The sequence below is a fragment of the Streptomyces sp. NPDC015032 genome (genome assembly GCF_043080425.1).
In the GTDB taxonomy this organism is placed as follows: domain Bacteria; phylum Actinomycetota; class Actinomycetes; order Streptomycetales; family Streptomycetaceae; genus Streptomyces.
Genome location: NZ_JBIBVN010000007.1, coordinates 175460 through 233130, shown reverse-complemented (window position 1 = coordinate 233130; position 57671 = coordinate 175460). Strand labels below are relative to the sequence as shown.

Genomic DNA, 57671 nt, shown 5'->3' with positions numbered 1-57671 from the left:
GGCCTCGCAGTCGCACCTCCCCGCCTCCATAAGGTTCTTCACGGACCGCAAGGAGGCGATGAGGCGACTCCAGCGCGAGGCATCCCGGCGCGCCGACGGAAGGCCCCGCCTCGCCCTGGTGTACGGTCCGGACGGCATGGGGTCCAGCGCGCTCGCCGTGCACTACGGTTCCCGGCCGAACCGTCTCTTCCCGGACGGACAGATCTACGCGGACCTCGGCGGCGGGGGCGCCACGAGCGCGCGCGACGTCGGCACCGTCCTGCGCGTGCTGCTCCGTCAACTGGGCGTGCGGGACGAGGAGATGCCCACCGCGACCGACCGACTCGGTGAGTTCTTCCGACACTGCGTGTCGGACCGCAGACTTCTGGTCGTGCTCGATCACGCGCACTCGGCGGCCCAGGTCAGGCCCTTCCTCACGTCGGCACCCGGGGTCTTCACGATCGTGGTCGCCCGGACCCCGTTCCCCGGTCTCGACGCCGTACGGGTCCCCGTCGGTCCGCTCACCGACCGGGACGCCGTACGGCTGCTCACCGATATCACCGACAAGTCCACCGTCGCCGCGGCCCGCGCCACGCTGCCGTCGCTGCTCGCGCGCTGCGGCGGATCTCCGTACGCGCTCCGGGCAGCGGCGGACCGGCTCCTGGCCCCCACGCTTTTGCCGCACCGGACCGTGGCCGACGCCGATCCGGTCCAGGGAGCGGCAGAGGACAACTACCAGTTCCTCACCCCGGAAGCCGCCCGGATGTACCGGCTGATGGCGTTGCGCGGCTGGCCCGCCTTCGATGCCACGGCGGCCGGGCGGACCACCGGTCAGGACCCCGCTGCCGCAGCCGAACTCCTGGCGGACCTCGCCGACCGGATGCTCCTGGAACACAGCCGGGCCGGCGACGGGCGCTACCGCTACCGCCCCGGAGTCCGGGCACACGCCGAAGCGACAGCGATCCGCGAGGACGGCATCGCTGCCTGCTCCGCCGCTCTCGCCCGCACGCTTCTCGCCTATGCGGACCTGGCGGCAACGGCGGCCCACCAGGCACTCCCGGAGAGCTGGCGCGTCCCGCAGCCCACCGGCGACCGGAACGGGCAGAGATACGAGGACCGGGGTACCGCCCTGGACGCGCTGCTCGCGGAGTCGGGCAATCTGGTCGAGGCCGTTCGCTGCGCCGAGGAGTCCGGCGACCCGGACACCGCCGTGCGCCTGTGCCGTTCCCTGTGGCCGCTACAGCTCAAAGCGGGGCACCACGAGATGCTGCTGCCGGCGCTGCGCATCGGAGCACGTCTCGTCGACGGCCATCGTCCGGGAAGCCTCGACGCCGGAGCGCTCCATGCGCAACTTGCCCACACCTTCACCGAGTTGGGACGTTGGGAGGAAGCGGAGGCCGAGACGCTGGCAGCGGCGCGGGCCGAGCAGTCGGCCGGCCACAAGCGAGGCCACGCCTCGGCCGTGGAGTTCCTGGGCCTGCTGAGGCTGCGCCAGTGGCGGTACCAGGAGGCGTACGAGTGTTTCGAGGAAGCGGGTGACATCCTGGGCTCGCTGGGTGGACGCGATGAAGGAGTCGCTGACCTGCCGCGCGCCCAGGCCCTGTTGGAGCGCCACCGCGGACGGGCCCTGCGCGGGCTCGGGCGGAGCGAAGAGGCCCGGGACAGGCTGGGCACCGCACTGCGTCGCTTCCGGGCGAGCGGTGATACGTACAACACGGCCCGGACGCTCACCGATCTGGCCGAGACCTGGCTGGACGGAGGGGACACCGAAGCGGCCCTGCCCCTGATCGACGAGGCGATCACCACGCTCGACGGCCAGCGTGCGGAGTATCACCTCTCGCATCTGCGACGCCTGCGCGAACGCTGCGTCACCCCGTAAGGGCTGTCCCGCTTCTGGCGCCTCCCCTCATCCGGGAGGTGCCAGAGGCTCGACCCGCACACGGTGCAGCCGGGCACCGGTCCGCACCCAGAGCCCTTCCGCCACCACCTGTGCGAGCCGCCCGTCGACGGCGGCCGCGTCCTGGCTGCCCGTGGCCAGCCAGGCGTACAGGGCGGAGGCATACGTCGCGGGGTCCGCACCGGAGGCGTCTCCCGCATCGGCGGCGGGCGTCGCCACCACCCGCAGCGGCTCCTTGCCGCGGACCCGGACCACACACATGGACGAACCCGTCACATAGGCCGCGAGCGAGCAGCCTCGATGGCGGCGGAGTACCTCGGCCGTCCAGACCGACGGGGACCCGAACCGCGGATCATCGGGCGCCCCGTCCCGGAAGATGACATCGGCGAGATCCAGCTGGTCCACGTCACGGGTGTCCTCGTGCACGGCGACATGTGCTTCTGCGCCGTCATCCGGGGCCGCCCGCTGCGGCGTCCCGGCCCAGCGACCGACCGTGATCCTTCCCGGCCCGATCACCTGTGACACCACGAGCAGGGGGACGGTGACCGTTCCGGGCTCGAAATCGGGCAGCGCGAGCGGCTTCAGGGAGGCCGGCCGGCCGGGCTCCGGCGCACCCATCATCGAGTAGAAGAGTCTCCGCAACCGGACCGCGGATTCACCCGGGACGGAGGTGGTGAACTCGGCAGGTCCGGGCAACGGCCGGTGACAGCCGATGAGTTGCTCGATCTGCTCCGCCAGTGACGCTCCGGGATCGAGCCGCGGCGCCTCCCGCATGAACGCGGAGATCGGCGCGTCGGGATCGAGGGCGTCGAGCGGTGCGGCTCCCAGGAGCACGGGAGTGCCGAGGGCGGCGGCGTAGTAGGTGACGGAACCGTGGTCCCCGATCACGGCATCGGCGGCCAGCAGAGCCTGCCGCCAGCCCTTCAGCGGATCGATGAGTGCCAGTCCGGCGCGCCGCGCGCGATCGAGCCAGGCGCGAATCTGGCCGGGCCCGTGGCCGTGCCAGACGTTGGGGTGCAGTACGGCCGCGAACCGGTACTCGTCCACGGGAAACTCCGCGGCGACCCGATCCAGCAGCGCGGCGACGACATCACCCCCGTCCCGCCCCGCTTCGCCGTCACCGACGAGGGAGTTGGAGTTCCAGGTCGAGTTGAGCAGAACGAGCCGCTGCCCCGGCCGTACGTTCAACGCGCGGCGGAAGCGATCGCGACGGGGCCGGGCGGCGAGCATCCGGTCGAAGCAGGGATCCCCGGCGAGGACAGCGGTGGGCGCCGCTTCGGGGCAGGCGATGCGCAGCCGTTCGTACTGCTCGGGATGGGAGAGGACGAGTGCGTCCGCGAGGGGTGCGCCCCGTGACAGCAGCCACTCCGGCGCAAGCCCGAAAACGGGTGCGGGTGCCATCGCCGCCCCGCCCCCGCCCTGGTGTCCGGTGTCCGGTGTCCGGTGTCCGGTGTCCGGTGTCCGGTGTAGCCAGCCTCTTAGTGTATCCAACGCCATGTGAGAGGACGGCCAACTTCCCGGAAAAAGAGTCCAGTTGGCCACCGAAACTGGCGGAGATGGCCAGATCCACCTTTGTCTCGATCGCTTGCTCCCATGGCACGACCGGAACCCCGGTATCGGCAAGCAACTCCGCCGTACCGGCCGCGAACGCCGAGGAGCCCGTACAGGTCACCAGCAGCTGGACGCGCCAGTCGTCGTCGAACAGGGGCAGCACATCGAGCAGACGGGTCGCGGCGGTCACGTTGTGTACGACGACGAGGACGCGCAGGCACCTGCCCCGGGTCGCCCACCGCGCCGCATCGTCCCCCACCGGTACCCGGACCCACTCGGCCCGCCCATACGCCATCCGCACGCCCCTTCATCCGGTCCGGTCCGGCCACGATAGTCAACGGGCACGACCCGCGGCGACGACGGGGCGGGTCAGGGCGCCCCTCGGAGCCGGACAGCGGGGCGGCAAGGGCGGCGCCCGCAGCGGGCGCCCGCAGTGACCGCCGCGGGCCCCGGCCCGCCTCCTCCTGTTCGGCGGATCGCCACCCTGTCCACACCGCATGGCCCTTCCGCGGCCCGGTGAACTCTGGAACACTCCAGTCGCTTTCGCCCCGTGTCTCCTCACCCCACAGAGGTCCTCACCATGGCTGATATCGACCGACGCCGCTTCATGCAACTCGCCGGAGGCGCAGCCGCGTTCTCCATGCTGTCGAACAGCATTGCCCGCGCTGCCTCCCTCCCGGCCAAGGGCGCCACCGGCACCATCAAGGATGTCGAGCACATCGTCGTGCTGATGCAGGAGAACCGCTCGTTCGACCACTACTTCGGCACGCTCAAGGGCGTACGTGGCTTCGGCGACCCGCGACCGGTGACGCTGCCCAGCGGCAAACCGGTGTGGCACCAGTCGTCCGGCATCAAGGAAGTGCTGCCGTTCCGGCCCACGGCCGACAACCTCGGGCTCCAGTTCATGCAGGGCCTCAACCACGACTGGGCGGGCGGACACCGGGCGTTCAACAAGGGCGCGTACGACCAGTGGGTGCCCGCCAAGTCGGCGACGACGATGGCCTACCTCACCCGCGAGGACATACCGTTCCACTACGCCCTCGCCGACGCCTTCACCGTCTGCGACGCGTACCACTGCTCCTTCATCGGGTCCACGGACCCGAACCGCTACTACATGTGGACGGGATACACCGGGAACGACGGCGTCGGTGGCGGCCCCGTGCTCGGGAACGACGAGGCGGGGTACGGGTGGACCACGTACCCCGAACGCCTGGAGAAGGCCGGGGTGTCCTGGAAGATCTACCAGGACATCGGCGACGGGCTGGACGCCTCCGGGTCCTGGGGATGGATCAGCGACGCGTACCGGGGGAACTACGGTGACAACTCGCTGCTGTACTTCAACAACTACCGCAACGCCAAGCCCGGAGACCCGCTCTACGACAAGGCACGCACCGGCACTGACGCCAAGAACGGCGACGGGCTCTTCGACAGGCTCAGGGCCGACGTGAAGGCCAAAAAACTCCCGAAGATTTCCTGGATAGCCGCCCCGGAAGCCTTCAGCGAACATCCCAACTGGCCCGTGAACTACGGTGCCTGGTACATCTCGCAGGTGCTGGACGCGCTGACGTCCGACCCGGAGGTATGGGGACGGACCGCCCTGTTCGTCACGTACGACGAGAACGACGGCTTCTTCGACCACGTCGTGCCGCCGTACCCGCCGTCCGGTGCGGCCCAGGGGCTCTCCACCGTGGCGACCTCGGCCGACTACTTCGCGGGCAACCTGCTTTACGCCGCGGGCCCGTACGGTCTGGGGCAGCGTGTGCCGATGCTGGTCGTCTCGCCGTGGAGCACCGGAGGGTTCTCCTGTTCCGAGGTCTTCGACCACACCTCGATCATCCGGTTCATGGAGCGCCGCTTCGGCGTGCAGGAACCCAACATCTCGCCCTGGCGGCGTGCCGTCTGCGGTGACCTCACCTCGGCGTTCGACTTCCGCCGTGCGGACACCGCGCCCGTCGCGCTGCCTTCGACGGCCGGATACCTGCCGCCGGACCGCAACCGGCATCCCGACTACGTGCCCGTTCCGCCCGCCGTCGGCAGTGTGCCGAAGCAGGAACGGGGCTCCCGTCCCACCCGGCCGCTGCCGTACGCGCCGTTCGTCGACGGCGCCGCGAACCCGGCCACGGGCAAGTACAGCCTCACGTTCAGCGGCGGCGATGCGGCCGGGGCGCAGTTCCTGGTCACGTCCGCGAACCGCACCGACGGCCCCTGGACCTACACCGCCGAGGCCGGCAAGTCGCTCTCCGACACCTGGAACACGGCCTACTCGAGCGGTCTGACCAACCTCAGCGTGTACGGTCCCAATGGCTTCCTGCGCACGTTCAAGGGGGCCGGCAAAACGGCAGGGCCCGAGGTGACCGCCCGCCACAACGCGACCGACGGACGTCTCGATCTGACGATGACCCACGCCGGTTCCGGTGATGCCCATATGACGGTGAGCGAAGCGTACGGGGAATCCGTCCGGACATTCACGGTGCGCGCGGGTGCGACCGTGACCCACTCGGTGGACCTGCGGGGGAGCGGTCGCTGGTACGACATCTCCGTGGTCTGCGACACGGACACCACGTTCCTGCGGCGATTCGCCGGACACGTCGAGACGGGCGAGGCGGGGACGAGCGACCCGGCCCTGATCACCGGCTGAACCGCGGGCCGGGCGGCGGGCGGCGGGCAGGGTAACAGCGGTCCGGGCGGGACGGCGCCGCGCTTCGGGTCACGGCCGGGGCAGGACCGCCCGTACCGTGCGGCCCGTTCCGCCCTCAGCCCAGCGCGTCCGACAGGGCCCGGTCGGCCGCCGCGCGCGACTCCTGCCACAGGGTGGTGACCGGCACCCACACATGGATCCCCGCGGGCATGCCCACGGTGGCTGCCCGGAAGGTGACGCCCAGGTGGGAGGGGTCGGCCGCCACCGACAGACTGCCGACGACATGTCCTTCGGCGGTGGCCGGGTCCGCCGTGCGCAGGGCGGCGTACGCTCGCTCGCCGGGCGCGAGGACGTAGGGCCCGCTCCCGGTGGGCGGCACGGCCTCCGCGGAACCGTCCAGGCCCCGGAAAGTGACCGTCGGGATCCGGTCCACGGCACAGGCCGCGCCGCCCTGGTTGCTGATGCTGATACGGACGGCGTTCCGCTGCCCGCCGGGCGCTGCCCGCACATCGAGGGCCTTCTCCGGACAGACGCCGGGGCGGGGCACCACACGGGCGGCGGCCGTGCCGGTGGTGGCCGAGACAGCGGTGCCGGTCAGCGCCAGGGCGACGACGGAGAGGGCGGAGGGAACGGCGGAACGGAGACGCATGGTGTTTCTCCCGTCGGATCGACAGCCTTGCGGGTACGGCCGGAAGGCCCGGCGGCCGGGGAGGCCGGCACAGCCAGTGTGACCGGTGCGGTGTGATCTCCGCGACAGATTGGACCTATCGGTTCGGTGTATCCGGGTGCCGGCGCCGTGTCGCCCCGACGACCATGCGGCGAGGTGCAGTGCCGGACCCCGCGAGCCCGGCGTGATCCGAACGAGAGGCCCTACGCCCCTTGGCGCGCCCGGACGGTCGCCATCACCTCGCGGTCCGGTTGCAGCGTCAGCGCGGGTACGGGGCTGACGGTGCCCGGGTCCACGTCCAGGTCGAATCGGCGTGCCAGCACCGCCAGGATCAGCACCGCCTCGACCATCGCGAACCGGGTGCCCAGACAGACCCGGGGGCCGCCGCCGAACGGGAACCAGGCGTACTCCTCGATGGCGTCGCCCCGCTCCGGATCCCAGCGATCGGGGCGGAACTCCTCGGGCTCGGGGAACCACCGCTCGTCACGGTGCGTCGCCCACTGGCTGGTCCACACCCTGGTGCCCACCGGTATCGGGACTCCGCCGATCCGCGCCCCCTCCTTGGCGACGCCGGTGACCAGCCAGATCGTCGGGTAGAGACGCAGGGTCTCCTTGACCACCGACTGGGCGTACGTCAGCCGGGCGTAGTCCTCGAACTCCGGATCCCGGTCACCGAGTACCCGGTCCAGCTCCTCGGTCAGCGCGGCGCGTGCCCGCGGATTGCGGGACAGCAGGTACCAGGCCCACACCAGAGTGGAACTGGTCGTCTCGTGTCCGCCGATGTAGAGCGTGACCGTCTCGTCGCGTATCTCCTGGTCCGTGAGGTGCGCACCGGTCTCGTCGACCGCGGTCAGCAGGCGGCTCAGCAGGTCGGGGCGATCGTCCCCGCCGTCGCGGTGGCGGGCGACGACCCGGCTCACCTCGGCGTCGATGACCGCGGCGGCCTTCCTGATCCTGGCCCGGCCCGGTGTCGGGACCCGGTCCGGCAGCAGCGCGCCGATCCCGGCGAACTCCTTGCCGATCTCCAGGAGCGCCACATCCATCGCCCGGCCCATCGCATCGGCGTCGGCGGGGGTGTCGACGCCGAAGATCGTGCGCACCGCGATCTTCTGCGTCAGCCACGCCATCTCCCGCTTGATGTCGATGCGTTCGCCGTCGGACCAGGTGTCCGCCAGCTCCACCGCGGTGCCCGCCATGGTCGCCGCGTACGACCGCACCTGCTTGGGGCGTACGGAAGGCTGCACCAGCGACCGCTTCCGGCGCCAGTCCGCGCCCCGGGCGACCACCACGCCATTGCCCATCACCGTGCGGAACGCGATGCCGAGGGCCGGCTGGTCGAAGGTGCGTTCCGTCTCGGTGAGCAGTTCGCCTATGCACTTCGGATCGGACACGTACACGCACGAGTTGGGGCCGAATCGCCAGCCGACCATGTCCCCGTGTCCGCGCAGTCGCTCGAAGAAGGCGAGGGGGTTCTTGGCGAACTGTGGCAGATTCCCGAGGAACGGCAGTCCCTTCGGGCCGGGCACGATGGTGTGGCCTCGCGGCTCGGCATCGACGGCCCGGCCGGTCTCCGTGGACATGAAAGTCTCCGCTCCCTTGTGGTCCCTTGACTGCCGCACGGCGCGGAAGGCGTCATCTGCCGTGCGTGGTACGTGAGTTGTCGAGGGTAGCCCGGCCGGAGGCCGCGAGGGTGTGCGGGCGGCCGGGCGGTCGCGAAGGGGCGTCCGCCACCGCCGGGCGGGCTCGGTCGCCGAGCCCGCCCGGCGGTGCGGTCCGGTGATGCATTCCCGGACGTTTTCCGGCCCTGCGGTGCGGCAGCTCCCGGCCGGAGCCCGCCGCACCGCGGGTGGGCTCCGGCCCGGAGCCCGTTCCATGACGTACGGGTCAGACGCCCGGCGGGACCCGTGACGGGCGGCCCGTGCCACGGGTGAGGGAGTAACCGAACACGGCCGCGAGCGCACCGAGTACGCCGCCGCCGATCGTCCACAGCCAGCGGTCGGTCCACCAGCCGGAGGCCCAGTCGTCCTCGGGCTCACTGCCGAGCGAGGCCTTGGCCGACGTGTCCGAGGTCTTCGCCACGGAGGACACACCGGGGACCAGCGGCTCGGCGAGCGTGCCGTCCACATCGGCGGCACCGCCCTTGTCGACCGATGTGACCTCGACCTCGGTCTGTACCGGAAGACCCAGGTCCGCCGAGGGCAGGTCGACGACGGTGAGGCGCACGTAGTAACTGCCCGGCAGCGGGTCGTTGGCCCACGGTTCGGACCAGGCACGGACGGTCCGCAGCACACAGGTCAGCTCGACCGCCGACGCGTCGGCGGCCGCCTTCCCGGTCTGGCGGCCGTACATGCAGGCCTGCCGGCGCCGCAGTCCGTCGTACACATCGACCTGCCAGGTCGACGCGCCGTGCCGGGCGGCGCTCTCCGGCAGGGTGATCTTCGCCTTGACCGTGGCCCGTTGGCCCGCGTCGGCGGGGAACACCCAGTACAGGTAGTCGCCCGTGGACGCACCGGCGGTGGCCCGCTGGTTCTGCTGGATCGCCGTCGCCGTACGGAAGGCGGTGCCGGCCTCGGTGGGGCCGGACGCGCCGTCGGAGGCGCTCGGGCTCGGGCTCTCCGACGGGCCGTCGGCCGAGGCGGCGCCCGCCGAGGTCAGCAGGGCGAGGCCGGTCAGCAGCGCACCCGCGAGTACACGTCTCGTACGCTTCATCAGTTGGTCCTCCAGACGGCGACGCGCCAGCGCGAGATCCAGCCGGTCAGCAGACCCGCGACCAGTCCGGTGAGAACCAGCACGCCCAGCAGCCACCAGCCGTGGCCGAGGCCGAACGCGGCGACATCGGCCGCGTCGTCGGGGGCGTCCACCAGGTCCACGGTCAGCTCGACGGGCATGCCCGGCGCGGTCTTCACCGAGGCGGGGGCCGAGAAGGAGTTGCTGACCTGGAGGCACACGGTCTCGGCGGGGGGCTTCTCGCCGTCGTCCGTGTCGTCCTGCTCGGGCTTCGGGTAGCGCAGGCCGGAGGAGATCGCGTCGGTGCGGCCGGTGCCCGATTCCGAACCCCGGACGATTTCCCGGCCGTGCACGGTCACCGCCCGCAGCAGCACACCGTAGTCGTTGTTCACCGCCCGGTCCGCGGAGACACTGACCGAGGCGCGCAGCTCCTGGCCGGGCGGCACGTCCACCCGGTACCAGCGGTGCTCGCCGAACTTCTCGCGGTCGGTGTACAGGCCCGGCTTGAGCTGGGGGGCAGTGGAGCAGCGGTCCGCGCCCTCGGTCGCCACCGGCGTGACGACGGGCTCGGCGGCCCGGTCCACCAACTGCTTTACCCGGCCCGAGAGTTGATCGGTGTGCTGGACGGCGGTGTAGGTGCCGCCGGTGGCTTCGGCGATGCAGGTCAGCTGCTCGCGGATCTTCGCGTTCGGCACCAGGCCCAGTGTGTCGATGACGAGGTGGATACCGCGGGCCGCGATGTCACGTGCCACCTCGCACGGGTCGAGCGGCCCGCAGGTGTCCTCGCCGTCGCTGATCAGCACGATCCGGCGGGTGGAGTCGCCGCCCTTGAGGTCGTCGGCGGCGCCCAGCAGGGCCGGGCCGATCGGGGTCCAGCCGGTGGGGGCCAGCGTGGCGACCGCGGTCTTCGCCTCGGTGCGGTCCAGGGGACCGACCGGGTAGAGCTGCTTGGTGTCCTTGCAGCCGACCTTGCGGTCATTGCCCGGGTAGTCGGCGCCGAGCGTCCGGATGCCGAGCTCCACCTCCTCGGGCACCGAGTCCAGGACCTCGTTGAACGCCTGCTTCGCCGCGGTCATCCGGGACTGGCCGTCGATGTCGCGGGTCCGCATGGAACCACTGACGTCGAGCACCAGCTCGACCTTGGGGGAGGCTACGGCGGGGGGTTCACCGGCCGCGGCGGGGAGCGCGGAACCGAGCCCGGCGGTCAGGGTGGCGAGCAGGATGCCCACCCCGACCGTCAGCCTTCTTCTTATGATCATCGCCGGATACTATTGAAGATCGGTTCGCTTCCCCAAACCGGTGCGGGGGCGGCCGAGGACGGTTCGGCGCCGTCGCCCGGTACGCGGCCAAGGGGAAGTGACGGCCAGTCAGCGACCCTTGCCGGGCGTGGAGGTGTACGGGCGTCAGGCACCGCCCAGCAAGGGGGCCGCGGCCCCCTCCAGTACCGATCCGACCCGCTCCCAGGTGGCCGCGTCCCGTTCGACGGCCGGAAGCCGGACGTCCTCGCCGGTGCTCCAGGCGGCGGCGATCGCGACCGGGTCGCCGCCGGTCGCCGCGGCGGCGGCCAGCGCGGCCGCCCCCAGGGCGACCGGTTCCTCGCTGCCGGGCACGATCACCGGCCGGCCGGAGAGCCGTCGTACCGTCTCCACCCAGGTGCGCCCCCGGGCACCGCCGCCGACCAGGCGCAGCGGCCGGGCGGCCACCTCGGGGTCTGCCGGGTCGAGGCCGCAGGCCGACAGGAGCCCGTCGAGGGCGCGCAGCACGGTGACGACCGCCCCCTCGTAGGCGGCGCCGAGGAGTTGCCGCGGGGTGGTGTCGTGCCGGAGCCCGGTGAGCAGACCGGAGGCGCGGGGCAGGTCCGGGGTGCGTTCGCCGTCCAGGTAGGGCAGGAGTACCGCCTCGCCGCCGGGGTCCGCGGCGTCGCGGTCCAGGCCGAGCAGTGCGGCGACCTTGTCCACGGCGAGTGTGCAGTTGAGGGTGCAGGCCAGCGGGAGGTACGTGCCGTCCGCCGCGGCGAATCCGGAGAGCGCCGCCGATGCGGGCCGGGTCAGGGACGCGGCGAAGACCGTTCCCGAGGTGCCGAGGCTGAGGACGGGGTGGTCCAGCAGCCCGGCGCGGCCCAGTCCGAGGCCGACGGCTGCGCTCATGTTGTCCCCGGTGCCCGCGGCCACGGCGATTGTGGCGGGCAGTCCGAGGGCGTCGGCCGCTTCGTCGGTGAGCGAGCCGACGCGGGTCGCCCCGGTCTCGGCCACCTCGGGCAGCAACGCGGCGTCCAGGCAAAGGAGTTCGAGCAGTTCGGGGGCGTACGCACCGGTCGCCGTGGAGTACCAGCCGGTGCCCGAGGCGTCACCGGGGTCGGTGACGGCGGCCCCCGCGAGGCGTTCGGTCAGGAAGTCGTGGGGGAGCCGGACGGCCGCGGCCGCCGCGGCGATCTCCGGTTCGTTCTCCCGCAGCCACTGCCACTTCGACGCGGTGATGGAGGCCACCGGCGCCGATCCGGTCCGCGCGGTCCAGGGTTCGGCCCCGCCCAGTGCCGCGGTGAGGGCGGCGGCCTGCGGCGCCGAGCGGGTGTCGTTCCACAGCATCGCCGGGCGCAGCGGACGTCCGGCCCGGTCGAGGACGACCAGCCCGTGCTGCTGCCCGGCGACCGCGATGCCGGTCACGGCGGAAGCGGCGACGCCGCACTCCTTCAGCCCGGCACCGACGGCGTCGCACAGCGCCCGCCACCACATCTCCGGGTCGCTCTCGCGGGCGCCCGCCTCGCCGGTGACGCTGTGCGGTGCGCGGCCGACGGCGAGCAGCCGGCCGGTCCCGGCGTCCACGAAGGCGGCTGTGGCGGACTGGGTGGAGCTGTCCACTCCGATGACGACGTTGCGCGGCGGCATGGGTGACCTCATTCCTGTGCTGCGGGGCGACGGGCGCGGGGAGATGATCGAGGGACCGGCCGCGGAGCGTACGCCCCATCAGGTGCGGCTCCCGGGACGGGGCACGGATACATCGATTTGATCGTACGGTAAACAAATTACGCGACCGTACCCGTCGGGAACAGTGATTGCTCCCGAATTCCGCTACGGAAGGGTGTCCCTCCCCGCGGTGCTCCGTGCATGATTAGTCATGACAGTAAACAAATCGAGTTCGGGTACTCGACCGGTCATGGAACCCGACAGCACCGAAGGCGGCCAGACGATGACGGAACGCTTCACACCCACCCCCGGGGACAGGTTCACCTTCGGACTGTGGACGGTGGGCTGGCAGGGGCGCGACCCCTTCGGCGATGCGACCCGCACCGCGATCGACCCGGTCGACTCCGTTCGGCGGCTCGCGGAGCTCGGCGCGTACGGTGTGACATTCCATGACGACGACCTGATCCCGTTCGGCTCGACGGACGCGGAGCGCGAGGGAATCGTGAAGCGGTTCCGGCAGGCGCTGGACGCGGCCGGACTCGTGGTCCCCATGGCGACGACGAACCTCTTCACCCATCCGGTGTTCAAGGACGGCGCGTTCACCGCCAATGACCGGGACGTACGCCGCTACGCCCTGCGCAAGACCCTGCGCAACATCGACCTCGCCGTCGAGCTCGGTGCCACCACCTATGTGGCCTGGGGCGGCCGCGAGGGCTCCGAGTCCGGCGCCGCCAAGGACATCCGGGTCGCCCTCGACCGTATGAAGGAAGCCTTCGACCTGCTCGGCGACTACGTCACCGAGCAGGGGTACGACCTGAGGTTCGCCATCGAGCCCAAGCCGAACGAGCCGCGCGGCGACATCCTGCTGCCGACCATCGGTCACGCCCTCGCCTTCATCGAGCGCCTCGATCGCCCGGAGCTGGTCGGCGTCAACCCGGAGACCGGGCACGAGCAGATGGCCGGGCTCAACTTCCCGCACGGCATCGCGCAGGCGCTCTGGGCGGGCAAGCTCTTCCATATCGACCTGAACGGCCAGTCCGGCATCAAATACGACCAGGATCTGCGCTTCGGCGCGGGTGACCTGCGCCAGGCGTTCTGGCTCGTCGATCTGCTGGAGACGGCCGGTTACGCGGGTCCGCGGCACTTCGACTTCAAGCCGCCGCGGACCGAGGACTACGACGGTGTCTGGGCCTCGGCCGCGGGCTGCATGCGCAACTACCTGATCCTCAAGGAGCGCGCCGCCGCCTTCCGCGCCGACCCCGCCGTACGGGAGGCACTGCGCGCGTCCCGGCTCGACGAACTGGCCCGCCCGACCGCCGAGGACGGCGTGGCCGGGCTGCTGGCCGACCGGTCGGCGTTCGAGGAGTTCGACGTGCAGGCGGCGGCGGAACGAGGGATGGCGTTCGAGACCCTGGACCAGCTGGCGATGGATCACCTGCTCGGGGTCCGTTGACCTCGGGCCGCGGTGACGCGGTGACGCGGGGGCGGGGCGGTGGCGACGTGAGGACGTGGGGGTGTGGGCCGGACGCCCGACCGGACCGATGTCCGGCCCACGCCCGTCGTGTGGATCAGCCGGTGGCCCGGTCCTGCGCGTACGCAACCGGGTCGGCCAGCACCGCCGTCATCACCAGCGCCGCGGCGCCCCGTGCCGCGTCACCCGCGACGGACGACGCGCGCAGTCGGCTGCTCCCCGGGGACCAGAGCCCCGACACCACCCGGCCGATCAGCTCCTCGTCGACGGGCGGTGACAGCCACGGCATCAGGTTCCGGTAGATCCCGCCGAGCACCACCGCGTCCGGGTCGAGCAGATTCACCGTCCCGGACAGCACCCGTCCGAGCATCCGGCCGGCCTCCGCGACGGCGGCCAGCGCCCGCTCGTCCCCCGCGCCGGCGCGCCGTTCCAGCTCGGTCACCCCGGCACCGCTGCCGGTCTCCTCGATCCCGGCGGCCCGCAGGAGCGCCGCCTGTCCCGCGTACTGCTCCAGGCAGCCGCGCGAGCCGCACCGGCACGCCGGACCTTCCGCGTCCACCACCACGTGCCCGATCTCCCCGGCGAACCCATGGGCTCCACGCAGGAGTTCACCGTCGACGACCAGGGCGCCGCCGACGCCGATCTCGCCCGTCAGATAGAGGAAACTGCGGACCGCGCCGAGCCCGCCGAACCAGAGCTCGGCCAGTGCCGCCAGATTGGCCTCGTTCTCCGAACTCACCGGCAGCGCCTCGCGGCCGGGACGCGAGGCAGCGAGCGAAGCGGCGAAGAGATCCTCGGCCGGAACCTGGTTCCAGCCCAGGTTGGGCGCCTGGCGCACCAAGCCGCCGGAGACCAGACCGGGAAGCGCGAGCGCCACCCCGACCGGGAACAGCTCCTGTTCGCGCGCCGACTCCAGGGTGCGCGCCGCGATCCCGGCCGCGCGCGCCAGCACCTCCGCGGGCGGTGCGCCGCGGTTGTCCAGGTGTTCGGTGAGCCGTACCCGGCCGGTGCCCGCCAGATCGACGACGCACACCGACACATAGTCGATGTTGATCTCCACGCCGATCCCGGCGGGCCCCGTGCGTGCCACCTTGAGCGTGGTCCCGGGGCGGCCCGCCTGCCCGCTGAACGTCTTGCCCGACTCGGTGAGGAGCCCGCTGTCCAGGAGCTGCTCGACGAGCGAGGACACCGCGGCCCGGGTCAGTCCCACCCGCGCGGCAACCCCGGCCCTGGTCGCTTCGCCCTCGTCACGGACGGCCCGCAGCACCAGACTGAGGTTGCTCCGACGCACGGTGTCCTTGTCGGCCTTGGGCCCCAGCGGTGTGAGGTTGCTCTTCATATCGGTTCCGAGCCTATGCGATCCCCTGCGCGACCGGTCCGGCGAGCGAGTGGGCCCGTTCACGGGGAAGGAATCCGCCGTGAACGGGCCGTCGGCGAGGGACAGTCCGTGCACGCGCCTGTCCCGGCCGTCGGAGCGGCCGGTGCTCAGGCCGTGGAGCCGCGCTCCTCGAGCATGTCCGCCATCAGCGCGATCTCCGACTGCTGGCCCCGGACCATGCCCGCCGCCAGGTTCCTGATCTCCTCGGTACCGGCCGTGTCCGCCGCCGCCTGCGCCATCTCCGCACCGGCGCGGTGGTGCGTCGTCATCAGCTTCAGGTACCTCACCTCGGCGTCCTTGCCCTTCGCCGAACGCAGTGCGTCCAGCTCACTGTCGGTCGCCATGCCGGGCATCAGCGAACCGTCGCCCCGGGGCGTGACGGTGTGCCCCATCCACGCCATGGGCGGTGCGCCGGACGACTTCGGCCGGCCCCACATCTCCAGCCAGCCCAGCATCATGCCGCGCTGATTGGCCTGGGTGTTGATGATGTCGTACGCGAGCCGGCGGACCGCCACGTCGGACGTACGGTCCCGCACGATGAGCGACATCTCGACCGCCTGCTGGTGGTGGACCGACATGTCGCGGGCGAACCCGGCGTCGACGGAGGTGTCCGAGGGCGCGGCCGCCGAAGCGGCGGAGCCCGTCGAGCCGGCCGAGGAGGACGGCCGTACGGCCATCAGCACGACCAGGCCCAGCGCCAGCAGCAGCACCGCACCGCCCGCCACCACCATCGGGCGGGAGGAACGGACCGCCGACGTCACTGGGCGATCCCGCCGGTGCAGGCGGCGCCCGGTTCCGGCGTCTGCGGCCCCTGCACGTACTTGGTGAAGAACTGCGCCACGCGCGCGTCGGCGGCGCTCGTCACCGTCACCTGCTTGCCCCACGCGCTGAGCATGAGCGGGGCGGCCTGGTCCTCCACCGGGCTCATCAGCGAGTACGGCGTTGCCCTGACCCGCTCGCCGAGCTTCTCGATATCGGCCGGCTTCGCCTTGCCGGTGTACGTGACCCAGACCGCGCCGTGCTCAAGGGAGTGGACCGCGTTCTCCTTCGGTATCGCCTTCGTGTAGACATCGGCGTTGCAGTTCATCCACACCGGGTTGTGATCGCCGCCGACCGGAGGGTTCATCGGATAGGCGACCTGCTTCTGGACATGGTTCTGGGTGAGCTTGTTCCAGGCCCGCTCGCCCTGTACGGGCGACGACTTGGCCTCGGTCTCGGCCTTCTCCTTGTCGTCGGCGGCGGACATCAGATAGCCGCCGCCCGCGACGAGCGCGGCCAGTGCGGCGACGGAGGCGGTGAGGGTGATGATGCGGTTGCGCCGCTCGCGGGCCCGCTCCTTGCGGCGGGCCTCCTCCAGCTTGGCGCGACGCGCGGCGGCAGCGGTGTTCTTGGCGGAAGCCATGGGAGAGTCCTTCGGTTCAACTGGGCTGATGGAGTCGAGGGCATGCCGGAGAACGTCCTCGGTGTCCCGAGGAACGAGCCCTGCCTCTAGATCCGTTGAACCTGCAGACGGAGATGGTCGACTTCCCGCACGGCGTCGTTGGACGGCCCGCGGATCGCGGCAGCGCCGGTGAGCGGGGCGACCGGGGCGGCGGTGGCCATGCCGGGAAGGGCGACGGGCGCGCCCGGGCCGGGCAGCACGACAGGGGTCGCGTGCTCGGAGGTCCCGTGGCAGGAGCTGCCGATGCCGCGGTCCTCCGGGGCATCGGCCACCACGGTCTGTACGACCAGGTGGTGGGCGGGTGTCATGGCCCGGGTGGCCGCCGCGGTGGGGGTGCCCGGGTGGTGCGCGGCCGAATCCGGCAGCGCGATCGAGCAGCACGAGGCCATGGTGAGCAGGACGAACAGCCAGCCGAGAACGGCCGACGCGTGGGCGCCCCGCCCCCGTCGGCTCGTGCGTTCGCTCAGCGTGTTCATCCCCGCCATCGTACGGGGTATGTGAAGTTTCAAAGAGGGGGTGACGTCATGGACGTGCGGGACGGTGCTTCCGTTGTCGCAGTGGCGGGGTAGTGTGCCCCGGTGACAACGCAATCGAACGTATCTGCGGGCTGGTATCCGGATCCGCACGGCACGCCCCATTTGCTGCGCTATTGGGACGGTTCCCGGTGGACGGAGCACACCGGCCCTGCCGCCGGGCAGCAGCCCCAGGCCGCGGCCGGGGCGGCTCCCGCGCAGGCGCAGGCGGCGCCCGCTCAGGCGCAGGCGGCGCCCGCTCAGGCGCCTTATCAGCAGGCCGCCCCGCAGCATCAGCAGGCCGCTCCCCAGCAGGCGGCGTTCCCGTCCCAGCAGCCCGGGGTTCCTGTGCAGCAGGCGGCGGTCCAGCCTCGGCAGGGCGGCGCTCCCGGCGCGGGCTCGCTCTTCAATCAGCAGGTCCTGGTTGTGAGCCAGAAGGCCAAGCTGATCGAGGTGACGAACGAGTACAGCGTCTTCGACCAGCACGGCAACACCGTCGGCTCGGTCGTCCAGGTCGGCCAGGGCGCCCTGCGCAAGGTGCTGCGCTTCCTCAGCAGCATCGACCAGTACCTGACCCACCGTCTTGAGATCCGTGACGCCTACGGTCAGCCGCAGCTCCTGCTGACCCGCCCGGCGAAGTTCATCAAGTCCAAGGTCATCGTGGAGCGCCCCGGCGGGCACCTGGTCGGCGAGATCGTCCAGCAGAACGCCCTCGGCAAGATCAATTTCGCGATCATGGCCGACGGGCGGCAGATCGGCGCGATCAAGGCGGAGAACTGGCGCGCCTGGAACTTCGCGATCGTCGATCACAACGACGCCGAGATAGCCCGGATCACCAAGAGCTGGGAAGGCCTCGCGAAGACGCTGTTCACCACGGCGGACAACTACGTGCTGCAGATCCGCCACCAGCTGCCCGAGCCGCTGCTGAGCCTCGTCGTGGCAACGGCCCTGACCGTGGACACCGCCCTCAAGCAGGACGCCCGCGGCTTCGGCTGACGCGCGGACGCGCCGTTCGTCCCGTGCGTCCCGTGCGTCCCGACCCCCTGCTCTTGCGCGATCTGCCGCGAAAAAAAGGGGGGCGTGACGGGGCGGGAGCGGACCTGAAGGGGTGCCGCAACCGTGCGATGATGCGCCCATGCCGTACTTGGTGCCGCCCCTCATTCCTCCGGGGCGCCTCGCGGATTCCGTTCAGCCCTCCCTCCCCGTATCCGACGGCCTGCTCCTGCGGCCGTGGCGGTGCGCGGATGCCCCGGCCGTTCTCGCCGCCTTCGCCGACCCGGCCATCCAGCACTGGCATCTGCGCCGGGCCGACACCGAGGACGAGGCGCGCGACTGGATCGACCAGTGGCGGAACGCCTGGTACTGCGAGACCGGGGCCCACTGGGCCGTCGTCCGTCCCGAGGGGGCGGCCGACGGAACCGGGAAGGTGCTCGGCCGGATCGCGCTCCGTTCGCTGATACCGGCCATCGGTCAGGCCGAATGCGCCTACTGGGTGCTGCCGGCCGCCCGCGGTCGGGGCATCGCGCCCCGAGCCCTGTCGGTGCTGGCACGCTGGGCCTTCGAGGAGATCGGGTTCGAGCGCCTCGAACTCGCCCATTCCGTGCTGAACGAGGCGTCCTGCCGGGTGGCGGCCAAGGCGGGCTTCACCCTGGAGGGGACCAGGCGCCGGGGCCATCTGCACGCCGACGGCTGGCACGACATGCATGTCCACGCCCGGATCCGCGGCGACGGCCTGCCCGACAGGCTCTGAACCCGGCGGGTGCGGCCGTACCCGTACCACCGGGTGGCCGTACGCGTGCCCCCGGCGGTCACCCGCGGCCCAGAGCGCGGTCGGTCAGCGGGCCCGCGCTGCCGGTGTAGCGGGCGGGATCGGTCAGCTCGGACAGATCGAGACCGGCGAGCTCGGGTTCCTCGTCCAGCACGTCGGTGAGGACGTCGGCCAGATCCGTGGTCTCCGCGCGGGCCCGGGCGGCGGCGTTCATCAGAACCTCCTTGGCACGCTTGCGGCCGACCCGTTCCGCGAACACGGCGGCCAGCCGCTCCGCGACGATCAGGCCGTCGGTGAGCTGGAGGTTCTCCCGCATGGCGTACGGGACGACCCGCAGTCCGTCGGTGAGTTCGGCCGCCTCGTACGCGGCCCCGCCGACGAGCCGCAGCAGCTCGCGCAGCGGCTCCCACTCGGCGTGCCAGGCCCCGGCCGGCCGCTCATCCTCGGCGACGAGGCAGCCGTACAGCGTCGCCGCCAGACCGGGAGCGCGACGGGCGGCCGCCGAGATCAGCGTGGCGCGCACCGGGTTGGCCTTCTGCGGCATGGTGGACGAAGCACCGCCCTGCCCCTCGGTCACCTCGCCGATCTCGGTACGGGACAGGTTGAGTACGTCGGCGGCCAGCTTGCCGAGCGCGCCCGCCGTGAAGGCGAGTGCGCCCGCCAGGTCGGCGATCGGGGTGCGCAGGGTGTGCCACGGCAACAGCGGTTCGGCCAGCCCGAGTTCGTTCGCGAATGCCTGGAGCAGGGACAGCCCCGAGCTGGCGTCGTCGGCGCCGGACGCATCGGTGCCGGCCGCCCCGACGGGGGTGAATGCGTCGAAGACGGCCAGTGTGCCCGCCGCGCCGCCCAGCTGCACGGGGAGCGACTCGCGTACGGCGGACAGGCGGTCCCGAGCATCGAGGATCAGCGCACGCCACCCCGCCGCCTTCAGCCCGAAGGTGGTCGGTACGGCGTGCTGGGTGAGCGTACGGCCGGCCATCGGGGTGTTGCGGTGGGCGACGGCGAGCCGTGCCACCGCTTCCGCGGCCCGTACCAGATCGTCGAGCACCGGGGCCAGGGTCCGGGCGGAGACCAGCATGGCCGCCGTGTCGAGAATGTCCTGGCTGGTGGCGCCCCGGTGCACATACGGCCGGACGTCGGGCGCCACCGCGGCGGCCAGGTCGACGACCAGGGCGAGGACCGGATTGCCGTCCGCACGTGCGCGCAGCGCCAGACTCCGTGCATCGAACCGGCTCGCGTCGGCCGCCGCGGTCACCGCCCGCGCGGCCTCGGCGGGCGCGAGCCCGCAGCCGCACTGGGCGCGGGTGAGCGCGGCCTCGGCGTCGAGCATCGCCTGCAGAAAGGCGCTGTCGCGGGTGGTCGTCTCGGTGGGGGAGCCGGCCCACCCGGGGGCGAGCAGTCCGGCATCGCTCTCGTGCATCAGCTGAACTCCAGGAAGACCGTTCGCCGTCCCCGCCCGCAGGCGGATGCCGGACCGATGGATACGCGGGACCGCGGGCGTCGCGATCAGTGGGGCCCGGGGCCGCCTCTCGCGGGGTCCGGCCTGATCCAGACGAAAGGCCCTAGCCCTCGTCGCCCGCCCGATGGATACCGAACACCGCTCCCTGCGGATCCCGTACCACCGCGATCCGCGGCCCGTCAGGAACGTTCGTCGGCGGCATCAGCAGTTCACCGCCCGCCCCCTGCGCGGTGGCCGCTGTCACGTCGACGTCCGTCACGGCGAAATACGGCAGCCAGTTCGGCGGCGCCTCCGGCGGGAACCTGTCGTCCATGACCAGCATGCCGCCGAAGTCCTCGCCCGCCACGCCCCACTGCGGGTAGCTCCCGGATGCGGTGTTCACCGTCCACCCGAAGACCGCCGGATAGAAAGCGAGTGCCGGATCGGCCTCACGGGTGACGAGTTCGACCCAGCCGAGTGTGCCGGGTGCGTTCAGCTGCTCGGCGCCGGCGAAGGCACGGGCCTGCCACAGCGAGAACACCGCACCGGACGGATCCGCGACCACCGCGAACCTGCCCTGGTCGAACACGTCCATCGGGCCGATCAGCAGCGAACCGCCCGCCGACCTCACCTTCTCGACCGTGGCGTCGGTGTCCTCGGTCGAGAACGACACCGTCCAGGCCGGCAGCTGCCCCGGCTGGTAGACCGGGCTGAGCGCCGCCACGCGGGCGTCTTCGAGGCGCGCCATGGTGTAGCCGCCGGCCTCCTCGCGCGGATCGGTCTCGCAGCGCCAGCCGAAGAGTGCCGCGTAGAACGACTTGGCGGCAGGGATGTCGGGGGTGCTCAGCTCGGTCCAGCAGGGACCGCCGGGCACCGGTCGGGTGAGCTTCATTGGGTTTCCTCCATGGACGCACGGATGCGCGGACCGGTGGGTGCGTGACCGTCTGTCGTCGTGCAGCTGAACGCTATTGCGTCGCCGAGAGGTCGGCCATCGGTGCCGTGCGGCGACGGTGCCGCGAGAGGAGAATCTTTTACGGGTGTAATACCTGCTAAAGTATTTGGGTGAGTGATACATCCATTCGGTCCCGTCGGCCCTCCGTCCGCAGCCTCCCGCTGGTGGCGCCCCTGCGCCTCGCCCGCCCCTCGGACATGTGGTTCAAACCGGCGCTGAGCGTGGTCGTCGCCACCGCGATACCGGATCTGGCGCTGTTCGCCATCGACCGGCTCGACCTCGTGATGTACACGATGGCCGGTTCGCTCTGCGCGCTGTACGGCCACAACCTGCCGTACGCCCGCCGCGCCCGCGCCGTCGCCGGAGTCGTCGTCTCGATGGTCATCGGCCTGGCGATATCCCTGGTCGTCGCCTCTGTGACCGGATCGACCGCCGTACTGATCGCGGTGGGCGCGCTGCTCGCGGCCGGACAGAAGACTCTCTGCGACGCCACCCGCATCGGTCCGCCCGGACCGGTGATCTTCACCTTCGTCACCTCGGCCGCACTCTTCGCCCCGCAGCACCTCGGACAGGTGCCGGGCCACCTCGCACTGACCCTGGCCGCGGGCGTGATCTCCTGGCTCGTCGCCGTCGGACCCGCCCTGGTCCGGAGGGAGGGCCCGGAGCGCCGGGCGACCGCCCGCGCACTCGACGCGGCCGCGGCCTACGTCGCCGACCCCGGCCACCGCACCCGGCACGCCGCGGCCGCCGCCGTGCACGCGGCCTGGCAGTCCCTGCTCGCCGCCGGCCGCCCCACCCCCGCGCGCCGGGCGCTCGAACGCCTCGTCGTCCACGCCGAAGCCGCCCTCGCCGGGGGCACCCTCGGCGATTCCCCGGCCGGCCCCGCGGCGGCCCCGGCCCCCGTCCCCGCCCCTGCTTCCGGCGTCGGTCCCGGCCTGCTCCGCGCCTGGGCCGGGCAGACCCGGGCCCGCGGCCCGGTCCCCACCCCGCCGCCCGCTCCGGGTACCTCACAGGAGCTGTTCGGCATCGACGCCGAACGGACCGCCCGGCGCGCCGGAAGCCGCCGCGACGCCCGTCGCGCACTGCTGCGCGGCCTCGCTCCGGGCTCCCCGCTGCTGCCCATCGGCGCCCGCACGCTCATCGGGTGCGCCCTGGCCGGATATGTCTCCCAGGCGGTCGGGGTCGGCCGTCCCTACTGGGCGATCGTCACCGCGGCCTCCCTCTACCAGGCCAATGTGACGCTGTCCTGGAACCGGGCCCTCCAGCGGACCCTCGGCAATCTGCTCGGCGTCCTCGTGTTCGCCGCGGTCCTCCCGGTCAGCCGCACGGGCCCGCCGGCCCTGATCGGCTGCTGCCTGTTCTTCGGCTTCGCGGCCGAGGCCCTGATCACCCGCAATTATTGGCTCGGCTCCATCGCCGTCACCCCGATGGCCCTGCTGGTCCTGGAGTTCGGCGGCACCTACCCGGCCGGTGAACTCATCGGGGACCGGGTTCTGGACACCGTGATCGGCGCGGCGACGGGCATGCTCGCCGCCATGCTGGTGACCAATCGCCGGGCCGCCGGACGCCTGGAGAAGGCACTGGCCGCCACCGACCAGGCGCGCGCCCACGCCGTGCACGTGCTCGCCGCCCCGCGGCCCACGCCCGCCGACCTCGACGACGCCCGCCGCAGACTGACCGGTTCACTCGTCGAACTGCGCGAAGCCGATGACACCGCGGCGGGTGAATGGTGGCAGCGAGCCCTGCCCCAGGAGCAGGTCCTCGCGGCCGAGCAGGCCGGACACCGTACGCTCGCGGCGACAGCAACGCGGCAGGGGTTGATCGCCCCGGCCCAGGAGAACGGAGCGGTGTGACCGACGACATCGTCGCCTCGGTGGTACGGCAGTGGCAGGCCGTCAACCCGGAGCTGGACACCGGACCGATGGAACTCATCGGCCGCATCAACCGCTGTGCGGCCCTGCTCCAGCAGGCCGAGGACGCCCCCCTGCGCGCCGCCGGACTGACCCGTGCCGAGTTCGACCTGCTCGGTGCCGTACGCCGTACCGACCGCGAACTCACCCCCGGCGAGCTGGCCAGGGAGACGTTCTCCTCCGGCGCCGCCGTCACCAAACGCCTGCGGGTCCTGCAGGAACGGGGTCTCGTCGATCGCCGCAGCGACGACCGCGACCGCCGCGTCGCCCACGTCCGTCTCACCGGAGAGGGACGCGAGCTGGTCGACCGGCTGCTGCCGAGCCAGCTGGCGTACGAACGCGCGGTGCTGTCCGGCCTCGACGAACAGACCCGTGCCCGACTCAGCGCCCAGCTCAGCGAGTTGCTGGTGCAGCTGGAGGGGCGCATCGGCGGCGCCCGGCGCTGAACGGGAGCCGGCGGCCCCGGCAGCAAATCCCGCGCGGGCATCGGTACCTCGCTGCTAACGTCCCCCGCATGAAGCGCGCTGCCATGACGACGACGCCGGAGAGTGTCCCGGCGCGCTGACAGCTGTTCAGTCCGAAGCCCCGGGGCGAGTGCCCCGGGGCTTCGCTCTGCGGTCACCCGCCCGACGACCGCGAGGAGACCGCCATGCACGACCACCGCAAGCTCGGCCGCGAGCTGGACCTGTTCGACACCGACCCGCTGATCGGCGCCGGGCTGCCGTACTGGCTGCCCGACGGCGCTGCCCTGCGCCACACCCTGGAGGAGTACATCCGCACCGTGGAACGGCGGGCGGGCTACCGGCATGTGTACTCACCGGCGCTCGGCAAACGGGAACTGTACGAGATTTCCGGGCACTGGTCGCACTACAGCGACGACATGTTCCCGCCGATGGACCTCGGAGCGGAACAGGTCGTGCTCCGGCCCAGTCTGTGCCCCCATCATGCGCTGATCTACCGCTCCCGCTCCCACAGTTACCGCGAACTTCCGCTGAGGATGGCCGAGTTGGGTGCCATGTACCGCTCCGAGCTCTCCGGAGTGCTCAGCGGACTGACCCGCGTGAGGGCCATCCAGCTGAACGACGCGCACATCTTCTGCACCCCGGGCCAGGCCGCCGAGGAGGCGCAGGCCGCGCTGGAGCTGATCCGCGGGGCGTACCGGGCGCTGGGCATCGTCCCAGCCCGCTACCGGCTCTCTCTCCCGGGACCCGGCGGGAAGTACGTGGCCGCCCCCGAGCTGTGGCAGCGGTCCACCGCCCTGCTGACCGACGTCCTCGACCGCTCCGGCCTGCCCTATGAGGCCGCCGAGGGCGAAGCCGCGTTCTACGGCCCCAAGATCGATGTCCAGGTCGCCGACCGGGCGGGCCGGGAGTCCACCCTGTCCACCGTCCAGGTCGACTTCCACCAGCCGGCCCGGTTCGATCTGCACTACATCGGCGCGGACGGCGCGAAACACCGGCCGGTCATGATCCACCGCAGCGTCATCGGCAGCGTGGAGCGCGCCGTCGCCCACCTCGTCGAGCAGCACGGCGGGGCCTTCCCCGCCTGGCTCGCCCCCACCCAGCTGGCGATCCTCCCGGTCTCCGAAGCCGAACTGCCGAATGCCGAGGCGCTCGCCCGGCGGTGCACCGGCCTCGGACTGCGCGCCGAGATCGCCGGACCCGAACGCGGCACCCTGGGTGCTCGCATCCGGGAGGCCCGCCTGGTGCCCTACCAAGCCGTCATCGGCGCCAGGGAAGCCGTCGACGACCATGTGGCCCTGCGCCTGCGCGACGGACGCCGGTACGATCCGCAGCCCGCCGACGATGTCCTCGCCCGTATCACCGCCCTCGTCGATGCCCACAACGCCGGCTTCTGGGACAGCCCTTGACCAGGGCCTCTCGTCCGGATCACGCCGGGCTCGCGGGTCCGGCCCGATCCGTCGGGGTGGCCCGGCATGCGCGGGGCTCTACCCAAAGGCAGAGCCCCGGATCGGTCCTGGGGTCCACATCTCCTCGCTCGGCGCGACCGATACTGGGCGATGTGTTGCTCATCAGCTGTTTCCGTCATCGCGTCCGCCCCGGGGCGGACACTCCGGCGCGTCCGGGAGGATTGGGCCGGGTCGTTGCGGAGACGGCCGGTGCAGCGGTGGCCGCACTGTGTCTGTACGCAGTCGCCCTGCGGCTGTGGCATCTGCCGCACGCCGGATTCCAGCTGTGCGCGGTCCCGGTCGCCGTCGCGCTCTTCCCGCTGCGGCGGCGCCGGCCCGACGCCGTGCTCCTCGTCCTCGCTGTCCTTGCCGGGGCGGCGGCCGTTGTCGGCCCGGTGACGGCCGCCGCCGCGTACACGGTGTCGATCGGTACGGTCCGCCCGCGCCATCGCGCCCGGCTGCTCGGCGGCGCGAGTCTGCTGATCATGGCATCCGCGACCGCCGCCGGCCCCCCACTCGGCAGCGGCTCGGCCGTATACGGCCTGGAGCTCGGGCTGGTCCTGGCGGTGACCGCCGTGGTGGTACCCGGACTGGTCGGGACGGTGTACGGGCAGCAGGCCCGGCTGCTGCGGGCGCTGCGCGAACGCGGGGACGCGGCCGAGCGGGCCCGCCGGTCCGCGGACAGCGAGGCCCGCACCCACGAACGGGCCCGGATCGCCGCCGAGATGCACGACCTGGTGGGCCACCGGCTCAGCCTCATCTCCCTGCACGCCGGCGGTCTGGAACTCGCCCTCGACCAGGCCGACTCCGAACTGCGCGAGGAGGCCGTCCTGGTCCGGCGCACCACCCGGGATGCGATGCACGAACTGCGGCAGGCGCTCGGGGTTCTCGGTCCGCTCGGCCGGGACACCGGACCGGACGCGTTCACCGACGCCACCGGCACCCGGGCCGACGCCGAGGCCCTGGTCGCGGAGTCCCGCGACGGCGGGATCGCGGTGCAGCTGGAATGGAGCGGCTCCGACCTCGACATGCGCCCGGCGCAGGTGCGGCGTGCGGTGCATCGGGTGCTACGGGAAGGCCTGACGAACGTGCACCGGTACGCGGCGGCCTCACATGTCGCCGTGCGGGTCGAGCACAAAGACCGGACGGTACGGGTCGCGGTCTGCAACAGCGCGTCGGCCTCCTCGACCGCGACGCCGGCCGAGGCCGGGACCGGGCGCGGCCTGCCGGGCCTGCGTGAACGGGTCGAGCTGCTCGGCGGCACCTTCGAAGCCGGTGCGCTGCCGTCCGGCGGGTTCCGGCTGGTTGCGGCCGTCCCGACGGAGCCGGCCGACGCCGGTACGAGGAATCCGGCCGCAGGCTGCACGGCAGCCTCCCCACGACACGGGGCCGACGATGCCGCGGTGGTGCCGCCGCGCGCCCCGCGAACCGCCAGGGCATTGACGTTCACCCTCGGGGCGGCGGCCCTGTGGGTGCTGATGGCGCTTGCGATCGGCATGGTCTACAGCAGGCCGAGGGGCGTGGTCCAGCCTCCACAGCCGCGCCTTGGCATGTCGTACCAGGACCTGAAGGGAGTCTTCGACAGCCCGGAAGTGCGCGCCGCGGCCACCGGACACGAACCGCCGCGGCCCGCCGACGCGGTGGGCTGCGTCTACCCGCCCACCGGTCCCGGCCCCCGGCCCGGCGTCCTTGCCATCACGCGCTACTGCTTCAACGCCTCACAGCACCTCATATCCATCGACCGCTTCACCGTCCCGTCCGTACGGGACGCCCCGCCCTGGGAGTCCCGATGACCCGGCCCACCGTGCCGATCCGTGTTCTGCTCGCCGATGACGAGGCGTTGATCCGGCACGGGGTCCGCCTGATCCTGCGGCACGCCGAGGGTATCGACGTGGTCGCCGAAGCCGCCGACGGCCGCGGGGCGGTCGAGGAGGCCGCCGCGCACCATCCGGACGTGGCGCTGGTGGACATCCGGATGCCGGTGTGCGACGGGCTGGCCGCGATCGCGCCGCTGCTCGCCCTCGACCCCGCGCCGCGCGTGGTGATGCTGACGACGTTCGGCGATGACGACAATGTGGTGCGGGCGCTGCGAGAAGGTGCGGCCGGGTTCCTGCTGAAGGACGAGGGCCCGCAGGGGCTGATCAGCGCGGTACGGTCGGCCGCCGCCGGTGACGCCGTGCTCTCGCCGGGTGTGACCGGGACGGTGATCTCCCGGATGCTGCGTTCCGGTGCCCGGCAGGACGCCGGGGACGCGCTCGCGGACGAGCGGATCGCCCGGCTCACCGGCCGGGAGCGGGAGGTCCTGGTGATGCTCGGCCAGGGCATGGCGAACCAGGACATCGCCGGACGGCTCGGTATCGGGCTCGGCACGGTGAAGACCCACGTGGGCGCGATCCTGGACAAGACCGGTTCAGCGAGCCGTGTCCAGGCCGCGCTGCTGGCTCACCGCACCGGCCTGGCCTCCTGATGCAAGCGCCCGCCGGGCAGGGCCGGGACGCACCCGCGCCCGGCGGCCGGTGATTTTCCCGCTCCGTGCCTGCCCCGAGACGGAGTTCCCCCGGCCGGGTCCCTGACCTTCGGCAGAGCGCGGCCGGGGAAGCCGGCCCTTCGGCAGAGGCCAACTCCCGTCTCCGGCACGACGTGTTCGCAGTTCAGGGCCGTGAGGATGGATGAGTCCCCCCGGCTCGCGGCACGTTTCGCGGGTCCTTGCACCCCAGGTGGAGCTGCCATGTCACATACGTTCCCTTCCTCCGGCACAACCCTCGCCGAGCCGGCCGCCCGAGCGTCCGGTCTGTCCAAGACGTACGGAAGGGGGGAGACCCGGGTCACCGCGCTGGACGCGGTGTCCGTGGAGTTCGCGCGGGGCCGGTTCACCGCCGTCATGGGCCCCTCCGGCTCCGGCAAGTCCACGCTGATGCACTGCATGGCCGGCCTGGACCCGGTGACCTCTGGTTCGGCCCGGATCGGCGGTGTCGAACTGTCCTCCCTGAACGACCGGCAGCTCACCGAACTGCGGCGGCAGAAGGTCGGCTTCGTCTTCCAGAGCTTCAACCTGCTGCCCACCCTGACCGCGCTGGAGAACATCGTCCTGCCGCTGCGGCTGGCCGGCCGGCGGCCCGAGGCGGCGTGGCTGGACACCGTCGTCGCCACCGTCGGTCTCGCGGGACGGCTTGCGCACCGCCCGGCCCAGCTCTCCGGCGGCCAGCAACAGCGCGTGGCCGTGGCCCGTGCCCTGGTCTCCCGGCCGGAGATCGTCTTCGCCGACGAGCCGACCGGCAACCTCGACTCCCGTTCCGGTGCGGAGGTGCTGGGCTTCCTGCGCGACTCGGTGCGGGAGCTGGGCCGGACCGCGGTCATGGTGACCCACGACCCGGGGGCCGCCGCCTATGCGGACCGGGTGGTGTTCCTCGCCGATGGCCGGCTCGTGGACGAGCTGCACGACCCGACCGCCGAAGCCGTCCTCGACCGGATGCTCGCCTTCGAGGCCCAGGGCCGCGCTTCCTGACCGCATCCATCAGTCCGCCATCGCCCTTCTCTCCTCCCCGTCGAAAGCTCACCATGCTGCGAACAGCCCTGCGCAACGTCCTCGCGCACAAGGCCCGTCTGATCACGACCGTGCTCGCGGTCTGTCTCGGCGTCGCGTTCATCTCCGGCTCCCTGGTCTTCGCCGACTCCACCACCGCCGCCTACCGCGCCTCCATGTCCCAGAACTACTCGGACATCGCCGTGAGCGTGACTCCGGCATACCTGCCAGGAGCCTCCGACAGGGTGCAGTACGGCGCGTTGGACGACGCCCTGGCACGAACGCTGTCCACCGTCCCCGGCGTCGCCTCCGCCCGCCCGGCAGCGGACGGTTCGGTCACCCTGGCGGCCAAGGACGGCACACCGATGCGGTCCGACAGCATGATGGGCAAGCTCGGTGCCTCCTACGTTCCGGGTTCCGACGGCAGGGACAGCCGTTACCCGCTGACGGCCGGCCGCGCCCCCCGCAACAACGGTGAGGTGGCGCTGGACCACGGAACCGCGGCAGCCGCCGGCTACGTTCTGGGCGACACCGTCACCCTCGCCAAGGACGGACCGGTTCTCAAGATGCGCCTGGTGGGCCTGGTGTCCACCAAGGACAGCCGGGTGAACGCCGGCGGCACCCTGGCGGTGTTCGACAAGGCGACCGCCCAGAAGCTGTTTGCCACCCCGGGGCACTACAACAAGATCGACCTGACCGCCGTGCCAGGCACCAGCCAGTCCGAACTCACCGACCGGGTCACCGCCGTCCTGCCCGCCGACCGTGCCGAGGCCACCTCCGGTATCGCCCAGGCCGACCAGCAGTCCGTCTTCATCGACACCAGGACCCACAGCTACGAGCGGCTGCCCATGCTCTTCGCCGCTGTCTCGCTGTTCATCGGCACGTTCCTCGTCATCAACACCTTCACCATGCTCATTGCACGCCGCAGCCGCGAGATCGCCCTGCTGCGGGCGATCGGTGCCACCCGCCGCCAGGTGGTCCGCTCGGTCCTCGCCGAGGCGGCCCTGATCGGTCTCGCCGCGTCCGTTCTCGGGTTCCTGCTGGGGCTGGGACTGGCCGCGGCGCTGCCGAGCGTGCTGGACACCTCCGGCGACCTGCTGCCCAGCGGGCCGCTGGTGATCAGCCCGACCACGATCCTCGCCGCGCTCGCCGTGGGTGTCGGCATCACCGTGCTCGCCGCCTGGCTGCCGGCGCGCCGCGCGGCACGGATCGCCCCGATCGAGGCGATGCGCACGGCCGAGCAGCCACCGTCCGCCATGGTCTCCCGCATCCGCGGCATCCTCGGCCTGGCCGTGATCATCCTGGGTACTGGTCTGCTGTTCTCGCTGACCGACGCGACCAGCGCCACCGACGACAACCTGCAGACCGCGCTGTTCGGGGCCGGGATCCTCGTGGTCGGCCTGATCGTGCTGGCCCCGCTGCTCGCCAGCCCGGTGATCCGCCTCCTCGGCCGGCTCACCGCCCGCTTCGGCGTCGTGGCCGACCTCGCCCGCGAGAACACCCTGCGCGACCCCCGCCGTACCGCCGCCACCGCCGCCACGCTGCTGATCAGCACTGCGCTGGTCTCCGGTCTCGCGGTCATCGACCAGTCCACGAGCCGGGCTCTGGATGCCCAGGCCACCGCCGGAGTGAGCGCCGATTACGTCATCAGCACCCGCGGCACCACCACCGCCATCGACTCCGACGCCATCCAGCGCGTCGCCGATGTGCCCGGTGTGCGGACCGCCTCCGCCGTGGCGGACTCCACCATCAGCGCCGGCCCCCTCGTCAAGGCGGTCTCCGGGGTCGACCCGAAGACTGTGGACGACGTGATGAAGCTTCATTTCCTCAGCGGTTCCGCCAAGGACCTCGGCCCCGGCAAGGTCGCCGTCTCCCACAGCTTCGCCCGCGACCACCGCGTCACCACGGGCGAGCAGATCGAGGCGAGCATCGGCCCCGGAACCGGCGACCGCGACGAGCCCTACACCGTTGTCGGCGTCTACCGGGACAACCCCTCTGCCCAGGACGTTCTCGGCTACCGCACCGAGGTGCAAAAGCACAGCTACATGCGCAACTCCGTGCAGCGCATCCTGGTCCGCACCACCGACGGCGCTGTCTCCGAGGGCCTGGAGAAGCACCTGCGCGCCGCCGTGAGCGACAGCCCGCTCCTGAAGGTCCAAAACCGCGCCCAGCTCGTCCAGGAGCAGGCCGGCGTCGTCGGCGACCTGATGACCATGGTGTTCGGGCTGCTCGCCATCGGCGTACTGATCTCCGCACTCGGCATGATCAACACCCTCGCCATGTCGGTCTCGGAGCGCACCCGTGAGATCGGCGTCCTGCGCGCCATCGGCATGGACCGCTCCGGCATCCGCCGCATGATCCGACTGGAGGCCGTCTGTGTCGCCGCCTTCGGTACCCTGCTCGGACTGGTCGCAGGTCTGTTCGGGGCGTGGAAGGTCAGCGGGCTGGCCAACGGCGCGATCCCGCAGTACTCCTTCTCACTGCCCTGGCCCACCCTCGCCCTCGTGGTCCTGCTCGCCCTCGCCGTCGGCGCGGCCGCGGCCGCTCTGCCCGCCCGACGGGCCGCCGCCCTCAGCCCCCTGCGAGCCGTCACCGACGCCTGACGTGGTCCGAGGAGCGGCAGTTGACCCGGGTCAGCTGCCGCTGAGCGCCTTCACGCCGGTTCAGAGCGCGCATTGCCGTCCGAGGTGGCGTGGGCGGGATGCGTACGGCCCCGCACATCGCTGTGGCGCCTTCGTCGGCGACCCGTCCGCCAGTCACCAATGGGCTCCTTTCGGTCCACTTCGACCGCATGTGCGCTCGCCCCCGGTGTGGGGCGGTCCGCACGTCGCGCGAAGCGATGCTCCGGGCGGGCCGCCACGTGCGCGGGATCGCGGAACCCTCTCGATTGTCACTCCCCGCGCATGCATGGAGGCGGTGCGTGCAAAAACTCGTGAGTGTATTACCGCAGGAGCGCTCGCGCAGGGGGTTGGGTGAATGTGCCGAAGCCCTGATTCGATCTGACTAAGCTCACGCGCAGCGAAGTCGAGTTGATATGAATTCGAGCGCTTGTTCATAAGTGTCCTTCAAGCGCGTTTACCTCCCGAATCAACCGCCAGAGGTTCCAGATGATTCGTGTTGAATCACCACCGAACGAACGAGAAGCCCCCGTCGTTCGCGCCATGTTGCTGCCGCTGCTTCTGATGGGCGGCGCGACCGCCGCCGCGGCGGCACTGGTTTCCGAGGCCGCGCGTATACCAGTCGTCTGGTGCGGCGCGCTCGCCACCGTTCTGGTCGCCGCACTCACCGTCCAACTCGCCCGCCGGGCACGCGATATGCGCACCCAGCGCGCGGTGTACGAACGGCGCTTCGCTGACCTGGAGCGGCGCATCGCCACCCACGACGACGAGACCGTACGGATCAGCAAGGAGCTCCTTCCGGCCGCCATCCACCGGCTGCGCGTAGGCAATTCACCCGAAGAGGTGCTGCGGGACGTCGTCGACGCGGACGACCTGTACCGCGACCTGCCCGACGCCCAACGCACCCTCGTCTACACGGTGCTGAACATCATCGACAACGAAGAGGCGATGCGTGACTCCGCGCAGCGCGCCTTCGTCAACGTCGCGCGGCGCGTCCAGGCGATCGTCCACCGCCAGGCGAGTGAACTGCGGGAGATGGAGGAGCACCACGGGCGCGACCCCGACGTCTTCGACGACCTGCTCCGCATCGACCATGGCACCGCACTGATCGGCCGTCTCGCCGACTCCATCGCGGTACTCGGCGGCGCCCGCCCCAGCCGTCAATGGCCCAAGCCCGTACCACTGTTCAGCGTGCTGCGCGGCGCCATGTCGCGGATCCTGGAATACCCGCGGGTCGATCTGCACTCGATCGCGAAGGTCGCCATCATCGGCACGGCCGTCGAGCCGCTCATCCACGCCTGCGCCGAACTCCTCGACAACGCCACGCGCTACTCGCCACCGCAGACCCGGGTGCACGTCACCGCCGTCGAGGTGCAGACCGGCATCGCCATCGAGATCGAGGACGGCGGAGTCTCGCTCAGCGAGGAAGCCCGGTCGCGGGCCGAGAACATGCTCGCCAGGGCCCAGGCCGGCTCCAACATGAACGACCTCGGAGAGTCCCCGCGGCTCGGTATGGCCGTCGTCGGACGGCTCGCGCGGATGTACGACCTCCAGGTCTCGCTGCGGCAGTCCGCGTACGGCGGCGTCCGCGCCGTCCTCATCGTGCCCCGCGCCATGATCACCACCGGCCCCGCTCCCGGTATCGCCCACGGCATCGGAGCCACGTCGAGGCCCACCAGCGACATCGACCACGCGGCGATGAAGCACGTCGTGCCGCCCCGCCGCAAGCGCCGCCCCGTGGCCCAGCGCCCCGCCACCGGGCCGGTCGCACCCGTCACCCGGCCGGTCCTTCCCGCGGCTGCCCTGGAGGACGACGTCCCCGTGGTGACCGAGTGGACAACCGGAGGGCTCCCGCAACGACGCAGCCGCGGCCGTGCCCCCCTGGGCTCGCACAATCTCCCCGCACAGTCCGTCGCCCCCACCGCAGGACAGCGCAACGGCCATGTCAACGGCCACGGTCAGGGGAACGACAGCGGCAAGGAACAGCCCCCCGGACTCTGGCTGGAGGCCTTTACCAACGCCGTCAACGGCGTGCCGCAGGACCCGAAGACCGATGAAGACTCTGACGATGCCTGGGACAAGGGAGACCTGAAGTGATCCAGCAGCGGGGAAATATGGACTGGATGCTCAAGGAACTGGCCGACGACGTGCCGGACATCCACCAGATCGTGGTGCTCTCCGCCGACGGTCTGCGCATCGCCCGGCACGGGGGAGACCCGGATGTCGCCGACCGCCTCGCGGCGGCCTGTGCCGGACTGCAGAGCCTGGCCGCCGCCGTCGCCTCCGAAATCCCGTACAGCGACGGCCTCATGCGCCTGGTCGTCATCGAGGTCACCGGTGGCTTCTTCTACTTGATGGCCGCCGGAACGGGCGCGTACCTCGCGGTCCTGGCCGGTGAGACCGTCGACGCGGGACTCGTCGGATCGCGGATGCGCGACATGGTCGTCAGGATCGGCGCCCATCTGACGAGCCCTCCACGCCATGACGGGCAGACCGGATGAATTCTCCCCGACGAGAACGCCGAGAGGCCGATCCGGCACTGAGCGATCCGGAACGGCTGTACGTGATCACCGGCGATCCCGACGGCAGCGAGCGGGCGCCGCTCGACCTGGTCACGATGGTCGTCGCGAAGGCCCAGCCGTCGCCGACCGTCCAGCCCGAACAGGCCGTCATCCTGCGGCTCTGCCAGGCGCCGTTATCCGTCGCCGAGCTCTCGGCCTACCTCGGTCTGCCCTTCAGCGTGGTGACTTCGCTCCTCACGGAACTCCTCGCGACCGAACTCATCGAATCGCGCGCGCCCATCGTCCGCGCCACTCTCCCGGACAGGTCCCTTCTCGAAGCGGTGATGCATGGACTTCAGAAGCTCTGACACGATCACCGGCCCCCGGCGCGAGGACGTCCTTCCCACGACGGCGACAGCCGCGGTGAAGGTCGTGATCGTCGGCGGGTTCGGGGTCGGCAAGACGACCATGGTCGGATCGGTCAGCGAGATCCGCCCGCTGACCACCGAAGAGACCATGACCCAGGCCGGTGTCGGCGTGGACGACAACTACGGGGTGGAGAGCAAGACCGCCACCACCGTCGCCATGGACTTCGGCCGGATCTCCATCAGCGAGGAGCTGATCCTCTACCTGTTCGGCACCCCGGGCCAGGAACGGTTCTGGTTCCTGTGGAACGGCCTGTTCGAAGGCGCCCTCGGCGCGGTGGTCCTCATCGACACCCGCCGTCTCGAAGTCAGCTTCGATGTCATCGGACGGCTGGAGGAGCGCGGCGTTCCGTTCGTCGTCGCCGTCAACACCTTCCCCGACGCCCCGAAGCACCCGGTCGAGGCGCTGCGCAGCGCCCTGGACCTTCCCGAAGAGGTTCCGATGATCGACTGTGACGCCCGGCTGCGTGCCTCCAGCCGCGACGTACTGATGACGCTGATGCGCTATCTGCACAGTCTGGCCCTCCCGCTCGCCTGACCGCAGTACACACCCCCCGCGCGCCCCATCCGTCTGGTCCTTGGAATCCTGATCCCTGGAGCGATCGTGACAACCCCATTCCACTACGAGCCCGGAGCGGCCCGAGGGCCGGTTCCGCCCCCCGAATGCCCGGCCCACGGCCTCGGCATCGGCCCCGGCGGACTACGCCGGCTCTACGGCCCGGAGGCCGAGCGGGACCCCCACGGGCTGTACGACAAACTGCGCGCCGAACACGGCAGCGTGGCGCCCGTACTGCTGCACGGAGACGTGCCCGCCTGGCTGGTCCTCGGGCACAGCGAGAACCTGCACATGACCCGGACCCCCTCGCAGTTCTCCCGCGACTCGCGCCGGTGGCGGGCGCTGCAGGACGGCAGCGTCGCACCGGACCACCCGCTCGCCCCGATCTTCACCTGGCAGCCGATCTGTGCCTTCGCCGACGGCGCCACGCATGAGCGCCAGCGCGGTGCGGTCACCGACAGCATGGGCCGCATCGACACCCGCGGGGTGCGCCGTCACGTCAACCGCTACAGCAACCGGCTCGTCAACGACTTCTGTCAGGAGGGCCGCGTCGATCTGGTCGGTCAGTTCGCCGAACGGCTGCCGATGATGGTGATGTGCGCGATCCTCGGCATGCCCGAGGAGTACAACGACCGGATGGTGCAGGCCGCCCGTGACATGACCCGGGGCACGGCCACCGCCGTCGCGAGCAACACCTACGTCCTCGACGCCCTGACCCGGCTCGTCCGACGCCGCCGGCGCGAGCCCGCGGACGACTTCGCCACCTGGCTCGTCGAGCATCCGGCGGGAATGAACGACCAGGAGGTCAGCGAGCATCTGCGACTGGTCCTCATCGCCTCCTACGAGTCGACCGTCAACCTGATCGCCAACGTACTGCGTGTGGTGCTCACCGACCCCCGGTTCCGGGCCAGGCTCAGCGGCGGACACATGACGGTGCCCGAAGCGGTCGAGCAGACGCTGTGGGACGAACCGCCGTTCACCGCGGTCTTCGGACGCTGGGCCGTCGGCGACACCGAGCTGGGCGGCCAGCAGATCAGGGCGGGCGACGCACTGATCGTCGGCATCGCACCGGCCAACACCGATCCGGTGGTACGACCCGATCTCAAGGCCGACATGGAGGGCAACCGGGCCCACCTCGCGTTCAGCGGCGGCCCCCATGAATGCCCCGGGCAGGACATCGGACGCGCCATCGCCGACGTCGGCGTCGACGCCCTGCTGATGCGCCTTCCGGACCTCGAACTCGCCGTCGACGAGACCGAGCTGAGCTGGATCGGGAACTTCATGGGCCGGCATCTGGTGGAGCTTCCGGCGGACTTCGCGGCGCGTCCGCCGCAGGACGACAGGGAACCGCCGTCCATGGGCAGGCCGAACCCCCAGCGCCAGGACTGGGAGGTCCAGCCGACGGTCCGGCATACCGCTCCCACACCCGGCCGTACTCCCGGTCCCACCCCGGCCGCGGCGCCCGGCGCCACGAGCACGGGTGCGACGCCCACGGGGACGGCCGCCGGCGAGCCCGAACACGCCCCCGCCGAGCAGTCCGCCACCGGGCGGATCCCGCAGCAGCGCGGCGACACCCCGCCGGCGCGGCTGTGGCGTGCCGTCTCGCGCTGGTGGAGCGGGGACTGACCCGGCCCGACGGGGCGGGGACGGATCCGGCAGGCGGCCCGGTGGCCATGGGCCCGCGGGTCCACGGCCACCGGGCCGGACGTCGTGGGCGCCGGGTGGGAGCCGCCGCCCGGAGCCGCCCGGACCCGGTCCGGTCCCCGTACCATGCGGAAGCGTGAAGCTGACAATTCTGGGCGGCGGCGGATTCCGGGTTCCACTCGTGTACGGGGCGCTGCTCGCCGATCATGCCGAGGGCCGCGTCACCGCGGTCACGCTCTACGACACCGACGCCGACCGGCTCACCGCCGTGGCCAGGGTCCTCGGTGACCAGGCCGCGAACGTTCCGGACGCCCCCGCCGTCAACGCCACCACCGAGCTCGACGAAGCGCTGCGCGGCGCCGACTTCGTCTTCTCGGCGATCCGCGTCGGTGGCCTCGAAGGCCGGGCGGCAGACGAACGGGTCGCCCTCGACGAAGGCGTACTCGGCCAGGAGACGGTCGGCGCGGGCGGCATCGCGTACGGGCTGCGCACCGTGCCCGTCGCCGTCGGCCTCGCGCAGCGCATCGCGAGGCTCGCCCCGGACGCCTGGGTCATCAACTTCACCAACCCGGCGGGGCTGGTCACCGAGGCCATGTCCCGTTACCTGGGCGACCGGGTCATCGGCATCTGCGACTCCCCGGTGGGCCTCGGCCGCCGGATCGCCCGGGTGCTCGGCGTTGACCCCGACCGGGCCCGGATCGACTACGTCGGCCTCAACCATCTGGGTTGGGTCCGCGGACTGTGTGCCGACGGCCGCGACGAGCTGCCACGGCTGCTGGCGGACCCGGCTCTCCTCGGCTCCTTCGAAGAGGGGCGGCTCTTCGGCGCCGACTGGCTGCGGTCGCTGGGCGCCGTCCCCAACGAGTATCTGCACTACTACTACTTCAACCGGGAAGCCGTACGCGCCTACCAGGACGCCGAGCAGACCCGTGGCGCCTTTCTCCGCGAGCAGCAGGAGGGGTTCTACGCCCGGATGAAGGACCCTGCCGTCCCCGCGCTGCGGGCCTGGGACCACACCCGTGCCGAACGCGAGGCCACCTACATGTCGGAGAACCGGGAGGTCGCCGGGGTCGGCGAGCGGGACGAGAGCGATCTGGAGTCCGGCGGCTACGAGAAGGTGGCGCTCGCCCTCATGCGGGCCGTCGCCCGCAACGAACGGACCTCGCTGATCCTCAACGTCCGCAACCGGACGACGCTTTCCGTGCTCGACGCGGACGCGGTCATCGAGGTGCCGTGCCTCGTCGACGCGAACGGTGCCCATCCCGTCGCCGTCGACCCGCTTCCGTACCATGCCGTCGGTCTGGTCACCGCGGTCAAGGCGGTCGAACGCGCCGTGCTGGACGCGGCGGAGAGCGGCTCACGCGCCGCCGCCGTGAAGGCCTTCGCGCTGCACCCGCTGGTCGACTCGGTGACGGTGGCCCGACGCCTCCTCGACGGATACCTGAAGGTCCATCCCGCACTCGCCTACCTGAACCGGCCCTAGGGTCGTTCGTCGTTCGCCGTTCGCCGTTCGCCGTTCGTGTGCGGCGGCCGGGCTGTCAGGTGGTGGAGACCGCGCGTTCGCCGCCGGACGGTGCCCACGACGGCGTCACACCGGTCACCTGGCAGACCATCAGGAAGAGCGGGATCGGCGGGGTGTACGGAGTGCGCTCGTCGGGATGGTGGATCAGCCGGGGCCGTACCGCCGGAACGAACGCCCCCTTCGCATAGGCGACCTGTGGGGGCCAGTCGAGATCGAGGTCGGAACCCGCGGGCACGATCCACCACCAGCGGTCGGCGTCGGCGAAGACACAACCGGTGCGTGGCAGATGAGACATCAGCCGGAAGCCGTACCGTGCAGGGACCCCCACCGCGTCGCAGCCCAGGCTCGCCGACAACGCGGGTGGCAGCGGCAACTGCACGGTGCCCGTGCCGGTGGCGCGGCCGGGCCTGTGGGAGCGCCGTGCTCCGAGCAGATGGGACATCGCGTTTCTCAGCATCAGCGCTCCGTGCCGTGCGGTAGTTCTGCCCAGACGATGCGCCCCGAGCCGTTGCCCGCGCCGCGGGAACCCCAGGAGCTGCTCATCGCGTCGACGAGCAGCAGGCCGCGACCGTGCTCGTCATCGGCGGTGCGGCACAGCTGTGGCCCGCCGGGCTGGTGTCCTTGGTCCTGTACGGCTATCCGCAGTCGTCTGTCCAGGCATCGCAGCTCGCATACGACGCGAGCGCTCATGGTGTGCACCACCGCGTTGGTGAACAGCTCCGAGACGATCAGGATCGCCGCCTCGTGCGCGTCCTCGTCCAGCCGCCACTCGTCGAGCCGGGCCCGCGTCAGCCGCCGCGCACCGGCGACCGACTCGGGGCGCGCGGGCAGCGCGAAGCAGTACCGGAGCGCTTCCGTCCCGGGTCTGAGGTCCATGAGCCGGGGGATGAGCGCGCTGCCAGGTGCCACAACCGATTCCTCACAGTGGGGGCTGCGTCACACTCCGTCAGTCCATGCGAATGGCGACGGTTGTGACTACGTGAACTGGTTCACTCACCAACTTTCCCCCTGTCGAGAACACTTGGCAAGGGGCACTCTGAAAATTTCAGAGTGACTATGTCGTGGACGGCCCGCGCATGGCACACTGCTGCCAAACAGCGCATCGGGAGGTCTGAAGTGAGCGAACCGCGGTCCGCCCCGACCGTGGGTCAGGTCGTTCTCGGCAAGCGCCTGCAGGATCTGCGGGAGCGTGTCGGCCTGAGCCGCGACCAGGCTGCCAAGGTGCTGCGGGTCGCACCTGCGACGATACGCAGGATGGAGACCGCCGAGGTCGCTCTCAAGATCCCTTATGTCCAGCTGCTGCTGAAGGCGTACGGGATCGCCGACGACGAGGCCGACGCCTTCGTGGAACTGGCCGAGGAGGCCAACAAACCCGGCTGGTGGCAGCGCTTCCACGACGTGCTGCCCGACTGGTTCAGCATGTACGTCAGTCTGGAGGGTGCCGCGAGCCTCCTGCGCATGTACGAGCCGCACTTCGTCCCCGGACTGCTGCAGACCGAGGACTACGCGCGCTCGGTGATGCGCACCGGAGCCGTCGGCCAGACCAGACCCGAGGACATCGAACGCCACGTGGCGCTGCGGATGCAGCGCCAGTCACTGCTGACCAGGCCCGACGCCCCGAAACTGTGGGTGGTGATGGACGAGACGGTGCTGCGCCGCCCCGTCGGCAGCGTCGATGCCATGCGCGGGCAGATCGACCGGCTGCTCGAAGCGACCGAGATGACCCATGTGACGCTGCAGATCGCGGAATTCTCGACCGGTCACCACCCGGGCACCTACGGCCCCTTCGTTCTCTTCCGCTTCGGCGTCCCCGAACTCCCCGACATGGTCTACAGCGAGTACCTGACCGGAGCCGTCTACTTCGACGCCCGCCCCGAGGTGGCCTCCTACCTCGAAGTCATGGACCGCATGGCGGCTCAGGCCGCAACTGCACAACGCACGAAGGAAATCCTCCGGGACTTCCGCAAGGAGCTGTGATGGAACCCATATACAACGGCATGCCGGCCGCCGAACTCGGCACCGAGGGCTGGCACAAGCCGTGGAGCGGAGGGAACGGAGGCAACTGCGTCGAAGCCATGAAGCTGTCCGACGGAAGAATTGCAGTGCGCCAGTCCGCCGATCCCGACGGGCCCGCTCTCATCTATGCCCCCCATGAGATCGCCGCCTTCATCCAGGGCGCCAAGTCCGGTCAGGCGGACTTCCTCCTCACCTGAATCAGCGGCCCGCTCACCGGAGCGACGGCCTTCTCACCCGAATCCGCAGCGCCGGAGCCCGTACCGCCCCACACTCTTGTTGTTCGCCGACCATGGACCCCTGGAGCGCGCTATGACCGGGCACGACCCCCGAGCCGTCGAGATCGACACCAGCAAACCGCATCCCGCCCGGATGTACGACTGGTTCCTCGGCGGCAAGGACAACTACCCGGTCGACGAACAGATGGCCCAGCAGCTGCTGGCCCTCGACTCCAGAGGACGTGACATGGCCCGGGTCAACCGGGCCTTCATGCACCGGGCCACCCGGTGGCTGGCCGAGAACGGCATCCGCCAGTTCCTCGACATCGGCACCGGCATACCCACCGAGCCGAACCTCCACCAGATCGCCCAGCGGACCGCCCCGGAGTCGCGCATCGTCTACTGCGACAACGACCCGATCGTCCTCGCGCACGCTGCGGCCCTGCTGCGTTCCACCCCGCAGGGCGCCACCGAGTACATCCAGGCCGATGCCCGCAAACCGGAGGCCATCCTCGACCAGGCCGGTCGGGTACTCGACTTCGACAAGCCTGTCGCGCTCTCGCTGCTGGCCCTGCTGCACTTCCTGGATGACGAGGACGGCGCGGCCGAACTCGTCGACCGCCTGGTCGAGCGGCTCCCCTCCGGGAGCTACCTGGTCCTCTCGCACACCACCGGGGACTTCGACCCGGACAGTGCGGCGAAGGCGTCGGCCATGTACAAGGCGCGCGGGATGACGCTGCGCCTCCGTTCCCAGGCAGAATTCACCACGTTCTTCCACGGGCTCGAACTCGTCGAGCCGGGCGTCTCGCTCTCCGCGGACTGGCACCCGGAGCTCGGCGAGGCCGTCGACGTCCCCGGCGACGAGCCGATCCCGGGCTACGCGGGCGTGGCCCGCAAGGTCTGACCACCCGGCACCGGGGAAGCCGATAGAACGCCGCGCGGGAAGACATCCCGAACGCGGCGTTCGGCGTGGGTCAGCTAGGGCCTTTCGTTTGGATCAGGCCGGATCAGGGAGCGGGACCTGGTGCGTGCGATCGCAAGGCGGAGGAGGGAGTCGGATGGGGTCTCCCCTGCTCGAACGGAGCCGAGAGCTTGGGGAAGGAGCCCTGGCGAGTGACGACAACGCGGAGGGGGGTCCCCCCTGGCCCTTAAGGCCTTGGGGGAGTGCGTGCCAGGCCCCGCGAGCCCGGCATGATCCAAACGAAAGGCCCTAGGTGATCTCCATCGGCGGGACTCCGGCCCGGGGTCCGCCACGATGTCGACCCCGTTGGACGGCAGCGCCTTCAGCTGCCCAGCTCGTGACCGGTCGTCGCGTCCACCTGCCCGGGGCCTCGTTGTGCCGGCCGCCCACCGACGGCGTACCGGACGGCGCCAGGCCCGGACCGCGGGTGACAATGGAGGCATGTCACGACGCACCACACGACCGAGGCGGTCCGCCACCACCGGAACGCGGCCCTTCGCGGTCACCCCGAACTCGCCGTGCCCCTGCGGCCTGCCCGCTTCCTACGCGGACTGCTGCGGCCGCCTGCACGCCGGGACCCATGCCGCACCGACCTGCGAGGCGCTGATGCGCTCCCGGTACGCCGCGTTCGTCGTCCGGGACGAGGCGTACCTGCTCCGCACCTGGCACCCCGACACCCGGCCGCCCGCCGTCGACTTCGACCCCGGGATGCGCTGGGTGCGCCTGGAGATCCTGGAGACGACGGACGGCAGCGCGTTCCACACCACGGGCACGGTCACCTTCCGCGCGCACTACACGGACGACGGGCGGCCCGGCTCGCTCCACGAGAAGAGCCGTTTCGTCCGGTACGAGGGCGCCTGGGTGTACGCGGCCGCGGTCTTCGCGGACTGACCGGGTCCGCGTGGCGGGGCGCGGTCAGAGGGCGGCCACCACCCGCGGTTTCTGCGGCGAGAGCTCCTGCGCCAGGTCCTCCGCCACCGTCTCGGCGAGCAGATACGCGGTGACCACCCAGGACATATGGGCGGCGCCGCCGAGGTCCGAGACGATCGTCGGCAGCGCCGTACCGACGATCGTCTGGTCCAGGGCGGCCCACAGCTACCTCGTCTCCCGGTACGAGGACGTGGAACGGGTCTTCAAGGACGGGGCGGGGGAGTTCACGACCACCAGCCGACGTCGGGGCGCACCGGCAGCCCGGGGTGGTGCGCGGCCAGGACCTTGTTGGCACGGGCCAGCTCGGAGAGTGCCAGCTCACGGTCGGCCTGGTCCTCGACGCAGAGCCGCGGGCCGCGGAAACTGCGCACCTCGCGTGTGGCGCACTCGGCGTCGAACTCCGCCTGCAGGATGTGCGGCGGGATGCAGGACCCGATCAGCGCGGCGACCCGGTCCGGGATCGGTACGGGGACGAGGAGGTGGGAGGCGGTCATGCGGGTTTCCCTCTCGGATGGTTGGCCAGGAGGTGGTGTCGTGGTCCGGCCACCGGGTGGGCGGCGGACTCCTCCATGTGTACGGGACGCAGATCCGGGTTTCGCGCCGAGGACGTCTCCGTGTGGCAACCGTTTTGAGAGTGACCGGCTATTTCGCCTTACCCGTAAGTAAGTTGACTCGTGACGAGGGCCGTGATCCGGACAGAAGCCGTATCAGGGCGTCGATTCGTCGCTCCGGGCCCGCAACTGGAGCGCACGCAGCACGGCCTCGGTGGAGAACCGGCTCGCGGGATCGGTCAGTTGCTCGCCGAAGATGGACTCCAGATTGCGCATCCGGTAGCGAACCGTCTGCGGATGGACATCCAGCAGCTCGCCCATGTGGGCCGCGGTGCCACGGGTGTCCAGCCAGATCCGCAGGGTCTCGACCAGCCGCTCCCTCCGGGTGGCGCTGATTCCGGAGATCGGTGCGAGTTCGCGCTGGGCGAGCTGGTCGACCAGGACCGGGTCGGAGAGCAGCCACAGGGTGATGAGGTGGTCTTCGCAGAGGATCACGGGCGCGTCGTCGATGACGCCCGTGTCGACGAGCTCGAGGACGCGCCGGGCCCAGCGGATCGAGTCCGAGGCCAGGGCGGTGGGAACGGTCAGGCCGATCGCGGCACGGGTGCCGAGAAGGGCCTCGTCCAGCATGTGTCTTCGGGCGTCGTCGAATGTACCGGGGATCAGTAGGTGCGGTTGCGGGTCGCTGAGATCGGCCAGGACGTCCCGGTCCGCCACCGCCCGGTCCAGGCCGACGGGGGAGCGGGCGGCGACCAGGGTGACCTGCTCGGGCAGCGCCCATCCGGTCTGCTCGCAGAGTTCGGCGATGGCGGTACGGGGCGCGGGGCGCCCGGCGAGGATCAGATGCAGCAGGCGTCGGCGCATGGCCTCGATCTGCTCACCGGTCTGCGACTGCGCCTCCAGGAAGCCTTCCCGGGACAGGGATTCGAGCTCGTCGACGTAGGCGAAGAGCGCGTCGGCGAAACTGAGCATGAGCGTCGGCGAGAAGTTGTGACTCCGGCCGACCTTCTTGGCCCGGCGCAGGGCGACCCGGGCGCCGAGACGATAGGCGCCCTGAAGCGTCTCCATGGTGCGGCCCTCGTATGCCTCGAATCGTCCGAACCGGCGGCACATGTCGTCGCGTAACGAGGTCGACGTGGACGGTTCGGCGACCAGGTCCACGAACGAGGAGAGGCTCTGTTCGACGCCGACGCGGATGGCCTGTCCGTTGGGGCCGCCGAGCAGTCGAGCGTATTCCGGATAGGCCCGGGTGACCTCGACGCCGATCTCCTTGATGAGGCTCGGCAGTTCGGGCCGCATGATCGCGGCGAATTCCTGAGGGAGCGGTCCCAGCGGATCCCCCGTGTCCGACGGCTGAATGAGTTTCGGCATGACTGTCCCCTTGCTCTCCGGCGCCCGGTGGGGGGTCAGGCGGTGGGGAAAGCGCTCCCACGGACCGACAGGTGCGTACCAAGTCCGCGATGAAGATAGACCAAGTGAGCTGTTGTGCCCACCACTTGGGAGAGATCGAAGTGCATGGGACGCATATCTCGGCCGCGTTGTCAGGCTTCCGTGCAGGTGGGGCGGGAGTGCTCACTTCAGGACAATGTTTTTCGGACATCTACTCCTGTGGCGACAAGGAAGCGGCTCCGGGTCATGCCCGCCGGGCTGTGGGGGCCTGCCTCTGTCCGGGGCGTTGGCCGGGTCCGGGACTGCCGGGGCACATTCCGTGCTGCCGCGTGCCGGTGCCGCGGTCCTGGTCTCCTTTCGTCGCCCCGTGTGCCGAACCCGAGGAGGAAGAATGCGTTTCGGGCCATGGCGCTGAAGCAGTTTTCATCGGGAGACGGAATCTTCGCGATTCGGGGACAACTCTTGGGTCCCTCTCGGGGAAATGGAAAAATCACCAGCCGCCTGCGGTGCGGAATAATAGGGTCCGGCCCGCCGGGGCTCCGCGCGGTTCGAAAGCGGTGCGGCGGGGTGCACCCGGACCGCATTCGGCCGCTGCGCGGACGATCTTACCGGCGGGTACGCGGGCTGTGGCGGTGCGGCCCGCCGGTGACGAGTGCGCCCGAGGTGAGTGTCCGGCGGCCCTCCGGGTACGTGGCCCCGGCACAACTGCTCACTTTCGTATAGAAAACCGTGGCGATCTGCTGAGTTCTCGCTAAGCCGGAATGCCGTTATCGAGAGGGTGAGGGAATTTCTGTGCCGGGTATTGCAGCGCTGGGCTACTGGCTCGTAACGTTCGATCCGCACGGAGTTCGATCACGCAGTCGAGTCCATGGACTTCTGCGATCCACGATGTGAGCCGCCCTCGTGCCGAGCCCATTGCCGGGTGCGGAACGGGGTAATCGGGTACGTCCGACTCCACTCCCCTCGGAGGCTTTTCCGTGAGAAGCATCATCAAGCGTTCCCTCTTCGCCACCGCCGTCGCCACTGCCGCGTTCGGCCTGGCCGCCACCTCGGCCTCGGCCACCGCGCAGTCCCAGTGGACCGTCAGTAATCCGAATGCGAACGGTTCGTTCTCGGCGGTCCTGAAGGCCGGGGCGACGGCCGACCTGCTCGACCTGACCACCAACCAGTCCGTGACCTGCTACTCGGCCACCGCGAGCGGCACCGCCACCAACGGTGTGCACCCGGACGGGAACAACCTCGCGCTGATCGCCTCGGCCAAATGGGGTGACGCCGTCAGCGACCCCTGCGACGGCCCGCTCGGATCCGCGTTCAGCGCCGTGGCGAACGGCCCGATCAGCCTCAACGCCAGCAGCTACAGCGGTGGGGTCACCTCGGGCAGCCTGGCGAACGTGAGTGTGACGATCACCGGCGACACGCTGTTCGGTGTCTGCAAGGCCACGATCTCCGGCTCCGCCAGCAACGCCAAGTACAACAACGCCACGGGTGAGCTGTCGATCACCAACGGCACGGGCCTCAGCATCTCGAACGTGAGCAACTGTGCCTCGCTGATGAACAACGGGGACAGCGCTCAGTTCTCGGCGACCTACAAGCTGGCCCAGCCCCTCACCGTGACCTCCCCGTGAGCCGGTAGTCGGTGCGATGGCCGCGAGCTGCGTGCCGGAGAGGTCTCCGGCACGCAGCTCCCGTCCGGAGCCGACCGACGACAGGCCGCTGCACCAGATGACCAGTCAGCTCCGAGACGACGGCAGGTTGCCGAGATGAGATCAAGGACGAGTCGCCCGCCGCGAGTGGTGCAGGTCGGTGCCGTCGGTGCCATGGCACTTCTGGCCGGATTCATGCCCGGTACGGGTGTGGCGAGCGACACCCGTGTGGTCGAGAAGGACATCGGTTACACCTGCGCCTTTCCCTCCGGAGAGGACCGGACCGATGTCACCGTCTCCGCCGAACTGCCGTCGACTTCCGGCGTAGGAGTCGAGGTCCAGCCAGAGAACGTGCATCTCGAACTGACCGTGCCACGGGCGATGCTGGGGGAACCATCGTCGGGCGGCACTCCTCGGCTCTCGGGTTCCGCCCGGCTGGCGACCACCGTGACGCAGCACGGCGTGCCGACCACCGTGATGTGGCAGGGCCTGGACATCGCGGAATCCTCCGTCGCCCCGGACGAGGACGTGGTGATCAGGGCCGCGGGTGAGGTTCCGACCGTGACGCCGCGTTCGAGCGGTGACCTGGTGTTCGCGGCAGACCGGCTGGACATGGATCTGACTCTGCGGTCGGCCGACAGGACCACGGCCGAGCCGGTGACCCTGACCGTCTCCTGCACGGTGGATGCGGACCAGGAGCCGGAACTCGCCGGCGTCCGCGTTCCCGCTCCTGCCGGGGACCTCCCGGCCGCACCGGCGACTCCGGAACTGCCGTGGGAGCGAGGGCTGTCGGCGGACCCTCGGAGCGCTGCGCCGGGAGCCGGGGCCGGTGCCGACGGGCCCCATGTGCCGATACCCCCGGGCTGCACCCTCGTCTACGGGCCGGTGGACAACCCGCCGAGAGCGGCGCACGGATACATGGCCGGCTACTCGAACGTGAAGAAGCAGAATGCCGCGATGGCCTTCAGGGAGCCGGGCCACCTCAGGCTGCAGCTGAACTCGGCGACCGCCGCCTACACCTGCCCCAAGGGCAGTCTGACCTGGCTCAAGTCATCGGCGACGCTGGACTACCGGGGGAAGGCGCAGATGCCGCCGGCCCGGTCCACATTTCTGACCTTCGGCTTCATGCCGACGACGGCCACGGTGGAACTCGAACTCGTGGGACCCACCACCATCGACACCCTTTCCGAAGGTCCGGACCCCGTCACCAGACGCCGTCCCGAAACGACGACGGCGATCTCGAACATGAGCGTGCGCCTCTACGACGTGAAGGTGAACGGCACGCCGTTGGACGTGGGCCCCGACTGCCGCACGGCCCGGCCCATGAAGCTCGTTCTGACCGGGAAGGGTTCCACCGGCAGGAACCCGGCGGCGGAGGGCTACACGGTCATGACCGGTGGACCGCTCATCGGGACCGCCGATATTCCGGAATTCACGGGCTGCGGTGTGACGGAGGACCTCGACAACGTATTCACCGCGGCGGTCTCCGGAAAGGGCAACTACACCAAGATGACGCAGGGAGCCCTGTGTGTGGACGGGGTCCCGGCGAACTGCCCCGAGCCGCCCAGGCCCCGGCCGGAACGCTGATCCCACCCGGAGCTCCCGGAGTTCTTTGAGCTCCCCGAGCTGCCCGAGCTCCCCGAGCTCACAGAGCTCACAGAACTCCACGGGCTGTCCGGCCCCGATCCGCCGGGCAGGCCCTCGTCCGCCCCACCCCTCTCCAGAAAGGCTGGACCATCAATGAGTGCTGCCCCGAGACGTGTCAGGCCCGCTCTTTTCGGCGCCCTGGTGGCGGTGGCCGTCGGTATTCCCCTGAGCACGTCACCGGCGAGCGCCGCCTCCGCCCAGGAGATGGGCGGCAACTGGGCCCCGTTCACCCGATGCCCGGTCGACGACCCCGCCATGCTGGCCGCGGACGGCCAGGCGGAGATCGCGATATGCGTGGCCTCGCACTCCGGGAGCGGGTCCATCAAGCTCGGCAACACCCAGGCGACGACGGGCGCGAACGACCTCCAGTTCGGTGTCGTCCGCAACGCGACGACGGGCGTCTCCAGGATCGTGGCGCCCGCGGGCGGAGCCATCGTCGGAGCCCCCACCGAGATTCCCGGCGGTCTGCTCGGCCTCATGTGCCCCAACGGGATTCCGGTGATCTCGGACATCTGCCGACAGCTGACGGACAACAGCCTCAACCGGGTCGTCGCCACCGTGCAGTCGGCGGGCACCCCCAGCAACTTCGATCTGACCGCCGGGATGACCGGGGGCAAGCCGATCGTCGACATCCCGGTCCGGATCCACCTGGAGAATCCGTTCCTCGGGTCGAAGTGCTACATCGGAACCACCTCCGACCCGGTGGTGCTGCGCCCGCAGAACCTCACGACGCCGGCACTGGCCGGCCAGCGCTTCGACGCCAACGGCACACCGAACACCAGGGGGGTGCTGAACAGGGTCGCGCTGACCGGGAACGCCCAGGGGGACAGCTCCTTCGCCGTGCCCGGGGTGAGCGGCTGCGGCCCCCTGACCCTCGGCGAGCTCAACTGGGCGGTCAACCTGAAGACCGCGCTGCCGTCGGCGTCCGGGAACAACAACCTGGTGCTCAACGACACCGCCACGTACACGGCGGGCCTGACCTCGCCGGGTGCGGCGGTGCCCGACGCCGGCCGGCTGCTCTCGGAGAACTGGCACGCGGGAGTGGTGCGGTAGGCGATTTCCCGGTCCGCCCCCTTTCCGCAGGACACGGGAATCTCCGCTGTCGTCCGCCCCGCCCGGAGTTCTTTTCCGGGCGGGGCGGACGCATGCCAAGGACTCACTTATCGACAAGTGCGTGACGTCTTTTGCTCACCCGCGTACAAAAAGCAAGTGGCCGTCGAGCACCCGGTAAAAAGTTCAGTAGCCGGTATTGCTAAGGCTGGTTACCGAGCCGTAGCGTCCCAGTTGAGCAGCGCGGAAACCTATCCGTGGCTGCTCGTTCGGTGCACCTGGAGTCGTCGCGGCTCCGGCCCCCATCGGCCACGGGATCCAGACTGCACGCCGGAGACCTTGCGCAGATTTCGACAAAGCCGGTGCCTGACTTTGTCACTCGGTGACAAGTGATCCACGTCGAGCACCTGGTTCGTCGATTTCCGCTGTTCAACGGCTTGTCCTGGCGGTTTTGGCGGACATAGCGTGCGCCTCCTGGTGCACGTGTGACGAGCCGCCCATGGATGTATCAGAGCCGGAGCGCTGACAGATGACTTCGTTCACAACAACTTCGAAGGAGGGCCGATGGGAATCGAAGTAGTCGTCGAAGGCCTCACGAAGTCCTTCGGCAAACAGAACATCTGGCAGGACGTCACTCTCACACTTCCCGCCGGTGAGGTGAGTGTGATGCTCGGGCCTTCCGGCACCGGAAAAACCGTCTTCCTGAAATCCATCATCGGCCTGCTGAAGCCCGAGCAGGGGTGCGTTCTCATCAACGGCGTCGACATGGTGAACAGCCCCGAGCGCGAGATCATGGAGACCCGCAAGCTCTTCGGGCTCATGTTCCAGGACGGTGCCCTCTTCGGTTCGATGTCGCTCTTCGACAACATCGCCTTCCCGCTGCGTGAGCACACTCGCAAGAAGGAATCGGAAATCCGCCGGATCGTCATGGAAAGGATCGACATCGTCGGTCTGCTCGGTGCCGAGGACAAATTGCCCGGTGAAATATCCGGCGGCATGCGCAAACGTGCCGGACTGGCCCGTGCCCTGGTCCTGGATCCGCAGATCATTCTCTGCGACGAACCGGACTCCGGACTCGACCCGGTCCGTACCGCCTACATCTCCCAGCTGCTCATCGATCTCAACGCGCAGATCGACGCGACGATGCTCATCGTCACCCACAACCTCGACATCGCGGCCACCGTCCCGGACAACATGGGCATGCTCTTCCGCCGCAACCTCGTCACCTTCGGGCCACGCGAGGTGCTGCTCACCAGCGATGAGCCGGTCGTCTCCCAGTTCCTCGCGGGACGCCGCGAGGGCCCCATCGGGATGGCCGAGGAGAAGGACGCCGCCACTCTCGCCGCCGAGGAGGTGAACGGCTACGGGGCCGGCATCAGTTCGGCCAACGCCCCGCGCACCGTCGTACCGCAGCTGGAGCCGTCGCCCGGCATGCCCGTACGGCAGGCCGCCCTGCGCCGCCGGGAACGGGTCCTGTCGATGATGGGCCGGCTGCCGGAGGCCGCCCGCACGGCCATCATGAAGAGCTACGCCCCGGCCGCGGGCGGTGGGCGACCGTGACCGCCCCCATGCCGGTGCGGCCCCCCGGGCCGCCCACGGCCGACGGGCCCGGCGCGGGCCCGCGCAAGCCCCCGGAGCAGGGGCCTTCGACGCGGCTGCTGGCCCCGCTGCGCGAGACCGGGAAGCTGTTCTCCCTCGCCGGGACCGTGAGCCGCGAGATCTTCCGCAGACCCTTCCAGATACGGGAGTTCATCGAGCAGTTCTGGTTCGTCGCCAGCGTCACCATCCTGCCCGCCGCGCTCGTCTCCATCCCGTTCGGCGCGGTCATCGCCCTCCAGGTCGGCTCGCTGACCCAGCAGCTCGGCGCCCAGTCCTTCACCGGCGGCGCCAGCGTCCTCGCCGTCATCCAGCAGGCCAGCCCCATCATCGTGGCGCTGCTGATCTCCGGTGCGGCGGGCTCGGCCATCTGCGCGGACCTCGGCTCGCGGAAGATCCGCGAGGAACTCGATGCCATGGAGGTGATGGGCGTCTCGCCCATCCAGCGCCTCGTCGTCCCGCGTGTTCTCGCCACCATGCTCGTGGCCGTTCTGCTCAACGGCCTGGTCTCCGTGGTCGGCACACTCGGCGGCTACTTCTTCAACGTGATCCTGCAGCACGGCACCCCCGGGGCCTACCTCGCCAGCTTCTCCGCCCTCGCCCAGCTCCCCGACCTCTACATCAGCGAGGTCAAGGCGCTGCTCTTCGGCTTCATCGCGGGCATCGTCGCCGCCTATCGGGGACTCAACCCGCGCGGCGGCCCCAAGGGCGTCGGTGACGCGGTCAACCAGTCCGTGGTCATCACCTTCATGCTGCTGTTCTTCGTGAACATGGTCCTCACGGCGATCTACCTCCACATCGTCCCCGCGAAGGGGAGCTGACCCATGCCGATGCTCAGCCGGCTCGATCGATCAGGTGAACAACTCACCTTCTATGTACGTGCGTTGATCTGGATTCCACGGACGCTGCGCCGCTACCTGCGCGAGGTCCAGCGACTGCTGGCCGAAGTGGCCTTCGGCAGCGGCGGTCTCGGAGTCATCGGCGGCACCATCGGTGTGATGGTCGCGATGACCCTCTTCACCGGCACGGTCGTCGGCCTCCAGGGTTACGCCGCCCTCAACCAGATCGGCACCTCCGCGTTCACCGGCTTCATCTCCGCCTACTTCAACACCCGTGAGATCGCCCCGCTCGTCGCCGGACTCGCGCTCTCCGCGACCGTCGGGGCGGGCTTCACCGCCCAGCTCGGCGCGATGCGGATCAATGAGGAGGTCGACGCCCTGGAGGCGATGGGCGTGCGGTCGATGCCGTACCTCGTCACCACCCGGATCATTGCCGGAGTCGTCGCGATCATCCCGCTGTACGCGGTCGGGCTGCTCTCCTCGTACCTCGCGTCCCGCTACGTCACGATCCTGTTCAACGGCCAGTCCGCGGGCACCTACGACCACTACTTCCATCTCTTCCTCTCCCCGGACGACGTGCTGCTGTCGGTGCTCAAGGTGCTGATCTTCAGCGTGATGGTGATCCTCGCCCACTGCTACTACGGCTTCCACGCCACGGGCGGGCCCGCCGGGGTGGGGGTGGCCGTCGGACGGTCGGTGCGCAACGCCATCGTGCTCATCAGCGTCACCGACTTCTTCCTCTCGCTCGCCATCTGGGGCGCCACGACGACGGTGAAGGTGGCCGGCTGATGCGCGCACACCGGACACAGACCGTCCGCCGCAGACTCGCCGGAGTCACCTTTCTCCTCGTGCCCGCCGTCCTCGTTTGGGTGGCGGTCTCGGTGTACAACAAGGACTTCACCGACGACGCCACCGTGACCGTACGCACCGGCAGCGTCGGCAACGAGATGCACGACAACGCGGATGTGAAGCTGCGCGGCGTCGTCGTCGGGCAGGTCCGCGCGATCTCGGCCGACGGGGACGGGGCCCGGCTCACCCTCGCCATCGAGCCCGGCAAGCTCGACCGCATCCCGGCCGACGTGACCGCCCAGATGCTGCCCACCACGCTCTTCGGGGAACGGTTCGTGGCACTCGTACCGCCCGAGATGCCGTCCACGCAGTCCCTGCGGGCCGGGGCCGTCATCCCGCAGGACCGCTCCAGCAACGCCATCGAGCTGGAGGAGGTCCTCGACAACGTCCTGCCGCTGCTGACCGCCGTCAAGCCGGAGAAGCTCGCCGCCACCCTCGGCGCGGTCTCCCAGGCACTCGAAGGACGCGGCGAGAAACTCGGCGACACCCTCCTCACGCTCGACGCCCACCTGAAGAAGTTCAACCCCCAACTGCCCACGCTCAACGCCGACATCAAGGAACTCGTCAAGGTGAGCAAGGTGTACGGGGACGCGGCCCCCGATGTCCTCGACGCGCTCACCGACTTCACCACCACCAGCGGCACCCTCGCCGAACGGGAGGCGGAACTCGCCGACCTGTACGGTTCCACGACCGCCTCCGCGCAGGACATCACCTCGTTCCTCCAGGAGAACAAGGACAACCTGATCCGGCTCTCGGCCACGGGCCGGCCCACGCTGGAACTGCTGGCACGGTACGCGGACGAATTCCCCTGCACCCTGCGGACCATGGCCGGTTTCGTCCCGGCCATGGACAAGGCGCTCGGGAAGGGCACCAGCCGGCCGGGACTCCATGTCACCGTCAAGAGCGTGAAGTCCAAGGGCAAGTACGTGCCCGGCAAGGACACCCCGGTGTACGACGCGACCGGTGGGCCGCACTGCTACTCCGTGCCCTACGTCGGCCGGACCGTACCGACCGCGGACGCCCGTACGGCCGAGGCCGTCGCCCCGGCGGGCACCCCACGCGCCGCCGAACCCGCCGACGGCGCGCCCTCGGACCGGGGCTCCGCCCTCGGCATGCCCAATTCCCCGCAGGAGAGCCGGCTCGTCAACGAGCTGGTCGCTCCCTCACTGAAAGTCCAGCCGCAGACCCTGCCCGACTGGAGCAGCGTGCTCATCGGTCCGGCCTTCCGCGGTACGGAGGTGAAGCTCAAGTGAAGCGCCGCTCCCTCGCCGGGCCGCTCGCGAAATCGATCGCCTTCATCCTGGTGACCGTGCTGGCCACCACGGTCCTCGCCCTGTCCATCGCCAACACGGGGGTCGGTGACACCACCACGTACAGGGCGAGGTTCACCGATGTCACCGGACTGGTCGTCGGCGACAGCGTCCGGATCGCCGGGGTCGAGGTCGGGCAGGTCGAGTCCATCGAGGTGGCCGACAGGCGGCTCGCCGAGGTCGGCTTCGCCGTCCGCAAAGGACGCAGGCTGCCCGCCTCGGTGACCGCCTCGATCAAGTACCTCAACATGGTCGGCCAGCGGTACATCGACCTCGACCAGGGTGCCGGGCCGGTCGGCCGCAGCTTCGCCGCCGGGGCGACCATTCCGCTCTCCCGCACCACCCCCGCGCTCGACCTCACCCAGCTCTTCAACGGCTTCCAGCCGCTCTTCGAAGGGCTCTCCCCACCGGACGTCAACCAGCTCGCGGGCTCCATCGTCCAGGTGCTCCAGGGCGAGGGAGGCACCGTCGACAGCATCCTCCAGCACGTCGGCTCGCTGACCGGCACGGTCGCCGCGAAGGACAAGGTGATCGGCGAGGTGATCAAGAACCTCAACACGGTCCTGAAGACCGTCAACGACCGCGAGGCCGGCTTCAGCGACCTCGTCGTCACGCTCCAGAAGCTCGTCACCGGCTTCTCCGGCGACCGCAAACCGCTCGGCCGGGCGGTCACCGCGATGGGCGCGCTCACCACCGTCACCGCGGACCTCCTCGACGACGGACGCAAGCCCCTCACGGACGACATCAAGCAACTCGGCCGGCTCTCGGACCAGTTGGGCAAGGGGACACCGCAGATCGAGAACTTCCTGCGGAAGACCCCCGCCAAGATGGCAGCGATCGGCCGCCTCGCCTCGTACGGCTCGTGGCTCAACCTCTACCTCTGCGAGGCCAGGGTCAGCGGTGTGACGACCGAGGACGGCAGCGCCCCGCCCACCGGCATCGCGATCACCCAGCCGAGGTGCCTGGCATGAGAATCAAACCACTGCGGGAACGCAATCCCGTCGCCGTGGCCGTCGTCGGACTGCTCGTCCTCGCCCTTGTCGGCCTGGCGGCCTACCGCGCGGACTCGTTGCCCTTCATCGGCGGCGGCACCACCTACCGCGCCGACTTCACCGAATCCGCCGGGCTCGACGAGGGCGACGAGGTACGGGTCGCCGGAGTGAAGGTCGGCGAGGTCACCGGCGTTGCGCTCGACGGTTCCAAGGTGAAGGTCAGCTTCGAGGTGAAGGACGTCTGGATCGGCAACTCCTCCACCGTGGGCATCGCCATCAAGACACTGCTGGGCGAGAAGTACCTCGCCGTGGACCCGCTGGGCGACGCCCCGCAGGATCCGCACGAACGCATCGCGGTGAGCCGCACCACCTCCCCGTACGACGTCACCCAGGCGTTCAACGGACTCGGCGAGACCATCGGGGAGATCGACACCCGGCAGCTGGCCAAGAGCTTCGAGACGATCTCCGCCACCTTCAAGGACTCCCCGCCCGACGTGAAGAGCGCGGCCGACGGCCTCTCTGCCCTCTCCAGGACGGTCTCCGAACGCGACGCCCAGCTCGCCACCCTGCTCAACGGCAGCAAGCAGCTGACCAGGACGCTCGCCGACAAGAAGAGCAGCTTCGAGACCCTGCTGGAGGACGGCAATCTGCTCCTCGGCGAGATCCAGGCACGCCGCGACTCCATCCATCTGCTGCTCACCGGGACCCGGAACCTGGGCACCCAGCTCACCGGCCTCGTCGAGGACAACGACCAACAGCTGAAGCCGACCCTGGACTCGATCGGACGGGTCACCGCGGTACTGGTGAAGAACCGCAAGAGCCTCGACAAGGTGCTGTCCCTCGCCGGTTCGTACAACCGGCTCGTCGGCAACACCCTCGGCAGCGGCCGGTGGTTCGACAACTATGTCTGCGGGGTCGTCCCGAAGAACTACCTGCCCGCCGGAACACCTCCGGCGACCGGATGCATGCCACCCCAGCAGCAAGGCGGCCGCTGACATGAGAATCACGCGCATCGTCGGCATCGGCGCCGGACTCGCCGTCGTGGCCGTCGCGGCCACCACCGGTGTGCTGGCCATGGACGACGAGGGAACCACGAGCATCACCGCCTACTTCGACCGGGCCACCGGTGTGTACGCCGGTTCGGACCTGCGGATCCTCGGCGTCAGGGTCGGCCGGGTCGAGTCGGTCACCCCGCGCGGCAACGAGGTCGAGGTCAGCCTGCGGGTCGACAAGGGCGTCAAGGTCCCCAAGGAGGCGCACGCCGTGGTCGTCGCCCCCAGCCTCGTCGCCGACCGCTACATCCAGCTCGCCCCCGCGTACGACGGCGGACCGCAGATCGCGGACAACGCCGTACTGCCGGCCGCGAACAACGCCACCCCCGTCGAGGTCGACCAGCTGTACGAGTCCATCACCAAGCTCTCCACGGCGCTCGGCCCCGACGGAGCCAACGCGGACGGCGCGCTCTCCGGTCTCCTCGACACCGGCGCCAAGAACCTCGACGGCAACGGAAAGGCCATCGGGAACTCCATCGAACAGTTCGGCAAGGCGACCAAGACCCTCGACAGGAGCAGCGGAAACCTCTTCGACACGCTGTCCTATCTCCAGACCTTCACCACCATGCTGAAGGACAACGACGGCCAGGTGCGCGCCGCGGAACAGCAGCTCAACTCCGTCACCGGGTTCCTCGCCGACGACAAGGAGAACCTCGGCGCGGCGCTGAAGGAACTGGGCACCGCCCTGGCCCGGGTCAAGAGCTTCATCCAGAAGAACCGCGGCGCCCTGAAGGCGAACGTGGACGCCCTGGTGCCGCTCACCCAGACCCTGGTCGACCAGCGTGCCTCGCTCGCCGAGTCGATGGACACGCTGCCGCTCGCCGCGGACAACGTGGTCAGCGCCTACGACCCGGTGAACCGCACGCTCAACGGCCGTACGAACCTCAACGAGCTCTCCATGGGCGGACCGCTCACCGAGGGCCCGGCCGCCGGGCTCGCGGGCCTGACACCGGTGGACGGCGCGCGGCAGAAGGCGCTGCCCGCCCTGCCGCTCCCGCCCGTCGGCACCGTCTACGGCACCCCGGCGAAGACCGCCACGGACAGGAAGGGGGCGCACCGATGAGCCCGGCCCTCCGCAGACCCGGAGCCCGCGCCACCGGCGTCGTCGCGGTGCTGGCGGTGGGCGTCGGCCTGGCGCTGGTCGCCACCGGCTTTGGCCTGCCGTCGTTCACCGGCATCGACCAGGTGCCACTGCCCGGCGGCGCCGACCTCGGCGACCACCCGTACGAGATCACCGCGGAGTTCGCGGACGTGCTCAGCCTCGCCCCGCAGTCCTCGGTGAAGGTCAACGACGTCGCCGTCGGCCGCGTCACCAGGATCTCGCTCAGTCCCGGCGGCTGGAACGCCGAGGTCACCATGCGGGTCAACGGCAAGGTCGAACTGCCCCGGAACGCCTACGCCCACCTCGAACAGTCCAGCCTCCTCGGCGAGAAGTACATCCAGCTCGCACCGCCGGCGAACGGCACCGCCAAGGGCCGGCTCGCCGACGGCGACCGGATCCCGCCGGCCCGGACCAACCGCAACCCCGAGGTCGAAGAGGTCTTCGGTGCCCTGTCCCTGCTCCTCAACGGCGGGGGCGTCAACCAGCTCAAGACCATCACCACCGAACTCAACAAGGCACTCGCCGGACAGGAACCCCAGGTCCGCTCCATGCTGAACCGGGTCAACACCCTCGTCACGAACCTGGACGGCCACAAGGGAGACATCACCGACGCGCTCGACGGCGTCAACCGGCTCTCCGCCACCCTCGCCACCCGCAAACAGGATGTCGGCACGGTCCTCACCGGGCTCAGCCCCGGCCTGAAGGTCCTGGAGAAACAGCGCGGCTCGCTCCTCACCATGCTCCGCTCGCTCGACACCCTCTCCACCGTCGCCGTCGACACGATCAACAGGAGCAAGGCCGACATGGTCGCCGACCTCAAGGCCATCGCCCCCAGCCTCAAGGCGCTCGCCGACTCCGGCCGCGATCTGCCGGACTCCCTCCAGGTGCTGCTCACCTACCCGTTCACGGACGAGGTGCTGCGCGGAGTCAAGGGCGACTACCTCAACGTCTACCTGGATGTGACGGCCATGCCCGGCACACAGATCATTCCGGCACTCGACCCGGATGCCACCCCGCCCCCCGCGAGCGGTGCGAGCAGGAACTCCGGCCCGGAGCTGCCGCTGCCGCTTCCCCCGGTACCGACGGCGGGCACGAAGGAGGCCGGCCGGTGATCACCCTTGCCATCCGGCTGAAGAACATCGCCTTCCTGATCACCGCGGTGCTCGTCCTCGGCTACCTCGGAGTGCGGTACGCCGACCTCGGCCGCTACATCGGCATGCGCGGCTACTACACCGTCACGGTCCAGCTCCCGCGGACCGGAGGGCTGTACACCCACTCCGACGTCACCTACCGAGGCGTGTCCGTGGGCCGGGTCGGGCCGATCGAGCTCACCGACGACGGGGTCGAGGCCGAACTGCGCATCGAGAAGGACGCCCCGAAGATTCCGGACGGCCTCAAGGCCGTCGTCGCCAGCCTCTCCTCGGTCGGCGAGCAGTACGTCGACCTGCGGCCCACCCGTACCGACGGTCCGTACCTGGCGAACGGCTCCGTCATCGACCAGGCGGACACCACCGTCCCCGCCCCCGTCACCAACGTCCTCACCAGCGTCAACGACCTGGCGCGCTCCGTCGATCCGGAGTCCCTGCGCACGGTCGTCGA

50 protein-coding genes (2 of these 50 running past the window's edge) are annotated in these 57671 nt (G+C 70.5%); 34 read left to right on the top strand and 16 right to left on the bottom strand.

Annotated features, from left to right (window positions below; genetic code table 11):
• On the top strand, nucleotides 1-1858 hold the 3' portion of the coding sequence (locus ACF08M_RS14150) for a tetratricopeptide repeat protein (protein ID WP_392185507.1). It extends 269 nt beyond the left edge of the window; the window shows 1858 of its 2127 coding nt (coding positions 270-2127); the start codon falls outside the window, past its left edge; its stop codon occupies nucleotides 1856-1858.
• Nucleotides 1859-1885: 27 nt separating this feature from the next.
• Here the strand turns inward: ACF08M_RS14150 and ACF08M_RS14145 are convergent, their stop codons facing one another.
• Entirely contained in the window at nucleotides 1886-3277 is a 1392-nt protein-coding gene (locus ACF08M_RS14145) for a hypothetical protein (RefSeq protein ID WP_392185506.1), read from the bottom strand.
• A gap of 730 nt (nucleotides 3278-4007) precedes the next feature.
• Here ACF08M_RS14145 and ACF08M_RS14140 point away from each other — a divergent pair.
• Nucleotides 4008-6065 carry a phosphocholine-specific phospholipase C gene (locus ACF08M_RS14140; RefSeq protein ID WP_392185505.1) on the top strand — a complete coding sequence of 686 codons (2058 nt, stop codon included), beginning with the start codon at nucleotides 4008-4010 and terminating at the stop codon, nucleotides 6063-6065.
• A 115-nt stretch (nucleotides 6066-6180) separates the two neighbouring features.
• On the opposite strand, the gene ACF08M_RS14135 is transcribed toward ACF08M_RS14140, so the two are convergent.
• From ACF08M_RS14135 to xylB, 5 genes are all read right to left on the bottom strand, one after another.
• Entirely contained in the window at nucleotides 6181-6714 is a 534-nt protein-coding gene (locus ACF08M_RS14135) for a DUF4232 domain-containing protein (protein WP_392185504.1), read from the bottom strand.
• Between the two features lie 221 nt (nucleotides 6715-6935).
• The gene (locus ACF08M_RS14130; protein ID WP_392185503.1) at nucleotides 6936-8312 is read right to left on the bottom strand and encodes a cytochrome P450; all 1377 of its coding nucleotides are present in this window, start codon (nucleotides 8310-8312) and stop codon (nucleotides 6936-6938) included.
• Between the two features lie 304 nt (nucleotides 8313-8616).
• Nucleotides 8617-9441, bottom strand: a complete 825-nt coding sequence (locus tag ACF08M_RS14125) for a hypothetical protein (RefSeq protein ID WP_392185502.1) — start codon at nucleotides 9439-9441, stop codon at nucleotides 8617-8619.
• A complete protein-coding gene (locus ACF08M_RS14120; RefSeq protein ID WP_392185501.1) occupies nucleotides 9441-10718 on the bottom strand; it encodes a VWA domain-containing protein in 1278 nt (425 codons plus the stop codon). The genes ACF08M_RS14125 and ACF08M_RS14120 overlap by 1 nt, the downstream gene beginning before the upstream one ends.
• Before the next feature lie 144 nt (nucleotides 10719-10862).
• Nucleotides 10863-12344: a xylulokinase gene (gene xylB, locus ACF08M_RS14115; RefSeq protein ID WP_392185500.1), complete on the bottom strand. Its 1482-nt coding sequence runs from the start codon at nucleotides 12342-12344 to the stop codon at nucleotides 10863-10865.
• Nucleotides 12345-12645: 301 nt separating this feature from the next.
• On the opposite strand from xylB, the gene xylA reads away from it, so the two are divergent.
• Nucleotides 12646-13815 (top strand): xylose isomerase, encoded by a 1170-nt coding sequence (gene xylA / locus ACF08M_RS14110; RefSeq protein WP_392185534.1) that lies wholly within the window; start codon nucleotides 12646-12648, stop codon nucleotides 13813-13815.
• Nucleotides 13816-13930: 115 nt separating this feature from the next.
• Here xylA and ACF08M_RS14105 read toward each other — a convergent pair whose 3' ends face one another.
• The 4 genes from ACF08M_RS14105 to ACF08M_RS14090 all read right to left on the bottom strand — a co-directional run bounded on the left by ACF08M_RS14105 (nucleotide 13931) and on the right by ACF08M_RS14090 (nucleotide 17128).
• A complete protein-coding gene (locus ACF08M_RS14105) occupies nucleotides 13931-15172 on the bottom strand; it encodes an ROK family protein (protein WP_392185499.1) in 1242 nt (413 codons plus the stop codon).
• 146 nt (nucleotides 15173-15318) lie between these two features.
• Nucleotides 15319-15972, bottom strand: coding sequence for a DUF305 domain-containing protein (locus tag ACF08M_RS14100; RefSeq protein ID WP_392185498.1), 654 nt, complete (start codon nucleotides 15970-15972; stop codon nucleotides 15319-15321).
• On the bottom strand, nucleotides 15969-16613 hold the full coding sequence (locus ACF08M_RS14095; RefSeq protein ID WP_392185497.1) for a DUF3105 domain-containing protein: 645 nt from the start codon (nucleotides 16611-16613) through the stop codon (nucleotides 15969-15971). The genes ACF08M_RS14100 and ACF08M_RS14095 overlap by 4 nt, the downstream gene beginning before the upstream one ends.
• 86 nt (nucleotides 16614-16699) lie before the next feature.
• Nucleotides 16700-17128, bottom strand: coding sequence for a hypothetical protein (locus tag ACF08M_RS14090; RefSeq protein ID WP_392185496.1), 429 nt, complete (start codon nucleotides 17126-17128; stop codon nucleotides 16700-16702).
• 102 nt (nucleotides 17129-17230) lie between these two features.
• On the opposite strand from ACF08M_RS14090, the gene ACF08M_RS14085 reads away from it, so the two are divergent.
• Both ACF08M_RS14085 and ACF08M_RS14080 read left to right on the top strand, forming a co-directional pair.
• Nucleotides 17231-18160 (top strand): phospholipid scramblase-related protein, encoded by a 930-nt coding sequence (locus tag ACF08M_RS14085; protein ID WP_392185495.1) that lies wholly within the window; start codon nucleotides 17231-17233, stop codon nucleotides 18158-18160.
• A gap of 139 nt (nucleotides 18161-18299) precedes the next feature.
• The gene (locus ACF08M_RS14080) at nucleotides 18300-18914 is read left to right on the top strand and encodes a GNAT family N-acetyltransferase (protein WP_392185494.1); all 615 of its coding nucleotides are present in this window, start codon (nucleotides 18300-18302) and stop codon (nucleotides 18912-18914) included.
• A 58-nt stretch (nucleotides 18915-18972) separates the two neighbouring features.
• Here ACF08M_RS14080 and pcaB read toward each other — a convergent pair whose 3' ends face one another.
• A complete protein-coding gene (pcaB, locus tag ACF08M_RS14075) occupies nucleotides 18973-20352 on the bottom strand; it encodes a 3-carboxy-cis,cis-muconate cycloisomerase (protein WP_392185493.1) in 1380 nt (459 codons plus the stop codon).
• A 142-nt stretch (nucleotides 20353-20494) separates the two neighbouring features.
• Nucleotides 20495-21262, bottom strand: coding sequence for a VOC family protein (locus tag ACF08M_RS14070; protein ID WP_392185492.1), 768 nt, complete (start codon nucleotides 21260-21262; stop codon nucleotides 20495-20497).
• 170 nt (nucleotides 21263-21432) lie between these two features.
• Between ACF08M_RS14070 and ACF08M_RS14065 the strand changes: the two genes are divergently transcribed.
• The 13 genes from ACF08M_RS14065 (at nucleotide 21433) to ACF08M_RS14005 (ending at nucleotide 37891) form a co-directional block, all read left to right on the top strand.
• The gene (locus ACF08M_RS14065; RefSeq protein ID WP_392185491.1) at nucleotides 21433-23175 is read left to right on the top strand and encodes an FUSC family protein; all 1743 of its coding nucleotides are present in this window, start codon (nucleotides 21433-21435) and stop codon (nucleotides 23173-23175) included.
• Entirely contained in the window at nucleotides 23172-23678 is a 507-nt protein-coding gene (locus tag ACF08M_RS14060) for a MarR family winged helix-turn-helix transcriptional regulator (protein WP_392185490.1), read from the top strand. The genes ACF08M_RS14065 and ACF08M_RS14060 overlap by 4 nt, the downstream gene beginning before the upstream one ends.
• Before the next feature lie 203 nt (nucleotides 23679-23881).
• Complete coding sequence (gene thrS, locus ACF08M_RS14055; protein WP_392185489.1) at nucleotides 23882-25102, top strand: threonine--tRNA ligase; 1221 nt, start codon at nucleotides 23882-23884, stop codon at nucleotides 25100-25102.
• Between the two features lie 257 nt (nucleotides 25103-25359).
• Nucleotides 25360-26934: a sensor histidine kinase gene (locus ACF08M_RS14050; RefSeq protein WP_392185488.1), complete on the top strand. Its 1575-nt coding sequence runs from the start codon at nucleotides 25360-25362 to the stop codon at nucleotides 26932-26934.
• Complete coding sequence (locus ACF08M_RS14045) at nucleotides 26931-27608, top strand: response regulator (RefSeq protein ID WP_392185487.1); 678 nt, start codon at nucleotides 26931-26933, stop codon at nucleotides 27606-27608. The genes ACF08M_RS14050 and ACF08M_RS14045 overlap by 4 nt, the downstream gene beginning before the upstream one ends.
• Nucleotides 27609-27869: 261 nt before the next feature.
• The gene (locus ACF08M_RS14040) at nucleotides 27870-28646 is read left to right on the top strand and encodes an ABC transporter ATP-binding protein (RefSeq protein ID WP_392185486.1); all 777 of its coding nucleotides are present in this window, start codon (nucleotides 27870-27872) and stop codon (nucleotides 28644-28646) included.
• A 53-nt stretch (nucleotides 28647-28699) separates the two neighbouring features.
• On the top strand, nucleotides 28700-31267 hold the full coding sequence (locus ACF08M_RS14035; protein ID WP_392185485.1) for an ABC transporter permease: 2568 nt from the start codon (nucleotides 28700-28702) through the stop codon (nucleotides 31265-31267).
• A gap of 504 nt (nucleotides 31268-31771) precedes the next feature.
• Nucleotides 31772-33379, top strand: a complete 1608-nt coding sequence (locus ACF08M_RS14030) for a sensor histidine kinase (RefSeq protein WP_392185484.1) — start codon at nucleotides 31772-31774, stop codon at nucleotides 33377-33379.
• A complete protein-coding gene (locus tag ACF08M_RS14025) occupies nucleotides 33376-33783 on the top strand; it encodes a roadblock/LC7 domain-containing protein (protein ID WP_351085931.1) in 408 nt (135 codons plus the stop codon). Before ACF08M_RS14030 ends, ACF08M_RS14025 begins: the two co-directional genes overlap by 4 nt.
• Nucleotides 33780-34151: a DUF742 domain-containing protein gene (locus tag ACF08M_RS14020; protein WP_392185483.1), complete on the top strand. Its 372-nt coding sequence runs from the start codon at nucleotides 33780-33782 to the stop codon at nucleotides 34149-34151. The genes ACF08M_RS14025 and ACF08M_RS14020 overlap by 4 nt, the downstream gene beginning before the upstream one ends.
• Complete coding sequence (locus tag ACF08M_RS14015) at nucleotides 34132-34746, top strand: ATP/GTP-binding protein (RefSeq protein WP_392185482.1); 615 nt, start codon at nucleotides 34132-34134, stop codon at nucleotides 34744-34746. The genes ACF08M_RS14020 and ACF08M_RS14015 overlap by 20 nt, the downstream gene beginning before the upstream one ends.
• A gap of 66 nt (nucleotides 34747-34812) precedes the next feature.
• Nucleotides 34813-36390 carry a cytochrome P450 gene (locus ACF08M_RS14010; protein ID WP_392185481.1) on the top strand — a complete coding sequence of 526 codons (1578 nt, stop codon included), beginning with the start codon at nucleotides 34813-34815 and terminating at the stop codon, nucleotides 36388-36390.
• 154 nt (nucleotides 36391-36544) lie between these two features.
• Entirely contained in the window at nucleotides 36545-37891 is a 1347-nt protein-coding gene (locus tag ACF08M_RS14005; protein ID WP_392185480.1) for a 6-phospho-beta-glucosidase, read from the top strand.
• Between the two features lie 55 nt (nucleotides 37892-37946).
• Here ACF08M_RS14005 and ACF08M_RS14000 read toward each other — a convergent pair whose 3' ends face one another.
• Both ACF08M_RS14000 and ACF08M_RS13995 read right to left on the bottom strand, forming a co-directional pair.
• Nucleotides 37947-38387: a hypothetical protein gene (locus ACF08M_RS14000; RefSeq protein ID WP_392185479.1), complete on the bottom strand. Its 441-nt coding sequence runs from the start codon at nucleotides 38385-38387 to the stop codon at nucleotides 37947-37949.
• Nucleotides 38387-38839 (bottom strand): ATP-binding protein, encoded by a 453-nt coding sequence (locus ACF08M_RS13995; RefSeq protein WP_392185478.1) that lies wholly within the window; start codon nucleotides 38837-38839, stop codon nucleotides 38387-38389. Before ACF08M_RS13995 ends, ACF08M_RS14000 begins: the two co-directional genes overlap by 1 nt.
• A 207-nt stretch (nucleotides 38840-39046) precedes the next feature.
• Between ACF08M_RS13995 and ACF08M_RS13990 the strand changes: the two genes are divergently transcribed.
• The 4 genes from ACF08M_RS13990 (at nucleotide 39047) to ACF08M_RS13975 (ending at nucleotide 42013) form a co-directional block, all read left to right on the top strand.
• Nucleotides 39047-39907, top strand: coding sequence for a helix-turn-helix domain-containing protein (locus ACF08M_RS13990; protein WP_392185477.1), 861 nt, complete (start codon nucleotides 39047-39049; stop codon nucleotides 39905-39907).
• Nucleotides 39907-40143 (top strand): DUF397 domain-containing protein, encoded by a 237-nt coding sequence (locus ACF08M_RS13985; protein WP_392185476.1) that lies wholly within the window; start codon nucleotides 39907-39909, stop codon nucleotides 40141-40143. Before ACF08M_RS13990 ends, ACF08M_RS13985 begins: the two co-directional genes overlap by 1 nt.
• Before the next feature lie 112 nt (nucleotides 40144-40255).
• Entirely contained in the window at nucleotides 40256-41065 is an 810-nt protein-coding gene (locus tag ACF08M_RS13980; RefSeq protein ID WP_392185475.1) for an SAM-dependent methyltransferase, read from the top strand.
• A 498-nt stretch (nucleotides 41066-41563) separates the two neighbouring features.
• Nucleotides 41564-42013 (top strand): YchJ family protein, encoded by a 450-nt coding sequence (locus tag ACF08M_RS13975; RefSeq protein WP_392185474.1) that lies wholly within the window; start codon nucleotides 41564-41566, stop codon nucleotides 42011-42013.
• Nucleotides 42014-42276: 263 nt separating this feature from the next.
• Here the strand turns inward: ACF08M_RS13975 and ACF08M_RS13970 are convergent, their stop codons facing one another.
• A complete protein-coding gene (locus tag ACF08M_RS13970; protein WP_392185473.1) occupies nucleotides 42277-42546 on the bottom strand; it encodes a hypothetical protein in 270 nt (89 codons plus the stop codon).
• Nucleotides 42547-42759: 213 nt separating this feature from the next.
• Nucleotides 42760-43974, bottom strand: coding sequence for a helix-turn-helix domain-containing protein (locus tag ACF08M_RS13965; protein ID WP_392185472.1), 1215 nt, complete (start codon nucleotides 43972-43974; stop codon nucleotides 42760-42762).
• Nucleotides 43975-44969: 995 nt separating this feature from the next.
• Here ACF08M_RS13965 and ACF08M_RS13960 point away from each other — a divergent pair.
• From ACF08M_RS13960 to ACF08M_RS13905, 12 genes are all read left to right on the top strand, one after another.
• Nucleotides 44970-45617 (top strand): hypothetical protein, encoded by a 648-nt coding sequence (locus tag ACF08M_RS13960; RefSeq protein ID WP_392185471.1) that lies wholly within the window; start codon nucleotides 44970-44972, stop codon nucleotides 45615-45617.
• A gap of 192 nt (nucleotides 45618-45809) precedes the next feature.
• A complete protein-coding gene (locus tag ACF08M_RS13955) occupies nucleotides 45810-47222 on the top strand; it encodes a DUF6801 domain-containing protein (RefSeq protein WP_392185470.1) in 1413 nt (470 codons plus the stop codon).
• A gap of 153 nt (nucleotides 47223-47375) precedes the next feature.
• Nucleotides 47376-48335 (top strand): hypothetical protein, encoded by a 960-nt coding sequence (locus ACF08M_RS13950; RefSeq protein WP_392185469.1) that lies wholly within the window; start codon nucleotides 47376-47378, stop codon nucleotides 48333-48335.
• Between the two features lie 561 nt (nucleotides 48336-48896).
• Nucleotides 48897-49892, top strand: coding sequence for an ABC transporter ATP-binding protein (locus ACF08M_RS13945; RefSeq protein ID WP_392185468.1), 996 nt, complete (start codon nucleotides 48897-48899; stop codon nucleotides 49890-49892).
• A complete protein-coding gene (locus tag ACF08M_RS13940; protein ID WP_392185467.1) occupies nucleotides 49889-50749 on the top strand; it encodes an MlaE family ABC transporter permease in 861 nt (286 codons plus the stop codon). The genes ACF08M_RS13945 and ACF08M_RS13940 overlap by 4 nt, the downstream gene beginning before the upstream one ends.
• 3 nt (nucleotides 50750-50752) lie before the next feature.
• Complete coding sequence (locus ACF08M_RS13935; protein WP_392185466.1) at nucleotides 50753-51556, top strand: MlaE family ABC transporter permease; 804 nt, start codon at nucleotides 50753-50755, stop codon at nucleotides 51554-51556.
• Entirely contained in the window at nucleotides 51556-52869 is a 1314-nt protein-coding gene (locus ACF08M_RS13930) for an MCE family protein (protein WP_392185465.1), read from the top strand. Before ACF08M_RS13935 ends, ACF08M_RS13930 begins: the two co-directional genes overlap by 1 nt.
• Entirely contained in the window at nucleotides 52866-53897 is a 1032-nt protein-coding gene (locus tag ACF08M_RS13925) for an MCE family protein (protein ID WP_392185464.1), read from the top strand. The genes ACF08M_RS13930 and ACF08M_RS13925 overlap by 4 nt, the downstream gene beginning before the upstream one ends.
• Complete coding sequence (locus tag ACF08M_RS13920; protein ID WP_392185463.1) at nucleotides 53894-54913, top strand: MCE family protein; 1020 nt, start codon at nucleotides 53894-53896, stop codon at nucleotides 54911-54913. The genes ACF08M_RS13925 and ACF08M_RS13920 overlap by 4 nt, the downstream gene beginning before the upstream one ends.
• A gap of 1 nt (nucleotide 54914) precedes the next feature.
• Nucleotides 54915-56033, top strand: a complete 1119-nt coding sequence (locus ACF08M_RS13915; protein ID WP_392185462.1) for an MCE family protein — start codon at nucleotides 54915-54917, stop codon at nucleotides 56031-56033.
• A complete protein-coding gene (locus ACF08M_RS13910; protein ID WP_392185461.1) occupies nucleotides 56030-57184 on the top strand; it encodes an MCE family protein in 1155 nt (384 codons plus the stop codon). The genes ACF08M_RS13915 and ACF08M_RS13910 overlap by 4 nt, the downstream gene beginning before the upstream one ends.
• A protein-coding gene (locus ACF08M_RS13905) for an MCE family protein (protein WP_392185460.1) crosses the window boundary here: on the top strand, nucleotides 57181-57671 show its start. 772 nt of this gene lie beyond the right edge of the window; only the first 491 of its 1263 coding nucleotides appear in the window; its start codon is at nucleotides 57181-57183; its stop codon lies off the right edge, out of view. The genes ACF08M_RS13910 and ACF08M_RS13905 overlap by 4 nt, the downstream gene beginning before the upstream one ends.

Excerpts from the sequence above, each read along its gene's own strand:
- ACF08M_RS14145 (WP_392185506.1), bottom strand. The coding sequence starts at position 3,277 with ATGGCACCCGCACCCGTTTTCGGGCTTGCGCCGGAGTGGCTGCTGTCA.
- ACF08M_RS14140 (WP_392185505.1), top strand. The coding sequence starts at position 4,008 with ATGGCTGATATCGACCGACGCCGCTTCATGCAACTCGCCGGAGGCGCA.
- ACF08M_RS14135 (WP_392185504.1), bottom strand. The coding sequence starts at position 6,714 with ATGCGTCTCCGTTCCGCCGTTCCCTCCGCCCTCTCCGTCGTCGCCCTG.
- ACF08M_RS14130 (WP_392185503.1), bottom strand. The coding sequence starts at position 8,312 with ATGTCCACGGAGACCGGCCGGGCCGTCGATGCCGAGCCGCGAGGCCAC.
- ACF08M_RS14125 (WP_392185502.1), bottom strand. The coding sequence starts at position 9,441 with ATGAAGCGTACGAGACGTGTACTCGCGGGTGCGCTGCTGACCGGCCTC.
- ACF08M_RS14120 (WP_392185501.1), bottom strand. The coding sequence starts at position 10,718 with ATGATCATAAGAAGAAGGCTGACGGTCGGGGTGGGCATCCTGCTCGCC.
- xylB (WP_392185500.1), bottom strand. The coding sequence starts at position 12,344 with ATGCCGCCGCGCAACGTCGTCATCGGAGTGGACAGCTCCACCCAGTCC.
- xylA (WP_392185534.1), top strand. The coding sequence starts at position 12,646 with ATGACGGAACGCTTCACACCCACCCCCGGGGACAGGTTCACCTTCGGA.
- ACF08M_RS14105 (WP_392185499.1), bottom strand. The coding sequence starts at position 15,172 with ATGAAGAGCAACCTCACACCGCTGGGGCCCAAGGCCGACAAGGACACC.
- ACF08M_RS14095 (WP_392185497.1), bottom strand. The coding sequence starts at position 16,613 with ATGGCTTCCGCCAAGAACACCGCTGCCGCCGCGCGTCGCGCCAAGCTG.
- ACF08M_RS14090 (WP_392185496.1), bottom strand. The coding sequence starts at position 17,128 with ATGAACACGCTGAGCGAACGCACGAGCCGACGGGGGCGGGGCGCCCAC.
- ACF08M_RS14080 (WP_392185494.1), top strand. The coding sequence starts at position 18,300 with ATGCCGTACTTGGTGCCGCCCCTCATTCCTCCGGGGCGCCTCGCGGAT.
- pcaB (WP_392185493.1), bottom strand. The coding sequence starts at position 20,352 with ATGCACGAGAGCGATGCCGGACTGCTCGCCCCCGGGTGGGCCGGCTCC.
- ACF08M_RS14070 (WP_392185492.1), bottom strand. The coding sequence starts at position 21,262 with ATGAAGCTCACCCGACCGGTGCCCGGCGGTCCCTGCTGGACCGAGCTG.
- thrS (WP_392185489.1), top strand. The coding sequence starts at position 23,882 with ATGCACGACCACCGCAAGCTCGGCCGCGAGCTGGACCTGTTCGACACC.
- ACF08M_RS14045 (WP_392185487.1), top strand. The coding sequence starts at position 26,931 with ATGACCCGGCCCACCGTGCCGATCCGTGTTCTGCTCGCCGATGACGAG.
- ACF08M_RS14040 (WP_392185486.1), top strand. The coding sequence starts at position 27,870 with ATGTCACATACGTTCCCTTCCTCCGGCACAACCCTCGCCGAGCCGGCC.
- ACF08M_RS14035 (WP_392185485.1), top strand. The coding sequence starts at position 28,700 with ATGCTGCGAACAGCCCTGCGCAACGTCCTCGCGCACAAGGCCCGTCTG.
- ACF08M_RS14030 (WP_392185484.1), top strand. The coding sequence starts at position 31,772 with ATGATTCGTGTTGAATCACCACCGAACGAACGAGAAGCCCCCGTCGTT.
- ACF08M_RS14020 (WP_392185483.1), top strand. The coding sequence starts at position 33,780 with ATGAATTCTCCCCGACGAGAACGCCGAGAGGCCGATCCGGCACTGAGC.
- ACF08M_RS14015 (WP_392185482.1), top strand. The coding sequence starts at position 34,132 with ATGGACTTCAGAAGCTCTGACACGATCACCGGCCCCCGGCGCGAGGAC.
- ACF08M_RS14000 (WP_392185479.1), bottom strand. The coding sequence starts at position 38,387 with ATGCTGAGAAACGCGATGTCCCATCTGCTCGGAGCACGGCGCTCCCAC.
- ACF08M_RS13985 (WP_392185476.1), top strand. The coding sequence starts at position 39,907 with ATGGAACCCATATACAACGGCATGCCGGCCGCCGAACTCGGCACCGAG.
- ACF08M_RS13980 (WP_392185475.1), top strand. The coding sequence starts at position 40,256 with ATGACCGGGCACGACCCCCGAGCCGTCGAGATCGACACCAGCAAACCG.
- ACF08M_RS13975 (WP_392185474.1), top strand. The coding sequence starts at position 41,564 with ATGTCACGACGCACCACACGACCGAGGCGGTCCGCCACCACCGGAACG.
- ACF08M_RS13970 (WP_392185473.1), bottom strand. The coding sequence starts at position 42,546 with ATGACCGCCTCCCACCTCCTCGTCCCCGTACCGATCCCGGACCGGGTC.
- ACF08M_RS13965 (WP_392185472.1), bottom strand. The coding sequence starts at position 43,974 with ATGCCGAAACTCATTCAGCCGTCGGACACGGGGGATCCGCTGGGACCG.
- ACF08M_RS13955 (WP_392185470.1), top strand. The coding sequence starts at position 45,810 with ATGGCACTTCTGGCCGGATTCATGCCCGGTACGGGTGTGGCGAGCGAC.
- ACF08M_RS13950 (WP_392185469.1), top strand. The coding sequence starts at position 47,376 with ATGAGTGCTGCCCCGAGACGTGTCAGGCCCGCTCTTTTCGGCGCCCTG.
- ACF08M_RS13945 (WP_392185468.1), top strand. The coding sequence starts at position 48,897 with ATGGGAATCGAAGTAGTCGTCGAAGGCCTCACGAAGTCCTTCGGCAAA.
- ACF08M_RS13935 (WP_392185466.1), top strand. The coding sequence starts at position 50,753 with ATGCCGATGCTCAGCCGGCTCGATCGATCAGGTGAACAACTCACCTTC.
- ACF08M_RS13930 (WP_392185465.1), top strand. The coding sequence starts at position 51,556 with ATGCGCGCACACCGGACACAGACCGTCCGCCGCAGACTCGCCGGAGTC.
- ACF08M_RS13920 (WP_392185463.1), top strand. The coding sequence starts at position 53,894 with ATGAGAATCAAACCACTGCGGGAACGCAATCCCGTCGCCGTGGCCGTC.
- ACF08M_RS13915 (WP_392185462.1), top strand. The coding sequence starts at position 54,915 with ATGAGAATCACGCGCATCGTCGGCATCGGCGCCGGACTCGCCGTCGTG.
- ACF08M_RS13910 (WP_392185461.1), top strand. The coding sequence starts at position 56,030 with ATGAGCCCGGCCCTCCGCAGACCCGGAGCCCGCGCCACCGGCGTCGTC.